The organism is Pseudomonas sp. GX19020, assembly GCF_023371075.1.
Lineage (GTDB): Bacteria > Pseudomonadota > Alphaproteobacteria > Rhodobacterales > Rhodobacteraceae > Pseudogemmobacter.
The window spans coordinates 1-55,811 of the sequence record NZ_JAMCCR010000013.1 but is presented as its reverse complement, the minus strand read 5'-3'; the positions used below and the strand labels follow the sequence as shown (position 1 = coordinate 55,811).

The 55,811-nt window shown below is 62.4% G+C and carries 59 protein-coding genes and 1 tRNA gene (1 of these 60 running past the window's edge); 21 read left to right on the top strand and 39 right to left on the bottom strand.

What is annotated here, in order from left to right; translation table 11 throughout:
* Positions 1–734 carry the start of an MFS transporter gene (locus tag M3484_RS17630; RefSeq protein WP_249498562.1) on the bottom strand. Its footprint begins 781 nt before the window's first position, so the window shows 734 of its 1,515 coding nt (coding positions 1–734); it begins with the start codon at positions 732–734; the stop codon falls past the left edge of the window.
* Between the two features lie 82 nt (positions 735–816).
* Between M3484_RS17630 and M3484_RS17625 the strand changes: the two genes are divergently transcribed.
* Positions 817–1,377, top strand: coding sequence for a TetR/AcrR family transcriptional regulator (locus M3484_RS17625; protein WP_249498561.1), 561 nt, complete (start codon positions 817–819; stop codon positions 1,375–1,377).
* 489 nt (positions 1,378–1,866) lie between these two features.
* Positions 1,867–2,184, top strand: a complete 318-nt coding sequence (locus M3484_RS17620; RefSeq protein ID WP_092902682.1) for a hypothetical protein — start codon at positions 1,867–1,869, stop codon at positions 2,182–2,184.
* 19 nt (positions 2,185–2,203) lie between these two features.
* Here M3484_RS17620 and M3484_RS17615 read toward each other — a convergent pair whose 3' ends face one another.
* Both M3484_RS17615 and M3484_RS17610 read right to left on the bottom strand, forming a co-directional pair.
* Positions 2,204–3,538 carry an ATP-binding protein gene (locus tag M3484_RS17615; RefSeq protein WP_249498560.1) on the bottom strand — a complete coding sequence of 445 codons (1,335 nt, stop codon included), beginning with the start codon at positions 3,536–3,538 and terminating at the stop codon, positions 2,204–2,206.
* A gap of 3 nt (positions 3,539–3,541) precedes the next feature.
* Entirely contained in the window at positions 3,542–4,270 is a 729-nt protein-coding gene (locus M3484_RS17610; protein WP_249498559.1) for a response regulator, read from the bottom strand.
* Between the two features lie 281 nt (positions 4,271–4,551).
* Between M3484_RS17610 and M3484_RS17605 the strand changes: the two genes are divergently transcribed.
* From M3484_RS17605 to M3484_RS17595, 3 genes are all read left to right on the top strand, one after another.
* Positions 4,552–6,822 (top strand): FepA family TonB-dependent siderophore receptor, encoded by a 2,271-nt coding sequence (locus M3484_RS17605; protein ID WP_092902689.1) that lies wholly within the window; start codon positions 4,552–4,554, stop codon positions 6,820–6,822.
* 61 nt (positions 6,823–6,883) lie between these two features.
* Entirely contained in the window at positions 6,884–8,278 is a 1,395-nt protein-coding gene (locus M3484_RS17600) for a YncE family protein (protein WP_249498558.1), read from the top strand.
* A gap of 119 nt (positions 8,279–8,397) precedes the next feature.
* Positions 8,398–9,270 (top strand): MurR/RpiR family transcriptional regulator, encoded by an 873-nt coding sequence (locus tag M3484_RS17595; protein ID WP_249498557.1) that lies wholly within the window; start codon positions 8,398–8,400, stop codon positions 9,268–9,270.
* 14 nt (positions 9,271–9,284) lie between these two features.
* Here M3484_RS17595 and M3484_RS17590 read toward each other — a convergent pair whose 3' ends face one another.
* The 7 genes from M3484_RS17590 to M3484_RS17560 form a co-directional block, all read right to left on the bottom strand.
* Positions 9,285–10,046, bottom strand: coding sequence for a sulfite exporter TauE/SafE family protein (locus M3484_RS17590; protein ID WP_249498556.1), 762 nt, complete (start codon positions 10,044–10,046; stop codon positions 9,285–9,287).
* An 87-nt stretch (positions 10,047–10,133) separates the two neighbouring features.
* Positions 10,134–11,324, bottom strand: a complete 1,191-nt coding sequence (locus M3484_RS17585; protein ID WP_249498555.1) for a Gfo/Idh/MocA family protein — start codon at positions 11,322–11,324, stop codon at positions 10,134–10,136.
* Between the two features lie 9 nt (positions 11,325–11,333).
* Complete coding sequence (locus tag M3484_RS17580) at positions 11,334–12,113, bottom strand: ATP-binding cassette domain-containing protein (RefSeq protein ID WP_092902699.1); 780 nt, start codon at positions 12,111–12,113, stop codon at positions 11,334–11,336.
* Positions 12,113–13,231, bottom strand: coding sequence for an ABC transporter permease (locus tag M3484_RS17575; protein WP_092903099.1), 1,119 nt, complete (start codon positions 13,229–13,231; stop codon positions 12,113–12,115). The genes M3484_RS17580 and M3484_RS17575 overlap by 1 nt, the downstream gene beginning before the upstream one ends.
* A 62-nt stretch (positions 13,232–13,293) precedes the next feature.
* The gene (locus M3484_RS17570; protein ID WP_092902701.1) at positions 13,294–14,238 is read right to left on the bottom strand and encodes a sugar ABC transporter substrate-binding protein; all 945 of its coding nucleotides are present in this window, start codon (positions 14,236–14,238) and stop codon (positions 13,294–13,296) included.
* A 72-nt stretch (positions 14,239–14,310) separates the two neighbouring features.
* Positions 14,311–15,420 carry a phytanoyl-CoA dioxygenase family protein gene (locus tag M3484_RS17565; protein ID WP_249498554.1) on the bottom strand — a complete coding sequence of 370 codons (1,110 nt, stop codon included), beginning with the start codon at positions 15,418–15,420 and terminating at the stop codon, positions 14,311–14,313.
* 440 nt (positions 15,421–15,860) lie between these two features.
* Complete coding sequence (locus M3484_RS17560; RefSeq protein ID WP_249498553.1) at positions 15,861–16,901, bottom strand: LacI family DNA-binding transcriptional regulator; 1,041 nt, start codon at positions 16,899–16,901, stop codon at positions 15,861–15,863.
* Positions 16,902–17,057: 156 nt separating this feature from the next.
* On the opposite strand from M3484_RS17560, the gene M3484_RS17555 reads away from it, so the two are divergent.
* From M3484_RS17555 to M3484_RS17530, 6 genes are all read left to right on the top strand, one after another.
* A complete protein-coding gene (locus M3484_RS17555) occupies positions 17,058–18,191 on the top strand; it encodes a fatty acid desaturase family protein (protein ID WP_249498552.1) in 1,134 nt (377 codons plus the stop codon).
* 59 nt (positions 18,192–18,250) lie between these two features.
* The gene (locus tag M3484_RS17550) at positions 18,251–18,562 is read left to right on the top strand and encodes a MocE family 2Fe-2S type ferredoxin (RefSeq protein ID WP_249498551.1); all 312 of its coding nucleotides are present in this window, start codon (positions 18,251–18,253) and stop codon (positions 18,560–18,562) included.
* A gap of 30 nt (positions 18,563–18,592) precedes the next feature.
* A complete protein-coding gene (locus M3484_RS17545; RefSeq protein WP_249498550.1) occupies positions 18,593–19,405 on the top strand; it encodes a 3-methyl-2-oxobutanoate hydroxymethyltransferase in 813 nt (270 codons plus the stop codon).
* 306 nt (positions 19,406–19,711) lie between these two features.
* A complete protein-coding gene (locus M3484_RS17540) occupies positions 19,712–21,256 on the top strand; it encodes a sugar ABC transporter ATP-binding protein (RefSeq protein ID WP_249498549.1) in 1,545 nt (514 codons plus the stop codon).
* Complete coding sequence (locus M3484_RS17535; protein WP_249498543.1) at positions 21,253–22,245, top strand: ABC transporter permease; 993 nt, start codon at positions 21,253–21,255, stop codon at positions 22,243–22,245. Before M3484_RS17540 ends, M3484_RS17535 begins: the two co-directional genes overlap by 4 nt.
* A gap of 24 nt (positions 22,246–22,269) precedes the next feature.
* A complete protein-coding gene (locus tag M3484_RS17530; RefSeq protein WP_249498541.1) occupies positions 22,270–23,238 on the top strand; it encodes a substrate-binding domain-containing protein in 969 nt (322 codons plus the stop codon).
* A gap of 60 nt (positions 23,239–23,298) precedes the next feature.
* Here the strand turns inward: M3484_RS17530 and iolB are convergent, their stop codons facing one another.
* Genes iolB through iolD form a run of 7 tightly spaced genes read right to left on the bottom strand, consistent with a single transcriptional unit; the run spans position 23,299 to position 31,894 of the window.
* The gene (gene iolB, locus M3484_RS17525; RefSeq protein ID WP_249498539.1) at positions 23,299–24,096 is read right to left on the bottom strand and encodes a 5-deoxy-glucuronate isomerase; all 798 of its coding nucleotides are present in this window, start codon (positions 24,094–24,096) and stop codon (positions 23,299–23,301) included.
* A 35-nt stretch (positions 24,097–24,131) separates the two neighbouring features.
* Entirely contained in the window at positions 24,132–26,060 is a 1,929-nt protein-coding gene (locus M3484_RS17520; protein WP_249498537.1) for a bifunctional 5-dehydro-2-deoxygluconokinase/5-dehydro-2-deoxyphosphogluconate aldolase, read from the bottom strand.
* Positions 26,061–26,096: 36 nt separating this feature from the next.
* The gene (locus tag M3484_RS17515; RefSeq protein WP_249498535.1) at positions 26,097–27,254 is read right to left on the bottom strand and encodes a Gfo/Idh/MocA family protein; all 1,158 of its coding nucleotides are present in this window, start codon (positions 27,252–27,254) and stop codon (positions 26,097–26,099) included.
* The gene (locus M3484_RS17510; RefSeq protein ID WP_249498533.1) at positions 27,251–28,312 is read right to left on the bottom strand and encodes a sugar phosphate isomerase/epimerase family protein; all 1,062 of its coding nucleotides are present in this window, start codon (positions 28,310–28,312) and stop codon (positions 27,251–27,253) included. Before M3484_RS17510 ends, M3484_RS17515 begins: the two co-directional genes overlap by 4 nt.
* A 3-nt stretch (positions 28,313–28,315) precedes the next feature.
* Positions 28,316–29,128, bottom strand: a complete 813-nt coding sequence (locus tag M3484_RS17505) for an SDR family oxidoreductase (protein ID WP_249498531.1) — start codon at positions 29,126–29,128, stop codon at positions 28,316–28,318.
* Complete coding sequence (gene iolE / locus M3484_RS17500) at positions 29,125–30,018, bottom strand: myo-inosose-2 dehydratase (protein WP_249498530.1); 894 nt, start codon at positions 30,016–30,018, stop codon at positions 29,125–29,127. The genes M3484_RS17505 and iolE overlap by 4 nt, the downstream gene beginning before the upstream one ends.
* A 4-nt stretch (positions 30,019–30,022) precedes the next feature.
* Positions 30,023–31,894, bottom strand: coding sequence for a 3D-(3,5/4)-trihydroxycyclohexane-1,2-dione acylhydrolase (decyclizing) (iolD, locus tag M3484_RS17495; protein ID WP_249498525.1), 1,872 nt, complete (start codon positions 31,892–31,894; stop codon positions 30,023–30,025).
* A gap of 106 nt (positions 31,895–32,000) precedes the next feature.
* Here iolD and iolG point away from each other — a divergent pair, with 106 nt between their 5' ends.
* The 5 genes from iolG to M3484_RS17470 are packed head-to-tail and all read left to right on the top strand — an operon-like array spanning position 32,001 to position 37,384.
* Positions 32,001–33,008 (top strand): inositol 2-dehydrogenase, encoded by a 1,008-nt coding sequence (gene iolG / locus M3484_RS17490; protein WP_092902731.1) that lies wholly within the window; start codon positions 32,001–32,003, stop codon positions 33,006–33,008.
* 5 nt (positions 33,009–33,013) lie between these two features.
* Complete coding sequence (locus M3484_RS17485) at positions 33,014–34,444, top strand: NAD-dependent succinate-semialdehyde dehydrogenase (RefSeq protein WP_249498524.1); 1,431 nt, start codon at positions 33,014–33,016, stop codon at positions 34,442–34,444.
* Positions 34,445–34,471: 27 nt separating this feature from the next.
* Positions 34,472–35,281: an HpcH/HpaI aldolase family protein gene (locus M3484_RS17480; protein WP_249498523.1), complete on the top strand. Its 810-nt coding sequence runs from the start codon at positions 34,472–34,474 to the stop codon at positions 35,279–35,281.
* Entirely contained in the window at positions 35,281–36,255 is a 975-nt protein-coding gene (locus tag M3484_RS17475) for a hydroxyacid dehydrogenase (protein ID WP_249498519.1), read from the top strand. Before M3484_RS17480 ends, M3484_RS17475 begins: the two co-directional genes overlap by 1 nt.
* Complete coding sequence (locus tag M3484_RS17470) at positions 36,245–37,384, top strand: Gfo/Idh/MocA family protein (RefSeq protein WP_249498518.1); 1,140 nt, start codon at positions 36,245–36,247, stop codon at positions 37,382–37,384. Before M3484_RS17475 ends, M3484_RS17470 begins: the two co-directional genes overlap by 11 nt.
* Positions 37,385–37,403: 19 nt before the next feature.
* On the opposite strand, the gene M3484_RS17465 is transcribed toward M3484_RS17470, so the two are convergent.
* From M3484_RS17465 to M3484_RS17445, 5 genes are all read right to left on the bottom strand, one after another.
* Entirely contained in the window at positions 37,404–38,762 is a 1,359-nt protein-coding gene (locus M3484_RS17465) for a four-carbon acid sugar kinase family protein (protein WP_249498517.1), read from the bottom strand.
* Complete coding sequence (locus tag M3484_RS17460; protein ID WP_249498516.1) at positions 38,762–40,021, bottom strand: RuBisCO large subunit C-terminal-like domain-containing protein; 1,260 nt, start codon at positions 40,019–40,021, stop codon at positions 38,762–38,764. The genes M3484_RS17465 and M3484_RS17460 overlap by 1 nt, the downstream gene beginning before the upstream one ends.
* Positions 40,022–40,110: 89 nt before the next feature.
* Positions 40,111–40,941: a phosphogluconate dehydrogenase C-terminal domain-containing protein gene (locus M3484_RS17455; RefSeq protein ID WP_249498515.1), complete on the bottom strand. Its 831-nt coding sequence runs from the start codon at positions 40,939–40,941 to the stop codon at positions 40,111–40,113.
* Positions 40,942–41,452: 511 nt separating this feature from the next.
* Positions 41,453–42,088: an SMC-Scp complex subunit ScpB gene (gene scpB / locus M3484_RS17450; protein WP_249498514.1), complete on the bottom strand. Its 636-nt coding sequence runs from the start codon at positions 42,086–42,088 to the stop codon at positions 41,453–41,455.
* 1 nt (position 42,089) lies between these two features.
* Positions 42,090–42,977, bottom strand: coding sequence for a DUF1403 family protein (locus M3484_RS17445; RefSeq protein ID WP_283258488.1), 888 nt, complete (start codon positions 42,975–42,977; stop codon positions 42,090–42,092).
* Between the two features lie 531 nt (positions 42,978–43,508).
* Between M3484_RS17445 and M3484_RS17440 the strand changes: the two genes are divergently transcribed.
* The gene (locus tag M3484_RS17440; RefSeq protein ID WP_249498510.1) at positions 43,509–44,537 is read left to right on the top strand and encodes a tyrosine-type recombinase/integrase; all 1,029 of its coding nucleotides are present in this window, start codon (positions 43,509–43,511) and stop codon (positions 44,535–44,537) included.
* Between the two features lie 228 nt (positions 44,538–44,765).
* Positions 44,766–44,855, top strand: a tRNA-Ser gene (locus M3484_RS17435).
* A gap of 165 nt (positions 44,856–45,020) precedes the next feature.
* Here the strand turns inward: M3484_RS17435 and M3484_RS17430 are convergent.
* From M3484_RS17430 to M3484_RS17405, 6 genes are all read right to left on the bottom strand, one after another.
* Entirely contained in the window at positions 45,021–45,290 is a 270-nt protein-coding gene (locus M3484_RS17430) for a helix-turn-helix domain-containing protein (protein ID WP_249498509.1), read from the bottom strand.
* A complete protein-coding gene (locus M3484_RS17425) occupies positions 45,287–45,454 on the bottom strand; it encodes a hypothetical protein (protein WP_249498505.1) in 168 nt (55 codons plus the stop codon). The genes M3484_RS17430 and M3484_RS17425 overlap by 4 nt, the downstream gene beginning before the upstream one ends.
* A 21-nt stretch (positions 45,455–45,475) precedes the next feature.
* Entirely contained in the window at positions 45,476–45,853 is a 378-nt protein-coding gene (locus M3484_RS17420) for a hypothetical protein (RefSeq protein WP_249498503.1), read from the bottom strand.
* Positions 45,850–46,089 (bottom strand): helix-turn-helix domain-containing protein, encoded by a 240-nt coding sequence (locus tag M3484_RS17415; RefSeq protein WP_249498501.1) that lies wholly within the window; start codon positions 46,087–46,089, stop codon positions 45,850–45,852. Before M3484_RS17415 ends, M3484_RS17420 begins: the two co-directional genes overlap by 4 nt.
* A gap of 60 nt (positions 46,090–46,149) precedes the next feature.
* Positions 46,150–46,608: a phage terminase small subunit P27 family gene (locus tag M3484_RS17410; RefSeq protein WP_249498499.1), complete on the bottom strand. Its 459-nt coding sequence runs from the start codon at positions 46,606–46,608 to the stop codon at positions 46,150–46,152.
* Between the two features lie 135 nt (positions 46,609–46,743).
* Positions 46,744–47,583, bottom strand: coding sequence for an AAA family ATPase (locus M3484_RS17405; protein WP_249498497.1), 840 nt, complete (start codon positions 47,581–47,583; stop codon positions 46,744–46,746).
* A gap of 62 nt (positions 47,584–47,645) precedes the next feature.
* On the opposite strand from M3484_RS17405, the gene M3484_RS17400 reads away from it, so the two are divergent.
* Entirely contained in the window at positions 47,646–47,963 is a 318-nt protein-coding gene (locus tag M3484_RS17400; protein ID WP_249498496.1) for a Rap1a family protein, read from the top strand.
* A 215-nt stretch (positions 47,964–48,178) separates the two neighbouring features.
* On the opposite strand, the gene M3484_RS17395 is transcribed toward M3484_RS17400, so the two are convergent.
* Entirely contained in the window at positions 48,179–48,679 is a 501-nt protein-coding gene (locus M3484_RS17395; protein WP_249498495.1) for a hypothetical protein, read from the bottom strand.
* 72 nt (positions 48,680–48,751) lie between these two features.
* Here M3484_RS17395 and M3484_RS17390 point away from each other — a divergent pair, with 72 nt between their 5' ends.
* Positions 48,752–49,291 (top strand): hypothetical protein, encoded by a 540-nt coding sequence (locus M3484_RS17390; RefSeq protein WP_249498494.1) that lies wholly within the window; start codon positions 48,752–48,754, stop codon positions 49,289–49,291.
* 370 nt (positions 49,292–49,661) lie between these two features.
* Here M3484_RS17390 and M3484_RS17385 read toward each other — a convergent pair whose 3' ends face one another.
* The gene (locus M3484_RS17385) at positions 49,662–50,579 is read right to left on the bottom strand and encodes an NADP-dependent oxidoreductase (protein ID WP_249498492.1); all 918 of its coding nucleotides are present in this window, start codon (positions 50,577–50,579) and stop codon (positions 49,662–49,664) included.
* Positions 50,580–50,614: 35 nt separating this feature from the next.
* On the opposite strand from M3484_RS17385, the gene M3484_RS17380 reads away from it, so the two are divergent.
* A complete protein-coding gene (locus M3484_RS17380; RefSeq protein ID WP_249498630.1) occupies positions 50,615–51,415 on the top strand; it encodes an AraC family transcriptional regulator in 801 nt (266 codons plus the stop codon).
* A gap of 260 nt (positions 51,416–51,675) precedes the next feature.
* On the opposite strand, the gene M3484_RS17375 is transcribed toward M3484_RS17380, so the two are convergent.
* The 9 genes from M3484_RS17375 to M3484_RS17335 all read right to left on the bottom strand — a co-directional run.
* Positions 51,676–51,903, bottom strand: a complete 228-nt coding sequence (locus M3484_RS17375; RefSeq protein WP_249498489.1) for a hypothetical protein — start codon at positions 51,901–51,903, stop codon at positions 51,676–51,678.
* On the bottom strand, positions 51,900–52,166 hold the full coding sequence (locus M3484_RS17370) for a hypothetical protein (RefSeq protein WP_249498486.1): 267 nt from the start codon (positions 52,164–52,166) through the stop codon (positions 51,900–51,902). Before M3484_RS17370 ends, M3484_RS17375 begins: the two co-directional genes overlap by 4 nt.
* Positions 52,167–52,366: 200 nt before the next feature.
* The gene (locus M3484_RS17365) at positions 52,367–52,585 is read right to left on the bottom strand and encodes a hypothetical protein (RefSeq protein WP_249498485.1); all 219 of its coding nucleotides are present in this window, start codon (positions 52,583–52,585) and stop codon (positions 52,367–52,369) included.
* A 101-nt stretch (positions 52,586–52,686) separates the two neighbouring features.
* Positions 52,687–52,878, bottom strand: coding sequence for a helix-turn-helix transcriptional regulator (locus tag M3484_RS17360; protein WP_249498484.1), 192 nt, complete (start codon positions 52,876–52,878; stop codon positions 52,687–52,689).
* 391 nt (positions 52,879–53,269) lie between these two features.
* Positions 53,270–53,833, bottom strand: coding sequence for a hypothetical protein (locus M3484_RS17355; protein ID WP_249498483.1), 564 nt, complete (start codon positions 53,831–53,833; stop codon positions 53,270–53,272).
* Entirely contained in the window at positions 53,833–54,690 is an 858-nt protein-coding gene (locus M3484_RS17350) for a tyrosine-type recombinase/integrase (protein WP_502942480.1), read from the bottom strand. Before M3484_RS17350 ends, M3484_RS17355 begins: the two co-directional genes overlap by 1 nt.
* Positions 54,591–54,977 (bottom strand): Arm DNA-binding domain-containing protein, encoded by a 387-nt coding sequence (locus M3484_RS17345; RefSeq protein WP_249498480.1) that lies wholly within the window; start codon positions 54,975–54,977, stop codon positions 54,591–54,593. Before M3484_RS17345 ends, M3484_RS17350 begins: the two co-directional genes overlap by 100 nt.
* Before the next feature lie 8 nt (positions 54,978–54,985).
* Positions 54,986–55,393 (bottom strand): hypothetical protein, encoded by a 408-nt coding sequence (locus M3484_RS17340; RefSeq protein WP_249498478.1) that lies wholly within the window; start codon positions 55,391–55,393, stop codon positions 54,986–54,988.
* The coding region (locus tag M3484_RS17335; RefSeq protein ID WP_249498477.1) for a hypothetical protein at positions 55,386–55,811 on the bottom strand (426 nt) is incomplete at its 5' end. The genes M3484_RS17335 and M3484_RS17340, both read right to left, overlap by 8 nt.

Below are 55,811 nucleotides of genomic sequence, written 5' to 3'. Positions count from 1 at the left end.
TGGCGACGCAGGAAAATCCACATGGCCAGCGCCCCGATCCCCGCCGAAAGCGCCAGCGCCAGAAGATCCGGCTCGCGTTTGGCAAGTTCCTTGATGGCAAAGACGAGGCCAACCAGCCCGACCATCACCTGGACCGAACCGGCCAGATCCCAGGGGCTGTCCGGATTGCCCGGGCGCCGCTTCAGCAGAATAGAGCCAGAGATCAGCGCCAGGACCACCACCGGCACATTGATCAGGAAGACCGAGCCCCACCAGAACCATTCGAGCAGCACGCCGCCCACCACCGGGCCAAGCGCCGCCCCCCCCGAGGCGACCGCCGCCCAGATGCCGATGGCGAAGGCGCGCTCTTTCTCATCGGTGAAAGTAAGCCGGATCAAAGACAGCGTGGCCGGCATCATCATCGCGGCCCCGATCGCCAGCAGCACCCTTGCGAAGATCAGCATCGAGGGCGCAGGCGAGAAAGCGGCGACCACCGAGGCGAGGCCGAACACGCAGAGCCCCGCAAGGAACATCTGCTTATGACCCAGCCGGTCGCCGAGCGTCCCCAGCCCCGGCAAAAGCCCGGCCACGACCAGCGGATAGGCATTGACGATCCAGAGTTTCTCGGTTGCCGTAGCACCGAGGTCATGGGTCAGGCGCGGCAATGCGGTATAGAGAACCGTCATATCGATGACGATCAGGAACAGAGCACTTGAGATAATGGCAAGAACAAGCCAGCGATTGGCGGCAGACATCGGAAGGATCCGTTACTCGGTGAGGGCGTCATGCGCCCCGGCCGCAATATAAATACAACTGCATTGAAACGAAAGAGCCAAGATGTCGGGACGCCCGCGCAGCATAGACCGCGAGAAACTGCTTGATGCGGCCGAAGCAATTGTCGCGGCTGAAGGCGCGGCTGGGCTGAGCTTTGGCGCTCTGGCCAAAGCCGCCGGGGTCACGCGCGGCGGCGTGCAATATGCCTTTGGCACCAAGGAGAACCTGATCCGCGCCATGGTCGACCGCTGGTCGGACAGTTTCGAAACCGATGTGCTTGGCCCCCTTGGCCCTGATCCGACGCCACAGGCGGTGGTTCAAAGCCATGTCCGCGCCAATGTTGCCACGGCCGATGCCGATTTCGCCCGCTCGGCCATGATGATGACCGCGATTTTCCAAAGCCCGGATCAGGTGGCTGAAACCCGGGCCTGGTATGACAGGCGGCTGGGTGGGCTTGATGTCAGCCGCCCCGAAGACCGCGACGCCGCCATCGCCTTTCTCGCCAGCGAGGGGGTGTTTTTCCTAAAGAGCTTTGGGCTGATCGGGCTGGATGACGCCGCCTGGCAACAGATCTTTGACGGCATTTCACGCCTTGCGGGCGGTCAGGGGGATAAGGAGCCCTGAAAGGGGCGCATCCGCAGCGGATCATTCCACAAGGGCATCACCCCAGTTCAATCCGGCGCATGTTCCGGACACGCGCTTTGGCTAAGCTGCCGGCGCCCCTTTTTGCGGTATATGCAGCGGATCTGCCCATGACCATCCTGCGCCTCTTTCCAGCCTCCGGCCCGGCTCGACATAGTACTGCAGCTGATTTCCTTTGGCGCGATGGGCACCGTCGGGCGTGCTTGACAGCATCGCAGCGGCCTTGCTTCCGGGTTCGCGCAGGGCCCGGACGCCTGGAAGCACTATAAGCGGTGCCAGACCGATATGATCGGTTGCCCGAACAGCCTGCCGCTGACACGGGGCGCGGTGTTCGACATTGGCCGATCTCCTCGCACACCGCTCATCGAGATTTGCACTGCTGTTCGGACTGCATTGGGGTAAACTCGGCCGCAAGGCAGATCGCGGGGGGCAGATGTCAGGGAACAGGCGGCGCGCCATGACCATTGGGCTATGACGAAACAGGGTATCACTGCGCCCCAGAGGGCATTGCTTTCCGAGGCGCAAACCGCGCCGGACGGGATCCTGTCGCTGAAAGACGATCCGCGTGGCGAAGAGGTGATCGCCCTGGCCGAGCGGCTGACCGATCTTGGCCTCTTGCATATCGTCACCGCGCGGCGCTACCGGCTGAGCGATGCGGGCCGGGCCGCGCTTGAGGTGAAAGCGGGCCAGGGCCGCGCCGCGCGCAGCCAGCCGGCCGCAACGGCGGCGGATGCCGAAGCCGGGAAACCACCGGGATTCTGGGCCCGCCTTTTTGGGGGCAAAAGCTGATTTCCGTTCCGCGACGGACTCAGCCCGGCTGGACCGGGCCCGAAGGCAGCTGCAATTCCACCTCCAGGCCGCCGCCTGCCCGGTTTCTCAGAACCATCGTGCCACCATGCGCCGCGACGATCTTGCGGGTGATCGCGAGGCCAAGTCCAATGCCGCCGGTCTCACGTGAGCGGCTTTCCTCGCCGCGGACAAAGGGCTGCAGCACATCGGCAAGCCGGTTCTCCGGGATCCCCGGGCCACGGTCGCTGACCGTGATCACCGCCCCGCCCCGGATCCGGTCAAGGCTCACCCGGGCCGAGCCCGCATAGCGCAGCGCATTGTCGATCAGATTGCCGACCGCGCGGCGGATCGCCACCACCCGCACCGGGGCGATTACCGGCTCATGCGCTGCGAGATGCACCCCCGCCCCCGCGCAAAGATCGGCCAGCACTTCGCGCAGATCGGTCTCGCGGCGCTCTTCTTCCGGCCCGGATCCGGTGGTGTAGCGCAGGATGTCATCGGTCATCACCGTCATATCTTCGAGAATGCGGATCATCGGCAGGCGCAGCGCATCCTCATCAACCCCTTCGACGCGCAATCGCAGGCTGGTGATCGGCGTGCGCAGGTCATGACCGACTGACGCCAGCATCCGGCGCCGGTCCTCTTCGAATGCGGCGATCTGGCTTTGCATCGTATTGAACGACGCCGCCGCATCGCGGATCTCGCGCGGGCCGGTTTCGGTCAGGCGCACCGAATGATCGCCCCGCCCTGCCGCCAGCGAAGCACCGGCAAGCTTTTTCAGGGGCTGCGTCATCTGGTGCAGGAAGAAAAGCCCGATCGCCAGGGCCACCGAAAGCGAGGCAATCAGCGGGATGAAAAACGTCGATTTCTGCCGCCAGACAGCCGAGAGGCCCAGCGGATAGACCAGCGAATTGAGCCATTCCCCATCGCGCACGCCTTTGGCCAGCTGGACCGAAATGATCAGAAGCGCCGGGCTGCGCAGGTCGGCACTTTGCCGGGCGACGGGCCGGGTCACGCGGATCACATGGTTAGGCAGTGCACGGCGGATCTCATCGGCGATATCACCCAGCTCGTCCCCCGCATTGCGGGTCAAGGGCTCAGACTCGATGGAAAAACGGGTGTAGCCGGTCATCGAGCGGGTGACGATCGCTTCGCCAGTCTCGCGGTCGGTCTCTTCAATCGTGTCGATCAGCGCGACCAGACGGCCCATATCATGCTGCACCCGGATCGCCTGGTCAAAGGCAGACCCCTCCTGCGCCAGAAGCCAGGCGGCGGCGAGATTGCAAAACAGCAGCGAGGCAATCAGCAAAAGCGCGAAACGGCCATGAATACTGTCGGGGAGACGAAGCCACATGCCTCAGCCGTCCGGCCGGACATCGTCAACGATCCGGTAGCCGCCACCCCAGTCGGTCAGCAGGATCTTCGGCGCCCGCGCATTGTCCCCAAGCTTGCGCCGCAGCCGGAAAATGCAGTTATCGGCGGCACGCATCGTCGTCGTATCCCCCTTGCGGCTGATCAGCTTTGCGATGTCCTCACGGCTCAGAACGCCACCCGGATGATCAAGCAGTGCCTCAAGAAGCCGGTTCTCGCCCGAGGTCAGCCCGACCTCGGCCCCATCGGGCAGCAGCAACGCCTGTACCTGCGGGTCATGCACGATCCCGGCAAAACGTCGCCTTTCCCGCGCTGGCCCGGGTTTTGCGAGGCTGCCCCGCCGCAAAACGGCATGAATACGGGACAAAAGCTCGCGCGGATTGAAGGGCTTGGTCACATAGTCGTCAGCACCCAGATCGAGGCCCCGGATCTTATTGGCGTCACTGTGCAGCGCCGTCAGCATGATTACCGGAATGCGCCCGCCGGTACTGCTGTTCATCAGTGCTCGGTAAAAACTCAGCCCGTCCTCGCCCGGCATCATCAGATCAAGGATGATGAGGCTGATCGTTTCATCGTGCAAAACCGCCCGCGCCTCCTCCGCCGATGCGGCGCCAACCGCCTCGAACCCGTTCTTCGCGAGATAGTGGCAAAGCGGATCGCGGATATCGGCGGCGTCATCGACCACCAGCAGTTTCGGTATGGATGTCTTCTGCATTCGCCCTGGGCCCCCGGAGCCTCGGCTTCCGGAATGATGTCCTGGAGATTCCCCCGACCGGAGCCACGGCCATAGTAGACCCGGCCACCGGCCCGGACAACGTGGCGAGGTTGTCACATTCCTGAGTGAATTTCCAGGGCAATCCCGGCTAAACCCGTCAGCCAGAGACAGTTCGCGACAATTCTGTCGCAAACGGCTTGCCCCGCCCGGGTGTCGCGGCATGAACCGGGCCAAAGCCCGCATTCAGCCAGCCAGAAACCCCGATTCCACGGAGTCTTGTGATGCAGACCCATTCATCGCGCCTTGCATCCTGCACGGCGCTGTTACTGGTACTTTCCACCGGCTTTTCGGTGACCCCGGCCCTTGCCCAGTCGGGCACGGAAGAAGACGAGGCGGTCGAACTCGGCACTATCGTTCTCTCGGCCGAAGACCAGATCAAACAGGCCCTAGGCGTCTCGACCATCACCGCCGGAGATCTGGCAAAGACCCCGGTGATGAATGACATCTCGGAAGTCGTGCGCAAGATGCCGGGCGTCAACCTGACCGGGGCCTCGGCTTCGGGTCAGCGCGGCAACCAGCGACAGATCGACCTGCGCGGCATGGGGCCGGAAAACACCCTGATCCTGATCGACGGCAAGCCGGTCAATTCGCGCAATGCGGTCAAGATGGGCCGCAATGGCGAGCGCGACACCCGGGGCGATTCCAACTGGGTTCCGGCAGAGCTGATCGAGCGGATCGAAGTCATTCGCGGCCCGGCGGCGGCGCGCTACGGTTCGGGCGCCTCGGGCGGTGTGGTCAATATCGTGACCAAACGCCCTGACAGTTTTACCGGTCAGGTCGGGCTGCATTACACCGCGCCCGATAACAGCAAGGAAGGCGACAGCTATCGCGGGTCTTTCATGCTGGCGGGCCCGGTGGGCGAAAGGCTCAGCCTGCGGATCTTCGGCGGCTATAACAAGACCAATGGCGATGCGGCCGATCTCAACCCTCCGACCGCGACCGGTGCCACGCCCCTGGCCGGCAAAGAAGGTGTTTCGAACAAAGACATCGGCGCTCTGGCCACCTGGAAGGTCGCCGAGAACCACGAGCTGGATTTCGAGATGAACTTCTCGCGCCAGGGCAATAAATTCGCCGGCGACTCGCAGCTTGGCAGCTGGCCGGCGAACTCGGCCACCCAGCCCCATATCGTCGAGGATTACCTGGGGCTTATCGGCACCGAAACCAATAAGATGTACCGTCGCACCTTCGCGATCACCCATCGCGGCGACTATGATTTCGGCACATCGAACAGCTTTATCCAGCTGGAAAACACCACCAATACGCGGCTTTGTGAAGGCGTCGCGGGGGCAGGCGAGGGCCGGATCAGCTATTGCGCCGATGCCGATGGTGATGGCGTCAATGACAGCTTCGCCTTCCGCACCATCAAGCTGGAGAACATCACCGCCAAGTCGGAATGGATCCTGCCGATGCATCTTTTCGGCCGCGGCGCTACGGTGACGCTGGGTGGTGAATTCCGCCGCGAGAAGATCGACGATCCGGTTTCGATCGTCACCAGCCTGCCCGGCTCCATCACCGATCCGACGCTGATCAACAATGCCGCCAGCCGCGACCCGGTTCTCGCGATGAACCGCGTCGGGCTTTATGCGGAAGCCAATATCGAATGGTCGGACAATCTGATCATCACCCCAGGCCTGCGCTACGACTATTCCAGCGATTTTGGCGGCAATGCCTCGCCCAGCCTGAACGCTGAATATCGCTTCAGCGATGAATGGAAGATGAAGCTCGGCATCGCCCGCGCCTTCAAGACCCCGAACGTGTTCCAGCTGAACCCGGGCTATGTCTATACGACCAACGGCAATGGCTGTCCCTGGGTCAATGGTGTGCGCCTGACCGGCCCCTGCTTTGTGGTCGGCAATCCCGATCTTGATCCCGAGATCAGCGTCAACAAGGAAATCGGGTTCGCCTATGAGGGCGATAACGGCATCAATGCCAGCCTGACATATTTCCACAATGACTATAAGAACAAGATCCAGTCGGGCCAGATCCAGGAAAACCCCGGCGCCACCACCAACCGCCTGTTCCGCTGGGAAAACACCGGGCCGGCGGTGGTTGAGGGGATCGAGGGCAACTTTGCGACCCGGCTCAGCGACACGATCTCGCTGAACACCAATGTCACCTATATGATCGACTCGAAGATCAAATCGACCGGCCAGCCGCTTTCGCTGGTTCCCGATTACACGATCAATGCCTCGCTTGACTGGCAGGCCCGCGACGATCTGGGCTTCACGCTCGGCGCCACCCATTACGGCCCGATCCAGCCTTCGGCGATCAGCTCGGTGTCCGGTGCGGTCACCACCGACCCCAATGAGCGCGGCGGCTACACCCTGTTCAACATTGGCATGAACTGGGATGTCACCGAGACCGCCCGCATGACCGCCGGTGTGACCAACCTCCTGGACAAGAAGATCTACCGCACCGAGACCAGCGGTGGCTCCAATACCTTCAACGAGCCGGGCCGCGCCTTCTATGTCGGCCTGACCAAATCCTTCTGAGCGATGCAAATGTCCCGGCCGGACGATCCGGCCGGGCACCCTCTTGTCAGAAAGAAACATCATGTTTTCCAAAGTATTCCGCCCGCTTCTCAGCGCCTCGACCCTTGCGATCCTGCTGGCTGGCCCGGTCTCGGCCGAGACCGTCTTTACCCCGGTCCGGGATTTCCAGGGCCGCGTCAGCGCCGCCAGTTCTGAACGCGGCGCGCCGGTCTATATTGGCAGCAAGGTCACCATTTCGGGCGAAGGGCTGATCCCTGATCAGGAAATCACCCTGATGCGCGGCCCCAATGTCCTGAACGCCGACGGCCCGCTGCTGGTCGATGCCGAGGGCAAATTCAGCTTTGACCTTGAAGTCGATGCCGATGCAGCAACCGGGCTGCAGCCGATCCTGGTGATTGCCGAGAAGCCCGCCGCCGCCGAGGTGGTGACGCTGAAAATCTCGCCCGAAGTGCCGCTTTCGGGCGCAGATAAATTCACCATCGCCAATCGTCCGGTGACGCGTGGCCTCTATCAGGTGGCTTATTCGAAAGCCTCGGATGCGGTGTTCGTGACCTCGGCCGTCGGCCGCCCGCCGGTCAAACAATCGGCGCTGACCAAGCTTGATGCCAATACGCTGGAACAGCTGGCCCAGGTCACACCCGAGGCCGCACCCGCGCGCGAGAATGGCGAGGATGCCGGGCTTTTCGCGGTTTACGGCGTGGGCGTTGATGATGTGAATGGCAATGTCTGGGTGACGAACACCCGGCAGGACACCATTTCGGTCTATAAGCAATCCGACCTTTCGCTGGTCCGGCAATTCGCGCCGGGCTCGGTCAACCATGCCCGCGATGTGGTGATCGACGAAGCGAATGGCCGCGCCTATGCCTCGGCCACCCGCACCGGCAATATCGAAGTATTCGACACTGCGACGCTGGAGCAGCTGGCACCGATCACCATCACCTCGGGCGAGCGCGGCGGCGCATGGTCGGCGATGGCGCTGGATATCGATCCGGCCTCGGGCGTCCTGGTCAATGTTTCGATGAGCACCAATGAGCTTGCCGTGATCGACCTGAAATCGGGCGATGTCAGAGTTATCGCGCTGCCCGGTGCCAAAGGTGCCGCCGGTGTGGCCTATGACGCGGCCCAGGGCCTTGCCTTTGTCGTCTCTCAGCAATCGGACAATGTGCTGGTGGTCGATGTCGCGAAAGGCGAAGTGATCCATGATGTGGCGGTCGGCGCGCAGCCGCTGAACGTCACCTATGACGCGGCCTCGAATGCCGCCTATATCGCCAATCGCGGCGCGGGCACGATCACGGTGGTCAATGGTCAGGGCGAAATCCTGGCCAATCTGGACGCCGGGAATTCGACCAACCAGCTCCGCGCTGATGGCCAGGGCCGGATCTGGGCAGTGAACAAGGCGCGCGGCGAAGACGATCCGACCGGCGACAATCTCTGGCGCCTGACGCCGGCACAATAATACCGCAAGAACAACAGGGTCCCGGCTGTGGTCGGGGCCCCACATCGCGGCGCCCGGATCTGCAATGGCTCTTGGATTTTTGCAAAACCTGTTGCAAAATACCGGAGGGAGACCACCGCATGACCGATATGACGCCGCCGAAAGACTATGAAGAGCTGATCCGCCTCATCCATGAGCGCCATGATCAGATGAGCAAGACCTATCAGCGGATCTCGGTTTTCCTGACCCAGAACCCCAATGAAGTCGCGGTGCAATCGGTCAATGCGATTGCCGAGCGCTGTGGCATCCATGCGTCCAGCTTTGTGCGCTTTGCCCAGGCCCTGGGATATAAGGGTTTCAAAGAGTTACAGGCACTGTTCCAGCGCCGCCTTGCAACCGCTGCGCCGGGGTTCGAGGCCCGGGTCAAACTGCTGGAAACCGAGCTGCATACCTCGGGCGGGCGCTCTGAGCTGAGCTTCCTCAGCGATCTGGTGGTGCGCGATATCGCCTCGCTGCAGGAAATGCTGAACGATATCCGCCAGGAAGATCTGGTCCATGCCGCGACCCTCTTCCAGGAGGCCGAGACGGTTTACCTTGTGGGTCAGATGCGCTCTCTCCCGGTGGTGGAGCTGATGCGCTACCAGCTGACCATGATCGGAAAACGCTGCATCCTTCTGGATTCGGCGGGCGGGCTGTCGACCTATGTCGCGCGGACCATGGGGCCCAGGGATGTGCTGATGGCGGTCTCGTTCCGGTTTTACGCGAAAGAGGTCGTGTCCATCGTCGAAGAGGCGGGCGCGCGCGGCGTGGGGATCGTGGCGATCTCGGACAGCACCCTGTCACCGCTGGCGAAATCGGCGACCGTGCTCTTTCCGGTGCCGGAACATGATTATACTTTCTCACGCTCGCTGGCGGCACCGATGTGTCTGGCGCAGGCGCTGACCGTCGCCGTGGCGGCGCGGGTGCAACAAAATGTCGAGGCGCCCCGTATCCCGATCGTAACGGGAACCTGAAACCCCCCCCTGATCTATATCCCCGCCAGCCCGTCCCGGATCAGCTTGACCGCGACCAGGGCGACCGAGGCATAGGTCAGCAGATAAAAGATATCAGCCCGCATCCGCCGGACCGACCAGGCCCCCACCCAGGTCGAGACAACCGCAAGCGGCAAAAGCAGCGCCGAGGCCATGAGGTTTTCGGCCCCAAACTGGCCCAGTGCGAGATAAGGGATCAGTTTCAGCGCATTGGTGATCGCGAAGAACATCACCAGCGTGCCGGTGTACAGTTTCGGATCCAGCTTCAGCGGCATCATATAGATCTGCAAAGGCGGCGCGCCGGCATGGGCGACAAAGCTGGTATAGCCCGCGATTCCGGCCCAGACCTGCGCCTGGAGCGGACGCCGTCCGCGCGGCTGCACCTCGCGCCGCATCAGATGCTGGCCAAGGACACGCAGCACGAAAGCGGCAGACACCAGACCCACGATCAGCCGCACGACGGCATCCGAGACCATCTCGGCGGTGAACCAGCCAATGCCGATCCCCGCCAGTGCCCCGGGCATGAACAGAGCAATCAGCCGCCAGTCGACCCATTTGCGCCAGTTCGCAACGCTGACCATATCCATCACCACCAGCACCGGAAGCAGGATCGCGGCCGCCGTCACCGGCGACATCACCATCGCCATGACCGGGACCCCCAGCAGGCTCATGCCGCCCAGCCCCCCCTTTGACAGCCCGACAAGGATAACCGCGACCAGAGTGGCAATCAGCGCGGCAGGCGTCTCAAGGATCGGCATTTCGTCACCATATCAAAAGCCTGGCCCGGCGCGGGGGAACGCCGGGCCATCACGTGACCGGGGAGCAGGCCACATGCAAGCGGCGGATCAGTCACGATCCGCCATTTGGGTCCAGATGCCGCCTGCCTCATGGCTGTCGGCGCAGGCCTCGACAAAATCCATGCCTCTGAGCCCGTCTTCGACCCCGGAAAGCCGCGTCAGGGCCTGGCCCAGATCGCGCCCCGAGCGGCGGGCGGCAATCACAATCCCGGCCTCGGCGTAAAGATTGGCCCAGGCATCCGTCAGGGTCTCGCCATGGCCGCGCGGCAGATGGATCAGCGCTTCGGCGGCTCCGCGGATGCCCTGGGCCGCGCCCCGGCGGAAAATGCGTTCCTCGGCCTCCGCTGGCGTGAAGCGCAGCTCTTCGGGTTTCTCCTGATCCCAGTTCAGCGCGCCCTTGTCGCCCCAGACCCGGATCCGCAGCGCGCAATATTGCCCGACCGCCGCATTGGAAAGCTGCATCGTCGCCGGCGCGCCATTGCTGAGTTTCAGCCCGATATGGGCAGTGTCCGGCTGCGGTTTCGCGCCCCCACAGACGAACATATCCGCGCGCAGGCGGGCGACATCCAGCCCCGTCACGCTGTGCAGCAGGTGATAGGCATGGGTGCCGATATCCCCCACGATCGAGCTTCGGCCCACCCGTTTCGGATCCTGCCGCCAGGGCGCGCCATCCGGGGTTTGCGCCGCCAGGTTCCAGTCCTGGAGATATTCGACATGCACCTGCGTGATGCGACCAAGCGCGCCTTCATCGACCAAAGCGCGGGCCTGCCGCACCATCGCGTGATGCGAGAAAGGATAGGTCATGGTCAGGCTGATGCCGGTGCGCTTTTGCACCGCGACAAGCGCCTCGGCTTCCGCAAGCATCGCCGTCATTGGCTTATCAAGGATCACATCGATCCCGGCCTCGAGAAAGGCAATCGCCACCGCCGCATGGCTGTCATTCGGGGTGCAGATCGCGACCGCGTCGATGCCATCCGGGCGGGCAGCCTCGGCCCGGGCCATTTCGCGGTAATCGGTATAGCTGCGATCCGCCGGAATCACCCAATCCGCCGCCGAGAGCGCTGCATTTTCGGGGCGCGACGACAGCGCCCCTGCCACAACGTCAAAATGGTTGGACAGGCGGGCGCCCGAGAAATGCCAGCTGCCCACAAGCCCGCCGCGCCCGCCGCCCACAAAGCCAAGGCGAAGGCGCCGCCCCAGAGGGGGCTGACGCAGATTGCTTCTGTCCGTAAAGCTCATCGCTTTTCCTTAAATCGTGCCGCCGAGCGAGGATTCCAGTTCGGCCAGTTCCTGCCCGCCTGCCATCATATCCTGCAGCCGCGCGGCATCGACATCGCCCTTGGTCGCGGTGCCCAAAGTCTGGCCCCGGTTCAGCACGGTGAAACGATCCCCCACCGCCATCGCATGGCGTACGTTATGGGTGATGAAGACAACGCCGATGCCCTGCTTTCTGACCCGGTCAATGGTGCCAAGCACATTCGCGGTCTGGCGCACGCCCAGAGCCGAGGTTGGCTCGTCCAGGATCAGCACCTTCGCGCCAAAATAGACGGCGCGGGCAATGGCGACGGTCTGACGTTCCCCCCCGGAAAGGGTGCCCACCGCCTGATCGGGGCCGCGCAGGTTGATCCCCATCTTCTTCATCTCGGACATGGTGACCTCTTCGGCCTTTTTCATATCGAGATTTCGGAAGGGCCAGATGCCTTTCTCCGGCTCGCGCCCCATCCAGAAGTTGCGCACGACCGACATCAGCGGGATCATCGCGAGGTCCTGGTAGACGGTGGCGATCCCGGCACCCATCGCGTCACGCGGGGATTCAAACGTAATGGGTTTGCCTTCGATCACCATCGTGCCCGAGGACGGGCGGTGCACGCCCGACATCGTCTTGATGAAGGTCGATTTCCCGGCGCCGTTATCGCCCAGCAGACAATGGCATTCGCCAGCCGTGACGTCGAAGGACACCCCGTTCAGCGCGATCACATGGCCGAAATGCTTCTTGATATTGCGCATTTCCACGATTGGAGTCGTCATCAGCGTTCTCCCGTGATGATGCGGCGGATATAGGTGTTCATGATCACGGCGACCAAAAGGATCGCCCCGAGGAAGACGCGGAAGAGCGAGCTTTCGGCATTGGCGAAGAACAGACCCTGTTGCACGACCCCGAAGATCACCGCCCCAAGTGCTGCGCCGATCACCGATCCGTAACCGCCGGTCAGAAGCGCCCCCCCGATCACCACACAGATGATTGCCTCAAACTCTTTCAGCATGCCGCGATCCGCCGCGGCCGAGCCGAATTCCATCACCTGGCAGGTGGCGAAAACACAGGCGCAAAAGGCCGAGAACATGAACATCGAGATCTTGACCCGGTTCACCGGCACGCCGACATAGCGTGCGGCCTGGGCATCACCGCCGGCAGCAAAGATCCAGTTGCCGAATTTGGTGCGGGTCAGCAGCAGATGGCCAAGGATGACCAGCGCCAGCGCCCAGACGATCAGCATCGGAATTCCGTCAACCACCGGCTGCCCGGCACGCGAGCCACGGGTAAAAGTTGCAATCCAGCCCGCCTCGCCCATCCAGCTGAAAAACCCGGTCAGGATCTTGCCGCCAAAGACCGGCGCCAGCCAGTCGCCCTGGGCTTTTTCGGCTACGCCGCCAATGATGGTCTGGCGGGTGAAATAGACCGAGCCCCAGATGGTCAGGCCCCGCAGGATGAAGAGGAATGCGAGCGTCACGATGAACGAAGGCAGCCCGGTCTTGACCACGAGCCAGCCATTCAACGCCCCGATCAGCATGCAAAAGGCAAAAGTGAACAGGATCGCCGCCCAAAGCGGCCAGCCCATATGCACCGACAGGATCGCCATGACCGTGCCGGAAAAGCCGATCATAGAGCCGGTCGAGAGGTCGAATTCGCCTGCGATCATCAACAGGCAGGCGCCGACCGCAATGATCATGAACTGCGCGGAAACCACGGTCCAGTTCATGATACCTTCGGCCCGGAACATGCCGGAATCGCCGGCAATGGCCCCGAAAAGCAGGAAGACAAGGACGGTGCCGCAGATGCCGCCCAGTTCAGGCCGGATCAGCGCGCGGCGCCAGGGCGAGACGGTTTTGACGCGCTCGTCTTTATGAGCCTGGACGGCTTCTGTCATTTGGATAATCCCCACAGGTAAAACGGGCCGGGTGCGTTATGTGCCCCGGCCCTTGCACCAGGTCAGCGATATTCGCCGGCGAGCGACTCGACGAAATCGATATTCTCTTTGGTGACGAAGCCCGGCCCCGTGAAAACCGAGTTCGACGGTGCCACGCCGTAGCGGACATAGGCCGTCAGCACCTGGATCGGCACCGAGCCTTGCAGGAAGGGCTGCTGGTCGATGGCGAAATTGATGGTTCCGTCTTTGATCCCGGCCGAGATTTCCGATGACAGGTCAAAGGTGCCGAAATAGATCTCGCCATCAAGGCCGAGTTCTTTCACCGCGCGGATCGACGGCTCGGCCGAGTTCGGGCCAAGGGTCAGGATCGCGCCGGTATCGGGGTTCGCGGTCAGATAGGCTTTGACCTTATTGGCGACTTCCGACGGGTCCATGCCGGAATCGATCATCTGGCTGCCCAGTTCCTGGCCGATCCCGTCAGCAAAGCCACGGCAGCGTTCGACCGATTGCGGGTTGGTGATATAGTGGTTGACGCAAAGGAAGGTGGTGATCCCGGCCTCTTTCGCGCGCTCGCCTGCGCCGAGACCCGCCTCATATTCCGGCTGACCAACATGGAGCAGCGCGCCAAGTTTCTTGCTTTCCTCGACGGTGCCCGAATTCACGGTGACGACCGGAATCCCCTTGGCGACGGCGTCTTTGATCGGGCCTTCCAGCACATTGTAGTCGGCGATGGTGACGATGATGCCGTCGACATCGGCGGCGGCGGCCTGCTGCACGATCCGCGCCATATCGGCGAGGTCGCCGGTCGCGGGGTTACGGTATTCGGTGTTCACACCCATCTGTTCATTGGTGACCTTGATCGCATTCTTGATCACGTTGAACCAGCTGTCGCTGTCCGGGCCATGGCTGATCCAGACGAATTGCTCGCCCTCTGCCTTTGCAGAGCTGACCATAGCGGTCACCGCAAGAACCGCCCCGATGGCGACCGATCTCAGCATTGATTTCATTATGGTAGTCCTCCCTTTGCGGCTTCCCTCTGTGACCGCCGGAAGCCATGGCGGATTCTGGTTTGTCGGGTGCTAGGGTCGGCGTTTTGCCTCCTGCGCGTCCAGCGCTGCGTCGAGCTTTGCCGCATCCCACGCCTCGGCCACAGCCTGGGCCAGCAGATCCTGCTGCGTCGGCGGCGCGAGACCGCCAATCGGCGGATCGGTGTCGAGATTGGTCGGGAAGGGATAACCATCCGCCGTGGCCGCGATCACCGCATGCCGCCCCTCGGGCGAAAGCGCTGCGAGATGCGGGAAAACGGCGCGGCACATCGCGGTGCGGTCAATTGCCTCCATATGGCGGGCAAAGGCGCTGGCGGTCTGGATCAGGTTGACCATCCGCACGACGTCAGAGGTCTTGTTTTCGCCCGCCGCATGGAACAGGGCCGGGCTGAAAAAGATAGCATCACCCTTTTCCAGCGGCAGCTGAACGTGATGCTCTTCGAAATACTCACGGAACGCGGGCCGGGTGGCGGCAATATAGCCCTGCAGGAAACGCTGCGAATGCGGCAGCAGTTTCGTGGTGCCACTTTCCACCGGCATATCGCAATGCGCGACACCGCCCTGCAGGATCAGCGTCGGGCCGGTGGCATGGATATGATCGGGATAGTCCGCCATCTGCTCAGGCGACATGAAACCGAGGTGATAGTCGCGATGCGGGGCCTGTGCCTTACCGCCGGGGCGGACCTGGTTCACCTGGGTCGCGATCTGATAGCCCGGCCCAAGCCAGGCGCGGCAGGCAATGTCGATCACCGGATTGGCCATATAGCGCGCATAAACCGCCGGATCATGCAGGCAGAGCTTTTGCAGGCTGTTCCAGATCCGGTCATTGGCGCCGGCTTTGGCGAAATGGTCGCCGGCCGCGACGCCGGCCGCACGTTCGTGCGCGATGATGGCGCGGAACGCGTCCGAGGCCGCATCAATCGCACCTTTGTCGGCAAAGGCGTTTTTAACCACGAAAACGCCGGCACCTTCGCCGATCACCCGCGCCCATTCGCGCGAGATCCCGGCGCTGACACGCGCGCCATCATAGATCGGAATGTTCTTTTCAATCGCAATGGCCGAGGGGCAATGCGCAATGGTGGTCACCGTCTCCACCTGAGCGCGAAACTCTTCAAGACTGATCTCGGGGACCAAATCCTTCACGATGCTCTCCCTTCATCGTCGACCTGTCGGATCAGGTGGCAGGACATCAGCCGACCATGCCGGCCCCGCGCCCTGACGCGATGCCGGTTGTCTGCTTTTGTAAAATTGCAACCTGAATACTTTGGCAATATTGATTGCAGAAATTTGAGTGTGTCAACCTATAATTCAGAAATCTGCCCTGATCCCGACAGATCTATCTGCCGCGCGGGCGGGGTTTTGACCTGAAAAATTTACTTATCTATTTGTATTATTTGTACTATATTGAAAAATCCGGAGCACCCTGCCCCCGGGGCAGTAGTGGCTGCTCCGATTGCGGACTTGCAATTTTCCTTGCAGAAAATTGCCGCCGCCAGGCCCCGATCTTTGATTCGATCCGCCGCAAAGCTCTCTCAGACCTGCATCCTGACAGCGGGCGCAGGGCCCATTGCAACCTGCAGCTGTCAGATACTCTCGGGCAGGATCAGCCGCATCGGCAGGAAAACCTGTGCCTGCCCCTCCGCTGCCGCCTCGCCTTTGACCGCCTGACGGGCAAGAGTGACCAGCGTGGTGCAGATCTCGCGCAATGGCGTGTCGATCACGAGCGAGACAATCCCCTCGGCCATCGCGCGCCTGGTGGTCTCGGTCAGTTCATTGGCAATCACATCGATCTCGCCATGGCGGCGCTCTTCCCGTACGGCGCGGATCACGCCATTTCGCCCGCCGCCGCAGCAATAGATGCCACAAAGCGATTTATGCCGTGCCATCAGCGCAATCGCCGCTTCATAGGTCAGATCATCCGTGTCGAGATTGACCTGGGTGTCGAGCAGGACCAGATCCGGCCGCTCGCGGCGGATATAGCTGCGAAACCCGGTCTCGCGCAGCTCATGCCCATGCCAGAGCTGGCCGCCGACAAACAGCGCGAGCGCGCCCCCTGCCCCTTTGGGAACGCCCCGCGCCAGCATCGCCGCTGCCACCCGCCCGACCTTGAGATTATTGACCCCCAGATAGGCATGACGCACCCCCTGGGCGAGGTCGGATAAAAGCGCGATCACCGGGATGCCTGCGGCACGCAGATCGGCCACCGCCTCGGTCACGCGCGGATGATCCACGGCGACGAGCCCAATCGCCTGGACCTTTGGGGCAAGCCGTTCCAGCGCGGCAATGGTGGCGGCAGGGCTGGAATTGGCGGCATATTCGGTCACGATACGCAGCCGCAGCCCGGTTTCAGCAAGGGCTGCCGCTTCAGCCTCGGCCTGGAACTGGCGATAGAAGTCCGGCTCGGTCGGCAAAAGCACCAGGCCGATGGTCAGGCTCTCCTGCGCGCCGATCAGGCGTTTCTCCAGCAACGGCGCGGCATGAAATCCCATCTCGCGGGCGATTTCGAGCACATGCACCGCCGTCGCCCGCCTCACCGTACTGCGACCGTTCAGCACCCGGTCGATCGTGGCGGTGGACACCCCCGCAGCCTGGGCGAGATCGGTGATTGTCACACGTTTGCGCATCGATAAAATCCATCAAAAACCATCATTACCCATCACCATTCTGATGTGAATTGCAATAAACGAATCCGAAAACCGGCAATTTTCGTTGCAATACCATCGGGAGAGGCCACAGGTCTGAGATCAGAGACCGTCGCTGTACCGGAGGGGAATCACGTTATGAGCCATACCAACCGCGATTACGCGCTGCTCGGGCGCGATGCCAGGCTGGCCGAGGAGATCGGCCTTGTCTCTGCCCAGTGGTATCATACCGACCTGCCACGCAAGGTGATGAAAGAGCTGATGACACGGTCGGATCAGCCCGCGATCCGCGACACGATCATCCTGTTTGGCGTGATGATCGCCTCGGCGGCAATGGGCATCTGGCTCTGGCCCTCCTGGTGGTCCGCACCCTTCTGGCTGATTTACGGCGTGCTCTATGCCTCGGCCATGGACAGTCGCTGGCATGAATGCGGCCATGGCACGGCCTTCAGGACGCGCTGGATGAATGATGCGGTTTATCATGTCGCCTGCTTTTGTATGATGCGCAATCCGGTGACCTGGCGATGGAGCCATACCCGCCACCACACCGACACGATCATCGTCGGCCATGACCCCGAGATCATCGCGATGCGCCCGGCGGTCGTCGCCCGGCTGATCCTGAATTTCTTCGGAATATTCGAGCTTTGGGGCAATGCAAAAACCACGCTGCAGCTGATCGCCGGCTATATGCCGGAAACCACGAAATCCTTCGTGCCGGAACCCGAACGCAAACGCGCCTTCCTGATCGCCCGCAGCTGGGCCGTGATCTATCTGGGCGTCGCGGCGCTGGCCTGGTGGATGCAGTCGATCCTGCCCTTCATGGTCGTAGGTCTGCCGATCCTTTTTGGCAGCTGGCATATGGTGATGACCGGCTACATGCAGCATCTGGGGCTGGCGGAAAATGTGCTCGACCACCGGCTGAATTCGCGCACCGTCTATGTGAACCCCATCTCGCGCTTCATTTACTGGAACATGAATTTCCATGTCGAACATCACATGTTCCCGATGGTGCCCTATCACGCCCTGCCCCGGATGCATGAGCTGGTGAAACATGACATGCCGCCCGCGCATCCCTCGATCCTTTCGGCCTATCGCGAGATCATCCCGACCCTGATCCGCCAGTTCAAGAACCCGGACTGGTTCGTCAAGCGCGAGCTTCCGGCCAGCGCCCAGCCCTACCGCGCCGAATATCACGGCGATCTGGAACCTGGCGCCCCCACCCCCGGCATCGCAGGCTATGACGCGCAGGCGCGCCCGATTGCCGCCGAATAGCCCTGCCGGACACCTGCTCCCATCCCGCCCGATTGCCAGATATCTCCGAAGGAGAAGACATGCCCTGGATTGCCGCCTGTTCTGCCGATGACATCGACAACGAAGACCTGATCCGCTGGGATCACGCCGGTCGCAGCTATGCGATCTATCGCAGCCCCGATGATGATTATTTCTGCACTGATGGCTTTTGCACCCATGAGGCGATCCATCTCGCCGATGGGCTGGTGATGGATTACGTCGTCGAATGCCCCAAACATAACGGCCAGTTCGACTATCGGAGTGGCGAGGCGGTGCGGCTGCCGGCCTGCAAGAACCTCAACACCTGGCAGACCCGGGTTGAAAACGGCCAGGTCGAAATCCTGATCGACTGAGATCACCCACAGAAATCCCCGGGGGACATCATGGTTCAGAAAAGCACAAGACCGACGGTTGCCGATATCCGCGCGATGAAGGCACAGGGGCGCAAGCTCTCGATGCTGTTCGTCACCACGCCGGATGAGGCGGCGGCGGCAGCGGCGGCGGGGGTCGACCTCCTGTCGATCGAGGGGCAGTATTTCACGCCCGGGATGCGTGAGGCGGCAGGCGACTGCTTTGTGCAGATCGGCCTGCCCTATGGCCCCGCCGGAGATCTGGTGACCGCCGAGGATTACCTGCGCACCGCTTTTCATTTCACCAAAATCGGCGGCGATTGCTTTTATTGCGCGGCGTCTTTGCAGATCCAGAAAGCGCTTTGTGACAACCACGTGCCGGTCGTCGGCCATGTCGGGCTGATCCCGTCGCAAGCGACCTGGACCGGGGGCTTCCGCGCGGTCGGCAAGACCGCCGCCAGCGCCCGTGCGGTCTGGGATCACGTCAAACGGCTGGAAGAGATCGGTTGTTTCGGTGCCGAACTTGAGGTGGTCCCGGTCGAGGTGGCCCGGATCATCACCCGGCATTCCCCGCTGGTCATGCTCGGGATGGGGGCGGGCCCCTATGCCGATGCGCAATATCTCTTTGCCGAAGATGTGCTGGGCTATACCCAGGGTCATAAGCCGCGCCACGCCAAAAGCTACCGCAATTTCGCCGCCGAATTCGCGCGGCTGCAAGAGGAACGCATTGCGGCCTTCCGCGAATTTGTCGCGGATGTGAACAAGGGCGCCTATCCCGCCCCACATCACAATGTCATCGATAACGAGGCCGAACTTGCCGCCTTCCGTGCGGCGGTCGGGTTGTGACATCTTGCAGCCCTGACTTGTCTGAGCCTGCACCGCAATTACCGATTGCCAACATATGTCATTGGCAATCCGTATTGCATTTCCCGCAGATCTTGATATGCCGGTGCTGTCAGAAACGGCTGTGTGCCGGGAAGCCACCGCCGCTCTGATATCCGGGGGGATTGCATCAAAGACCTGATCTCAGCGCGAAAGGCTCTGCCTCTTGCGCCGGTGAAAGCTGCCCGCTGAGCCGCGGCGGCAGGTTGGCGGCGCGTCTTTGCGGGTCGGGCCCCGGCTTGGGCTCCGGTCCGGGAGAAAGGGTAGGATATGAAGCGATCTGCGACGGGCGGCGGGCTTGAAATCCGCAATGTTACACATTTCTACGGGCCGAACCGGGTGCTTGCGGGCATCAATCTCACCGTGCGACCGGGTGAGGTCGTGGCGCTGGCAGGCGAGAATGGCGCCGGAAAATCGACCCTCATGCGGATCATCGGCGGCTATCAGGCGCCGGGTTCGGGAACGGTCCACTGGCAGGGCAATCCGGTTCCCGCCGATCTGCACCGCGCGGAAACGATGGGCATCACGCTTGTCCACCAGGAATTCGCGCTGATCCCTGATATGAATGTCGCCGAAAATATCCATCTCGGGCGCGAGCCTGGCCGGTTCGGCGTGGTCAATCGCCGAAAAATGCGCGACCAGGCCGCAGCCGCGCTGAAGCTTTTGCGCGCGAGTATCCACCCCGAGGCCGCGATGCGCGATCTGCCGGTGGCAAGCTGGCAGGTGGTTGAACTCGCCAAGGCCTTTGGCGCAGGCCCCGCACTGTTGCTGATGGATGAACCCACCGCCGTTCTGGGCCGCGAGGAGACTGCCGCGCTCTTTGACCGCATCCGCGCCTTCCGCGCGGCAGGTGGCGCGGTGATCTTCACCTCGCACCGGCTGGACGAGGTCCGCGAGATCGCCGACCGGGTCACGGTTCTGCGCGATGGCACCATTACGATGGAACGCCCCACTGCCGACGTCTCGGAACATGACATCGCGACCGCCATGGTCGGGCGCGAGATCTCCGACCTCTTCCTGCCCCGCAGCCCGGCGCCTGTCGCCGCACCGGTGCTGGAGGTCGAGGGGCTGGAAGTTCCGCGCGAGATCGGTACCCCGATACGGGATGCGGGTTTTGCCCTGCATCCGGGCGAGATCCTCGGCGTGGCCGGCCTCGTCGGATCGGGCCGCACCGAGATGTTCGAGGGCCTTGTTGGTCTGCGCCCCGCCCGGGCGCGCCGTTTCACCCTGCGCGGCGAAACGCGCGCGCTGCCGAAAAGCCGCGAGGCCTGGGCGAAGGGCATCGCCTATCTGACCGAGGATCGCAAAAGCCGGGGCCTGCTGCTTGAGGCCAGCCAGATCGTCAATGCCGATCTGACGCTGGGTGCCCTGTCAGGCGGGCCGCTGCTTGATCCCGCGGGCGAGCGCGCGCGCTATGCGAAGGCGCGCGAGACATTTGACATCCGCTCGGCCAATCCGCTGATCCCGGCGGGGCGGCTCTCGGGGGGCAACCAGCAGAAACTGCTGCTGGCGAAAACGCTGGCAAGCCAGCCGGGCATCGTCATCCTCGACGAGCCGACCCGCGGGGTCGATATCGGTGCGAAAGCCCAGATCTACCGGCTGATTGCCGGGCTCGCCGCCGAAGGCCGCGCCGTCGTCGTGATCTCATCAGAACTCCCCGAGCTGATCGGCCTGGCCCATCGCATCCTCGTCATGGATCGCGGCCGCATCGCCGGCACCATCCGCCAGCCCGAGGGCGGCCAGGTGAGCGAGGCCGATATCCTGCGCCTCGGCCTTGGCCTTTCCACCGTTTCAGAAAAGGAAATCCCCGCATGAGCGACGCAACCCTCGATCCCGCCGCTACGCCGCTGCGCCAGAGGATTGGCCAGCTCGGGCCGCTGATCGCGCTGATCCTGCTGGTGATCCTCGGCGCCCTGTCCAGCGAAACCTTTCTGACGACCGAGAATGTCCTCAATGTGCTGACCCGGTCCTCGATCATCGGGATCATCGCGATCGGCGCGACTTTTGTGATCACCGCGCGCGGGCTTGACCTGTCGGTCGGGGCCATGGCCGCGCTGGTCGCGGGGCTGGGCATCATGGGGATGAACTGGTTTCTCGCCCATATGTCGCCGATGGCGGCGCTGGTCACCGGCATGACCCTCGCGCTGGTGATCGGGATGCTGGCGGGGCTTCTGAATGGCTCGCTGGTGGTGTTTGCCCGGATCGAAGCCTTCATCGTCACCCTTGGCACCATGGGCATCATGCGCTCGCTGGTGACCTGGATGTCGGATGGCGGCTCGATCTCGCTCGATTTCGCACTGCGCGATGCCGGGCGCGGGTTGTACTATGGCGCCGTGCTGGGGATCCCGGTGCCGGTGATCATCTTCGCGGTGCTGGCGGCTCTGGGCGAATTCGTCATGACCCGGATGCGCTTTGGCCGCCATGTCACCGCCATCGGCTCGAACCCGGATGTCTCGCGCTATTCCGCGATCCCGGTGAATGGGGTGCGGCTCGCGACCTATGTGCTGCAAGGCGCCTGCGTCGGGCTGGCGACGCTGATCTATGTGCCGCGCCTTGGTGCCGTCACGCCCTCGACCGGCATGTTGTGGGAGCTGGAGGCAATTGCCGCCGTCATCATCGGCGGCACTGCGCTGGCAGGCGGTTTTGGCCGCGTCTGGGGCACGGTGGTCGGCGTGCTGATCCTTGGCCTCGTGGCCAATATCCTCAACCTCACCTCGTATTTCAGCCCGCATCTGAATGGCGCCTTCCAGGGCACCATCATCGTCATCGCCGTCCTGCTGCAACGCAGGCGCAGCGGCATCTGAGTTTTTCAACCGGAGGAGACCTCAATGAAAGCCCAACTTTCCCGCCGCAATATGCTGGTGGCATCGGCTGCGGGCATGGCGCTGCCGCTGGCCGCCATGCCCGCCCGCGCACAAGAGAAAGTCGCGAAAATCGGCATCGCGATCCCGGCCGCCACCCATGGCTGGACCGGCGGCCTGAACTACCATACCGAGCGCACCGTCAAATCGCTGCAGGCCGCCTTCCCGCAGCTTGATTTCGTGGTGACCACCGCCGGCGACGTCCAGGCCCAGGTGAACAATGTTGAAGACCTGATCGCCCAGGGCATCAATGCGCTGGTGATCCTGCCGATGGAAAGCGATCCGCTGACCGAGCCGGTCAAAGCGGCCAAGGCCCGTGGCATCTTTATCACCGCCGTTGACCGTGGCCTGTCAGAGCCGGGCGTCGAAGATCTCTATGTCGGCGGCAACAATCCGCAATATGGCAAAATCGCTGCCGATTACTTCAGGGGCAAGCTGCCCAATGGCGGCAAGATCGTCGTCATGCGCGGCATTCCGACCGCCATCGACAATATCCGCATCGAGGCCTTCAATGCCGCGCTTGAAGGGTCGGGGATCGAAGTTCTCGACATGCAATATGCCAACTGGAACCCCGATAAGGGGTTCGAAGTGATGCAGGATTTCCTCACCCGTTTCCCCGAAATCGACGGGGTCTGGGCCGGTGACGATGATGCAGCGCTTGGCGCCAAGGCGGCTATCGAACAGGCCGGCCGCGCAGAAGGCATGAAGCTGCTGGGGGGATCGGGGATGAACCGGGTGATCAAACAGATCATGGATGGCGACGCGCTGATCGACGCAGATATCTTCTACCCGCCGACCCTGATCATCCCGGCAATCTCGGTCACTGCCGCGCGCTACGCGGTGCAATCGCCGGTTCATGGCATCTACACGCTCGACAGCCCGCTGATCACCGCTGAGAACGCGGCGGAGTATTACTTCCCCGACAGCCCCTACTGAACCTGTCCGAAACGCAAAGGGCGCGGGATCTTTCCCGCGCCCTTTTTCGTTGCCATCGCATCACTTCATGAGGAATTCGACAGCCGGATCCGCCACGAAGCGCCAATTGCGGCGCGGGCCTGCCATGACGTTGAGGTAGTAAAGCTCGAACCCATGGGGTGCGCCGCAGGGGTGATGGCCGCGCGGGACCAGCACCACATCGCCATCCTTCACCGCAATCACCTCATCAAACTGCCCGTCATCGGTATAAACACGCTGAAAGGCGAAGCCATCGCCAGGGTTCAGCCGGTGGTAATAGGTCTCTTCCAGATAGGTGATGCGGGGGAAATCGTCCTCGTCATGGCGATGGCTGGGATAGGACGACCAGTTGCCGGCGGGAGTATAGACCTCGGTCACCAGCAGGCTGTCACAGACGTCATGCATCTCCATCGCGATATTGTTCACGAGCCGCAGATTGCAGCCCGATCCGCGCTCGGTCAGGGTAATGCCATCGGGGCCAAGCCGGCGCGCCGGGTAATTGCCCTTGCCGGGTGCGGCACAGACCGCGATGGTACAGGCGGTCTCGGCCACCGCGCGCCAGTCATGCCCCGGCGGCACATAAAGGCTGTGCGGCGGCGTCTTTTCAAAGACATTCATCCGGTCGCCAAGCACACCCCAGTCCTGGCCCGCAGCGGTGAAAGCGGCCTTGCCCTCGACCATAACCAGGATCACCTCATCCGTGCCCGTCGCTTCCGCCGCCGTCTCGCCCGGCCGCAGCCGGTAGAGCGAAAAGCCGACATAGCGCCAGCCGGCCGAGGCGGGGGTGACCTGATGCACCTTGCCCGTGGTGCCGAAGGGTTTCAGTTGCAATTGGCTCATGGATACAATTCCTGTCACTGGCGCAGGCGCGGGCATCAGCCGGCGCTGTCGCGCCTTGCCTGATCCCAGATGTCACACAGCCGGCTGTAGCGCGCCGTCATGTCAGCAACCGCCCCGGCGTCATCTGTTTTACCTTCCATCCAGGACCTTGCCACATCGCCGAAAATCGACCGTCCGACAGCAAAGCCCCGGACCAGCGGCTGCGCCGCCGCGACGCGGAAGCTCGCGGCCAGTTCGGCCTCGGGCGCATCAAGACCGAGGATCACGATGCCGCGCGTATTGGGGTCGTTTTCCCCGATGGCGGCGACGGCATTGGCCCAGGCCCTGGCCGTCTTCATCGGTTCAAGCTTCCACCAGTCGGGGAAGACGCCCAGATCATAGAAGCGGCGGATGATCGTGGCCGTGGTCATGTCATCCACCGGCGCCACTTTGGAGGGGATCACCTCCAGCAGGAATTCCAGCCGGTTGCGTCGCGCCGCAGCGAAAAGACGCTTCACGACATCCTCCTGCCGGGCCCAGGTCGCAGCATCGTCATCGGGGTGGCAGAAACACAGAACCTTGACGACATGGTCCAGCGGCCATTCCGACAGACCGCCGTAATCCGCCCCGATCTCGGGCTCGAGGCTCAGGGGGCGCGAGCCCGGCCATTCCACCGGCCGCCCGACCCAGAGGCCAGTGCCTGCCGAGGCATGCAGCGCCGCTTTGCCAAGCCGGTTGTCGCAGAGAATGCCATAGCCCGGCCGATCCGCCTGGACCCCGCGTGCGGCCTCAAGGCACAGCTCTTTGAAGGCGCCTATTTTCGCGGGTGTCGCGCCTTGCATCTGTTCCAGCTGCATCCGGTGATCAAAGGCAAAGACGCGGATGTCCCGCCAGGGGTTGCCCCGCGTCTCACCCCGCAGGGAGCGGCGGTTGGTCGACCAGTGGATCTGTTCCAGTTCCGGGTCGTTTCTCAGATCCGGCCGGATCACGCCGCGACCCAGGAAAAATTCCAGCTCGGCCAGCGAGGGATAGGCCGGCGCACAGCCATGGCGCGACACCGCGAAAGCCCCGCAGGCATTGGCATATTCCAGCGCGCGCGGCCATTTCTCATCATCCAGCCAGCCTTTCAGCAGGCCCGACATGAACCCGTCACCCGCGCCCAGCACGTTGAACACCTCGATCGGGAAGCCAGGCCCGGTCTCGCCCGCATCAAGGCTGTCCGGCACCGGGCCGGTGAACGCCACCGCCCCCGCCGCACCCCGTTTGCACACCAGCGTGGCAGTGCTCAGCGCCCTGACCGCGCGCAAAGCGGTGATCGTATCGGTCGAGCCGCCCGCGATGTGGAATTCTTCCTCGGTCCCGACGATCAGGTCGAAGAGATGCAGCGTGGTTTGCAGTTTCGCCGTCACCTCGGCGCTTTCGACGAAGCGGCTTTCGCCGTCACCATGGCCCGCTACACCCCAGAGGTTCGGGCGGTAATCGATATCCAGCGCTGCCCGCGCGCCATGCTGGCGGGCCAGAGCCAGCGCCTTCAGCACCGCCGCCTTGGTGCGCGGATGCGAAAGATGGGTGCCGGTCGCAACCACCGCGCGGGTATCCGCAATCAGCGCCTCGTCGATATCATCCTCGCACAGCGCCATATCGGCGCAGTTTTCGCGGTAGAAGATCAGCGGGAACTGATGTTCATCGCGGATCCCCAGCAGAACCAGCGCCGTCAGCCGTTCCGGGTCGGTCACCACGCCGCGCGTATCGACGCCTTCGCGCGCCAGCTCTTCGCGCAGGAACCGGCCCATATGTTCAGCGCCGACCCGGGTGATCAGCGCAGATTTCAGCCCCAGCCGCGCCGTCCCCACCGCCATATTGGTGGGGGATCCGCCGACATATTTCTGAAACGAGCCCATGTCTTCCAGCCGTCCCCCCGCCTGACCGCCATAAAGGTCGATGGAGGACCGGCCAATGGTCACGAGGTCCAGCTTTTTCGTCATCTCACAAACCCCCTCCCCCGGGGTGAACTCCTGGTCTCAAACGGCAACAGGCGTGATCCAGGGCTGATCATCCGCCTCATGGCTGTCGACAACCGCCTCGACAAAGGCGACACCCTTTACCCCGTCCCGGATCAGCGGAAGGTCCTGGCCGATGGGCGCAGGCGCGCGGCCTTCTGCCCGGGCGCGGATCGCTTCGGCAAAGCCGAGATAAAGATTGGCGAAGGCCTCGAGATAGCCTTCGGGATGGCCCGGAGGCGTGCGGGTACGCGCCTTCGCCGCCGGTGACAGATCACCCGCACCGCGTTTGAGCGTCTGCACGCGGCCCTCAAGCGGGGTCAGGATCAGCTCATTGGGCTGTTCCTGATACCAGGCGAGCGAGCCTTTCCCGCCAAAGACCCGGATGCGGACACCGTTGGAATTGCCAATGGCGACCTGGCTCGACCACAAAAGCCCGCGTGCGCCGCCCTCATAGCGCAGCATCACATGCGCGTTGTCATCAAGCGAACGACCGTTCACAAATGTCGCCAGATCCGCCGTCAGCGATTGCAGCCGCAGCCCGGTGACAAAGCCCGCGAGGTGATAGGCATGGGTGCCGATATCGCCGATGGAACCACCGCGCCCGTTCTTCTTCGGGTCGGTCCGCCAGGCGGCCTGGGCATTGCCCTGGGCCTCAATCGCCGTCGCCATCCATTCCAGCGGATATTCGACCTGCACTGTCCTGACCGCGCCGATCTCACCGGCCGCGACCCGCGCACGGGCCTCATGCACCATCGGATAGCCGGAATAGGTATAGGTGACGCCGATGAAAACACCGCGCACCCGGGCGAGTTCCTCCAGCGCCAGCGCCTCTTCCAGCGTGGCGGTCAGTGGCTTTTCACAGATCACCGCGACGCCCGCTTCGATCAGCGCCTTCGCCATCGGGTAATGGGTGAAATTGGGCGTACAGATCGCCACCGCATCGACGCGGTCCGCACGGGCAATTTCTCCCGCGATCAGCTCCTGATAGGTCCCGTAGCTGCGATCTTCAGCGATGCCCTGGCTTTGCGCGAAAGCCCTGCCCTTTGAGGGATCTGCGTCAAATGCCCCCGCCACCAGCACCCAGGCACCATCCAGCCGCGCCGCAAGGCGGTGGATATTGCCGATATAGGCCCCTTCCCCCCCGCCAATCATTCCAAGCCGCAATTGCCGCGTCATGCTTCCCCCAGCCCGAGCATCGCCCGGTTGGCTGCCCGGTCTGCACCGGATTTCACGAAATCATCAAAGGCCCGATCCGAGACGCGGATGATGTGGTCTTTGATGAACTGAGCCCCCTCGCGCGCGCCGTCTTCGGGGTTTTTGATGAAACATTCCCATTCCAGAACCGCCCAGCCGTCAAAGCCGTAAGTGGACAGCTTCGTGAAGATGGCCCCAAAATCGACCTGACCATCGCCGGGGCTGCGGAAGCGGCCCGCGCGTTTCGCCCAGGGCATATAGCCGCCATAGGCGCCGGATTTGCCATCCGGGCGGAACTCGGCATCCTTCACATGGAAGGTGCGGATACGCTCATGGTAATGGTCAATAAACGCGAGATAATCCATGCCCTGCAGCACCAGATGGCTCGGGTCATACATCAGATTGGCTCGGGGATGGCCCTTCACCTTGCCAAGAAAATATTCCCAGGAATGGCCGTCATGCAGCTCTTCCATCGGGTGGATTTCATAGCAGACATCCACGCCATGCGCGTCGAAATCGTTCAGGATCGGCGTCCAGCGGCGGGCAAGTTCGTCAAAACCCTCTTCCACCAGCCCCTCGGGCCATTGCGGATAGGGGTAGAGGTAGGGCCAGAGCAGAGCGCCGGAGAATGTCACATGCCGGTCGATCCCGAACCGCTGCGAGGCCCGCGCCGCGAAGCGAAGCTGTTCCTCGGCCCAGGCGCGCCGCCGCGCCGGGTTGCCACGCACATGCGCGGGTGCGAAGGCGTCCAGCACCCCGTCATGTGCGGGATGCGCCGCCACCAGCTGCCCGGTGATATGCGAGGCAAATTCGGTGATTTCCAGCCCGTGATCGGCCAGCAGGCCCTTGATCTCATCTCGGTAAGCGTCCGAGGTCGCGGCCTTTTCCATATCGATCAGCCGCGTCTCCCAGGTCGGGATCTGCACGCCCTTGAAACCCTTCTCCGCCGCCCAGGCCGCGAGGCCCGGCAGCGTATTATAGGGCGCGTCATCCGCAGCAAACTGCGCAAGAAAGACCCCTGGTCCTTTGATCGTGCGCATCGCTCAACCCTCCAGCGCGCCCGCAGGCACGGGTGCGTCGTCATAGCCGCCATAGACCGACTGATCGAAGGGGATCACCGCGCCTGTCATCATGCCGCCATCGTCCGAGGCCATCCAGAGCACCGCCTTCGCGACCTCTTTCGGGTCAAGGATCCGGCCAAAGGGCTTGGCCGCCGCCGCCCGGTCGATGAAATCGGGATCGCCGGTTTCTGACAGCACCAGCGCCCGTTCATGGTCCGAATTCATCCAGCCGATATCGAGCTGGTTGATATGGATCTTATGCCGCATAAGCGCGAAACCGGCATGGCGGGTCAGGGTCGAAAGCGCACCTTTCGAAGTCGAATAGGGCGCGAGGAAAGGCTGGCCCGCCAGCCCCGACATCGAACCGATATTGACCACACGGCCTTCGATCCCTTCGCGGATCATCACCTTTGCCGCGTCCTGGATCAGGAAGAACGGCGCGCGGGTATTGACCGCGATCATGCGGTCAAAGAGCTCCGGCGAGGTATTCAGCATATTGCCGCGATCCGTCAGACCCGCCGCATTGACGAGGATGTCGACCCGGCCGAAACGCTTGTCAGCCGCAGGGACGATTCTGGCCACATCGTCGATATTGCCAAGGTCTGCGAGCACCAGCTCGACCGGCACACCGGTCGCCTCAAAGATGGATTTGGCGACCGCACGACCCTTTTCCTCGCCGCGCCCGACGATGACGATCCCCGCTGCACCGGCCTCGGCAAAGAGCCGGGCAATCGCCGCGCCAAGGCCCTGGGTGCCGCCGGTGACAATCGCGACCTTGCCGTCGATCCGGTTCATTTCGCCACCTCATAGCCGGCGGCGGCCATGACGCGCATCAGCTCTTTATGGCCCTTCACTGCCATTTCCAGCGGCGGCGAGACCTTCGGATCCTGCTCTGCCTCGACGACGAACCAGCCCTCATAGCCTTTCGAGGCCAGCGCTTTCACAATCGCCTCAAAGTCCAGAGAACCATCGCCCGGCACGGTAAAGGCACCCTTGATCACCGCATCAAGGAAGCTCTCTTTCGTACGGTCCAGGCCGTCAATCACCGATTTCCGGATGTCCTTGGTGTGGACATGGGTAAACCGCGCATGGTGGTTGTCGATCACCCGCATCAGATCGCCGCCCGCGAAGGCGAGGTGACCGGCATCAAACAAGAGCGGCACAGAAGAATGCTTCAGGAAGAGATCAATCTCCGGCTCGGTCTCGACCACCGCCGCCATATGGTGGTGATAGGAGATCGGCATCCCCTGTTTCGCGCACCAGTCGGCAAAATCGCTCATCTTGCGACCGTAAGCCTCCATCTCGGGCTCAGTCAGCTTCGCCTTGGTCGCAAGTGGGGCCGAGCGCACACCCTGGATCGAGCGCGCGGTCTCGCCATAGACGATGCAGGGTGCTTTGGCGGCGATGAAAAAGGCCATCTGTTCCGCGATACGGTCCTTCTCGACCTCAATATCGCCGTCGACCAGCAGACCCGAGAACCATCCGCCACAGACCGAGATTCCGAAGCGGTCCAGGATAGGCCCAAGCTCTGCCATATCCATCGGGAAGCGGCGGCCGGTCTCCATGCCGGTAAAGCCCGCGACCGAGGCCTGGCGCAGACATTCCTCAAGGCTCACATCATCCGACAGTTCCGCGAGGTCGTCATTCCACCAGGCAATCGGGGCAATTCCAAGTTTCGCTTTCATGGTATCAGACCCCGATACGCTGCTGTTTGCGGATTTTTTCCTGGTTCGCACGGGCGGTGCGGACCGATTCAAAGGTCGAGACCTCGGGCACGCCGACATCCCAGTCGGCATCACCCGGCGTCCAGGTCCAGGCATCGGTGACAATCGACAGCACCGTCACGCCGTCCTGGTCGTATGCCCATTCCAGAGCCGCCGGCAGGTCGGCCAGACTTTCGACATGTTTCGCCGCCGCACCCATTGATTTGGCATGGGCGACGAAATCGACATGCAGCGGGTTGTTGCGATCCCGGATGCGGCAGTCTTTCAACAGGTTATTGAAACCCGGCACGCCTTTGGCCTGTTGCAGCCGGTTGATCACCGCATAGCCGCCATTGTCGCAGACGATCACGATCATCTTATGGCCGGTCAGTGCTGCGGAATAGATGTCGGAATTCCCCATCATATAGGTGCCGTCACCCAGCATCACGATGGGCGTGCCGCCGGTGCCGCCAGGACCTTCCTGCGCCATGGCCGCGCCCCAGCCCGCCGGGATCTCATAGCCCATGCAGGAGAAGCCAAATTCGCAATCAAAGGTATGCGGGTCCTTGACCCGCCAGCCTTTGACCACCTCACCCGGCAGACCACCAGCTGCGGTGACGAGCGTATCACCCGGACGCGCCGCCTGGTTCACCACATTGACGACCTGCTGATAGGACGGCACCGCTGCATCCGTCGGGGCCTGGAGGCTGTCGAGGAGCCCGTTCCATTCCGCAAAGAGCTTCTTGCCGCGCGTCAACAGGCCCGCGTCAGCCTTCCAGCTGCCAAGTGCCGCGTCGAGCTCCAGAATACCTTCCTTCGCATCGCCCACGACCGAGAGCGCCCGATGCTTGATCGCATCGAACCGCGCCGCGTTCAGCGAGATGAACTGCGCTGATTTCGAGAATGCCGTCCAGGAGCCGGTGGTGAAATCCTGCAGCCGGGTGCCGATAGCAAGGATCACGTCCGCCTCGCGCGCCAGCTCATTCGCCGAGGTCGAGCCGAGGATGCCCACGGGGCCAATATGCACCGGATGGTCATGGGTGAAGGCGCCCTTGCCGGCCACGGTTTCCACAACCGGGATACCGCGTTTGGCGGCGAAATCGGCCAGCGCCTGTTCGGCACGGCTATAGCGCACGCCACCGCCCGAGATGATCAGCGGCAGTTTCGCGCCTTTCAGCACTTCGGCAGCTTGCGCCACCGAATCGCGGTCGGGGCGCGGACGCGGGATCTTCCAGACTTTGGGTTCAAAGAAGACTTCCGGGTAATCATAGGCCACTTCCTGGGTGTCCTGGGCCAGACCGATGAAAGCCGGGCCGCAATCGGCAGGGTCCAGCATCACGGCCACGGCCTGGGGCAGCGACTGGATGATCTGTTCGGGCAAAACAATGCGGTCCCAGTAGCGCACCACCGGCTTGAACGCGTCATTCACGGTGATCGAGGGGTTGCTGTAATGCTCCACCTGCTGCAGCACCGGGTCAGGGACGCGGTTCGCGAATGTATCCCCCGCGATCAGAAGAACCGGCAGCCGGTTCGCCATCGCCACACCCGCCGCCGTGATCATATTGGCCGCACCCGGGCCAATGGAGGTCGCCGCAACCATCAGCTGACGGCGCTGTTTCGCTTTCGCGAATCCAATCGCAGCGAGCGCCATCGACTGCTCATTCTGCCCGCGCCAGGTCGGAAGCTGATCCTGCACCACCTCAAGCGCCTCGGAGAGGCAAGTCACATTGCCATGGCCGAAGATGCCGAAAACACCTGCGAAAAGCGGAACACGTTGCCCGTCAATCTCGGTGAACTGGTTGCAAAGGTAACGAACAAGGGCCTGCGCCATAGTCAGGCGCACAGTAGATCCGGTCATCTCGCCTCCTCCTGCGGATGTATCTTTTCTCAATGCTTACGGAATGCATATTGACAATGCAACGTCATAGCAATGATTATTGCAACAAAGTTGGGGAGGAGACTCAATGCTCAGGATTGCAGTAATCGGCACGGGCCGCATTGGCCGCATGCATGCCGAAAACATCGCAGCACACCCGCGTGCGGCGCTCGCCGGTGTCTACGATATTCATACCCCATCTGCTGCCGAAATGGCCGAAAAACTGGGCGTGACCCGGTTCGACAGCGCCGAAGCGCTGATCGCCTCGAAAGATGTCGATGCAATTCTTATTGCCTCCTCGACCGCCACCCATGCCGATCTGATCGAGGCCGCGGTCGCTGCCGGCAAACCCGCTTTGTGCGAAAAGCCGATTGATCTGTCGCTTGCCCGCGTCAATGCCTGCGCTGCAAAGATCAAAGGCACAAGCGTTCCGATCATGCTCGGCTTCGTGCGCCGGATGGATAAAGGCCATGCGGGCGTGCAGGCGGCGATTGCCTCGGGCCAGATCGGTGATCTGCACCAGGTCATCATCACCTCGCGCGACCCCGACATGGCCCCCGATGCCTATATGGAGGTTTCGGGTGGCATCTTCCGCGACATGACCATCCATGATTTCGACATGGCGCGTTTCATGCTGGGCGAGGATGTGACCGAGGTTTCCGCCACCGGCTCGCGGCTGGTCAAGCCCGGCCTGATGGAAAAACTCGGCGATTACGACACCGTCACCGTGGTCCTTAAAACCGCCTCCGGCAAGCAGGCGATCATCAACAATTCACGCCGCGCGGTCTACGGTTATGACCAGCGGGTCGAGGCCTTCGGGTCGAAAGGCATGGCGATCTCGGAAAACCACGCCATGACCAAAGTGCGGCTCTTCGGGGCCGAGTTCACTGAACAAGCGCCGCCGCTCCTGAACTTCTTCATCGAGCGTTATGACGATGCTTTTGCCGCCGAGATCGGCGCCTTTGTCGATGCGGTCGAAAACGGCACCACGCCGCCAATGACCTTTGAAGACGGTCGCCAGGCGCTGATCCTCGCCGAGGCTGCGATCAGGTCGGTGGCCGAAGGCCGCACCATCCTCACGAAAGACATCGGTTAAGCCCCATGTACGACAATTTCGGCCTGTTCACAGGTGGCGCCTGGATCCCCGGCGCCACAACGGGAGAGGTGTACTCTCCGGTCACCGGCGCCTCTCTCGGGGCTGTTGCCTTCGCCTCGGTCGCGCAGACCCGTGCGGCGCTGGATAAAGCCGCCGCCGCGCAAGACCCTTTGCGCGCCATGGGCGGTTTTGGTCGCGCCGACGCGCTGCACCGGGCCGCCGATGAGATGATCCGCCGCACGGAGGAAGGCGCGCGGATGATCTCGCTTGAGACCGGAAAGCCCATCGCCCAGGCAGGCCGGGAATGGGTGCTCGCCTGTGATCAGTTCCGCTGGTATGCCGAAGAGGCGCGGCGGATCTATGGCCGGATCGTCGACAGCCGGGTGCCAGGCGGACGGTTCGAAATCAGCCATGAACCGGTCGGCATCGTGGGCGCTTTCACCGCCTGGAACTTTCCCGCAGCTTTGCCCGCGCGCAAACTTGCACCGGCGCTTGCCGCCGGGTGCCCGGTGGTGTTGCGCCCGTCTTCGCAGACGCCGGGCGTTGCCATGGTGATGGTCGATTGTTTGCGCGCGGCTGGTCTGCCGGACGGGGCCGTGGGTCTGGTGGTAGGCTCCACCGCCGACACCTATGCGCCGATCATGGCGGATAAACGGGTGCGCAAGGTCTCGCTTACCGGGTCAACCCGCGTCGGCCAGCAGATGATCCGCGACGCGGCGGAGACGGTGAAAAAGGTCTCGATGGAGCTCGGCGGCAATGCGCCGCTGATCATCTTTGATGATGCCGATCTCGAGGCCGCGCTCGATCTTTCCGTCGCGACGAAATACGCCAATGCGGGCCAGGTCTGCGTCACCGCCGACCGTTTCTTCGTGCATGAAAGTCTGCACGATGCCTTTGTCGAGGGCTTTGTCGCCCGCGCGGCGAAGATCAGAGTGGGTGACGGGCTTGACCCCGAAACCGGCATGGGCCCGCTGATCAATGCCGGGCGTCTCACCGAGATCGAAGCCATCGTTGCCGATGCGCTCAAGGCAGGGGCGACACTGAAACATGGCGGCCGCCGCCCCGCGCATCTGAACAAAGGCCATTTCTACGAGCCGACCGTCCTCACCGAGGTCACCGACGATATGCGGGTCTTTGCAGAAGAAAACTTTGGCCCCATCGCCGCGATCTCGCGCTTCTCGACCGAGGAAGAGGTCATCGCCCGTGCCAATGCCTCTGACATGGGCCTTTCGGCCTATGCCTTCACCCGCTCGGCTGATCGCGCCCGGCGTGTCACGGCTGCGCTGAAATCCGGCATGATCGGGATCAACAGCTTTGCCCTTGCGGCCTCCGAGGCGCCTTTCGGCGGCACCAACCAGTCCGGCATGGGCCGCGAAGGCGGGTCCGAAGGGATCCGGGACTATCTCGACACCAAACTCGCCCAAATCCTGTTCTGACCAGATCGCGCTCATAAAGGAACCGGCATGTTCACCAACCGGCTGAAACAACAGTGGTCCGAGGGGCGCGCCGCCATCAATGGCTGGCTTTCCATCGGAAACCCCTTCACCGCCGAGATCATGGCGGCGCAGGGCTATGACAGCATCACCATCGACGCCCAGCATGGCGCGCTGGATTATACGGCGGTGCTGCCAATGCTCCAGGCGATGCGCGCCTCCGGGGTGACGCCGATGGTGCGTGTACCCTGGCGCGAGCCGGGGGCGATCATGAAAGCGCTGGATGCCGGTGCCCAGGGCATCATCTGCCCGATGGTGAATTCCGCCGCCGAGGCCGCCGAATTCGTCAGCTACACCCGCTACCCCCCGCAGGGCCAGCGCAGCTATGGCCCGACCCGCGCGGCGGTAGCCTATGGGGGCTATGGTTCGGCCGCGAATGACCAGGTGCTGGCGCTCGCGATGATCGAGACCCAGGGCGGTGTCGACAATATAGAATCCATCGCCGCCACGCCCGGCCTTGACGGCATCTATATCGGCCCCGCCGATCTGACGCTTGGCACCACCGGCACAAAGCATCCCATCGGGTTTGATCGTGAAGAGCCGGAGCTGATTGCACTGATCCGGCACATCCTCGCGGTCTGCAAGGCAAACAATATCCGTGCCTGCCTGCATTGCGGCACCGCCGATTACGCCGCCCGCGCGATTGGCTGGGGCTTTGATCTGACCACCGTTGGCGGCGACTCGCGGCTGCTGGCGGCGGCGGCCTCGGCCTCTGTCACGAAATGGCGCGATCTGACCGGTGCCGCCCCTGCACCCATTGCAGCGAAAGGGGGCTATTGATGCCGCATCTCCTGATCGCCGGCAAGCTGCATCCTTCAGGCACCGCGCTGCTCGACGTGCTGAAGACCAAGGGTTTCACCATCGACTATGTCGAAGAGGTATCCGAACCCTCCTGCGCCGCGCTGATCCATAAGGCGGATGCGCTGGTGATCCGCACCCAGCCGCTTACGGCGGCAACCATCGCAAAGGCCGGGCGGCTGAAAGTGGTCTCGCGCCATGGGGTTGGTTACGATTCCGTGGATCTTGCGGCACTGAATGCGCGCGGGATCGCACTGACAATTGTCGGCGATGTCAATTCGGTCTCGGTTGCGGAACATGCGATGATGCAGTTGCTGGCGGGCGCGAAACGCGTGCTGCTCGCGGACCGTGCCGTGCGCGAGCCGTCAGAATGGAACTGGCGCAACCGGCTGGAAGCACATGAGATTTCCGACAAGAACCTGCTGATCATCGGCTATGGCCGCACCGGTCAGCGGCTGGCAAAGATGGCAGCAGGGTTCGATATGAAGATCCGCGCCTATGATCCCTGGCTCTCGCGCAGCGGCTGGCCAAAGGGCCAGGTGGGCGAGGTCACCGACCTCGCCGAAGCGCTGGCCTGGGCCGATTGCATTTCGGTGCATGTGCCGAAAGCCGAGCATCCGACCATCGGCGCCGCAGAGATCGCGCTGATGAAACCGGGTGTTGTCCTCGCCAATACAGCGCGCGGCGGCGTGGTCGATGAAGATGCGCTGACAGCAGCTCTGATCTCGGGCCAGGTTGGTGCGGCGGGGCTGGATGTTTTTGCCGAGGAACCGCCCAGCCGGCATATTCCGCTCTTTGATCTGCCGAATGCTGTGCTGTCGCCGCATATTGCCGGCCTCACCGCCGAATGTGCCGCGCGGATGGCGGTTTCCTCCATCGAGAATGCGGTCAATTTCCTTGCGGGCAGCATCGACCCGCAGCTCATCGTCAACCGGGATGTCGCCAATGCCAGCTGATCAGATCACGCATAAACCCAAACTCCGGATCGGCCTGATCGGTACCGGCTTCATGGGCAAGGCCCATGTCTTCGGCTTCACTTCGGCTCCGAAAGTTTTCGAACTGCCTTATGATCTCGAATTGCACACTGTCGCCGATGTGACGGTTGAGACCGCCACCCGCGCCGCGCGGGAACTGGGCTTCGCGCATTGGACCACCGACTGGCGAGATCTGATCAGCAATCCGGAGATCGACCTGATCTCGATCACCGCGCCGAACGCGCTCCATAAGGAAATGTCACTGGCGGCGATTGCGGCCGGAAAACACGTCTATTGCGAGAAACCGCTGGCGCCGCTTGCCACCGACGCGCTGGAGATGACCCTCGCGGCAGAGCAGGCCGGGGTGAAAACCCAGGTCGGTTTCAACTATCTTTGCAACCCGATGCTGCGGCTGGCACGCGACATGATCGCGGGCGGCGAACTGGGCGAGATCCGGGGTTATCGCGGTCTTCATGCCGAGGATTACATGGCCGACCCGAACGGCCCCTGGACCTTCCGCCATGATCCGGCGGGCGGCGGCGCGCTTGCCGATATCGGCAGCCATGCCCTGGCAACGGCAGAATTCCTGCTTGGACCGATCACCGATGTCATGGGTGACTGCATGACGCTGATCCCATCCCGCCCCGATGGCAAAGGCGGCACACGCCGTGTCGAGGTCGATGATGTCGGCCGCGCCTTCCTGCGTTTCGCCAATGGCGCGCAGGGCTCGGTCGAGGGCAACTGGATCGCCACGGGCCGAAAGATGCAGCATGATTTCGAGGTTTACGGCACCAGAGGCGCGCTGTCATTCAGCCAGGAACGCTTCAGCGAGCTGCATTTTTATTCGACCGAAGACGCCCCCGGCCGCCGTGGTTTTCGTCGGATCGAGGCCGCGCCGGATCACGCACCTTACGGTCGTTTCTGCGTGGCGCCGGGCCATCAGCTCGGGTTCAACGATCTGAAAGCCATCGAGGTTGAAGGCTATATCCGCGCCATCGCGGGCCAGTCGCCCGAGCCCTTCAACTTCCGCGCGGGGCTCAGGATCCAGACCCTGGTCGAGACCATCCAGCGCTCTTCTGCGGCGCGTGAATGGCTGAAAGTGCCGGGCTGAACATCTGCCGCGCCCGTGATTACGGGCGCGCGCCTCCGCCGTCGCGGATCCAGCCGAAGTAATCCTCGCTGCCCATCTGACCGCCTTTCAGCGCAATCTCCAGCCCATCGAAATCGCCGGCCGCATGGGCGCGCGACAGCGAGGCACCCGGAATGGTCGGCGCCAGGGCCTCCAGCGCGAAGATCCCCATCTGCCGCATGGCATGGCCGGATGTATCGCCGCCCGAGATCACCACCCGCCTCAGCCCGGCCTCCCGCGTAAGACCCGCGAGCAGCGCACCCAGCGTCTCGCCGATCCGTTGGTTGAACACCGCCGGATCGGTGCCGGTTTCCTTCAGGGCCTGAGCCAGAGCAGCGACGCAAGGATCTTCCGGTCCTTCCGCCGTGTGGACCAGCACGTCTTGGCCAGCCTGCAATGCGGCCAGCGCCGCAGCGCGCAGAGGTGTCACGACATCCTCACCCCGGCACAAAGCCGCCGCATCCAGCACGAAAGTGGTGAAACCATTCGCCCGCGCCCATTGGATCTGAGCCGCTGTGATCGGCGAAACCGAGCCGGAGACCACCATCACCGGCGTCAAAACCCTGCCCCGGCTTGTCGGCATCGGCGGTAAAACATGCTGCCCCGAGGCAACCAGATGCCGGATCACCGCATATTCCACGCCTTGCGAGCCGATTGCGAACAGGGGTTTCCCTTCCGATGCCGCCCAGATCAGCCGCCCGGCCTCGGCCTCGGATCCCGCATCCAGTTCATCTAAAGTCACCGCCCTGACGCCTTTGGCCATAAGCCCGGCCAGCGCCGCATCCGCGCCGCTTGCGTAATCTTCCAGTGTCAGGCAGCCAATCGCCACATCGGTCTGGCGCGACAGATGCAGCGCGACATCGGCCTCATCCATCGGGGTGACCGGGTGGCGCGCCATCACCGGATGGCGGTCGAGGCGATGCACCTCACCGCCCACCCCGGCAAAGAGATGGCCAAACGCCTGATAGCGCCGCATCTGCGGCGCAGCGATCACCACCGGTACGAAAGCATTGTCAAAAAGCTCCAGCCCGATCTCAAGCGCGCATCCGATATTGCCGATATGCGGCGCGGAATCGAGGGTGGAGCAGACCTTGTAATGGATCACCCGCGCGCCAAGATCCGCCAGCGCCTGAAAGGCCCCAGGCAGGTTCGCCCGCATCCAGTCAGGGCTTTGTGTGCGCGAGGTAGAGGCTATCCCTACCCCCCGCAGCCCGGGAAAGCGCGCGAGCTGTTCTGCCGTCGGCATTTCCAGAAACAGCACCGCCGGCAAGCCGCCAAAGGCCAGCGCCTCCATCGTCGCCGCAGCGCCGGTGAAATCGTCGCCATACCAGGCGAAATCGAGCGCATAATCAGCTGTCATCATTTCTTCCCGAATTTCACGAGCGAAGCCGCAAGTTCCGGATGAGTCTGTGCATGGGTCGCAAGCGCGATGCCCGAAGCCGCCGCCTCCCAGGCCTGGCGGATCGCACGTACGCCGCCCGCCGCCCCCATCGGATGGCCATGAATACCGCCGCCGCCGAGATACATCAGATCCAGCGCGCCGCCGGTGCCCTGATATGTGGCCACCGCCTGACCGCCCCATTGCCCGGATCCGCAAACCGGCAGCGCGCGGTCCGAAGGTGAAAAAATCGGCTCTGCCATATCGGCAAATGATTGCAGGAAGCTTTCATCCGGCTCCCAGTATTTCGCGGCGATGCCGTTGATCTGGAACTGATCAACGCCCAGCAGCCGCCAGATTTTCTGATAGGGGCGGAAGGCCATGCCGATGGCCGGATGCCGGGTCATCAGATCCCAGCCATTCCGATGCGCATGCAGCGCCAATGCCGAACGGCGGCGCAGAAAGGTCATGCCGCCATAGCCGATGGAGTTGATATTAACGACCGCCGCCTGGCCGCCATGTTTCACCACCACATCATGGCGGCGCAGCATCTCTTCCGGATCAGCCGAAGACAGACCAAAGGCATAGACCACCTTTTTGCCGGTCTTCTGCGCGTGATCGTCAATCACCCGCATGATCGCGGCCACCCGGTCGTCAAAGGGCGAATAGGCCGGCGAGGTCAGCTTTTCATCATCCTTGATGAAATCGACCCCCGCCTCGCAGAGCTCGCGCACCATGCCTGCAACCTCTTCGGGCAAGAGGCCCAAAGATGGCTTGATGATCGAGGCAATGATCGGCGCCTTGGCCGGATAATCGAGACCACAGAGCCGGTAAGATCCTTCGACCCCGAATTGCGGGCCGGGATGCGACGCATAGGCACTGGGCAATTCGATATCCAGAAGCCGCGCCCCCGTCAGACCACGTGTCGCATAAAGCGCATTTATGCCAATGGTTTGCAGCGACGCAAAATCCGTGCCGATGCTTTCCAGCGGAAAGTCGATCACCACCCCGGCACGGCGGAACGGCCCGGGCGCATCTGTCGGCCAGGCCGGCACCGCTGCCGGTTCCAGTTCCGTCACCGAAACCACCCGTGCGGCGCAGCGCGCCTTCACATCCGCGGTCTCTCCCGGCAGATCGGTAAACGTTCCGGTCGACTGATCGGTCGCGATCTTCACCGCCATCCGCTCGGGGTCTTCCGGTGTCTCGATCAGATAGTGAAAGCGGATCTGGTCCTGGGCCATGGTCTACCTCGCCCCTCCCCGGTCACGAGGTCCACCCGCCGCGCCGGGGGGAGGAGGAGGAGGGGCGCAGCGGGTGGTCTTTCACCTTTTCAGGTGATGCGGATGATCGAGGCCTTGATCTCTTCGAAATCAAAAACACGCTTCCAGTCGTCGCGCATCAGCACCGGCTTGCCGAATTCGATCGCCTTGTTGCAGGCATCCGAGAACTGGCCGCCTTTGACCTCGTCAAAGATCACCGCGCCGAGGATGTTCATATGGCCAAGCAGGAAGTCGCGGGCGCAGTCATAGGTGACGCCGGTCTTGATGACCTCATCCATCGCTTCGCGCATTACAACGAGCAGCGAGGCGCAGACGGTTTCCGACAGGCCCGGCTCCAGATAGGCCATCTGCTCGACCGTGACGCGATGGCTGCGGGCTACCGGCGCGTAGATGGTTTTCGCGACTTTCTCACCGAGCGCATAATGCTCTTCCGGCCCCTGCATCAGCGCATTCACCACGCCTTGCTGCGCAGCGATGCCACCGAAATGGTCCTTGCGACCTTCCGGAGTGGCTTCGTCATTGAAGATCGGCGGGTGGCAGGGATGGGTCACGAAATAGGTGATATCGGCGCGCTCGGGCAGGTGATCGGCAAATGGTGCAGCAGCGTCCAGGCAAACCACCATCGTGCCGGGATTCAGCTTCGGCACGATATCGCGGGCGACCGCGCCAATGGCGGTATCAGGCACTGCAAGCACCACGACTTCGGCGTTTCTGACCGCCTCGTCCGGGCCGATGCATTCGACACCATGCGCGTCTTTCGCGCGCTGGCGACCGGCTTCCGAGACCTCGACATAGGTCACATCGAAATCGCTGTTCAGCAGATTGCGCGTCAGGCGCATCCCCATTTTTCCACCGGCGCCGAAAAGGGCCAATCTGGTCATCTTCACTCTCCCCATGCTCAACTGGTATGATGAGTGCGCCAGTCATCGCAAAAGTGCAAGAGGCCATGCGCAACGCACGACGCTATGTAAGAAATTGTGAACCAGATCCTGACGGGCTCCCTCAGCCGGAAAAACAATCGGCTGCAGACCCTCACAATGGCAATCGATCCGGAGCGCCTGCCCCCGGTGCCGCGCCACGAACTCCTCGGTCGTCATCGCTGCACGGCCGCCCCGGTCCCGGATATAGCGGATGTCGTAGCGATCCAGAAATTCTGTCGCGACCTTGCAGCCAAAGGCATTCAGAAAGGGGCCCCCGAATTCCCGCACTGCAGTGGAGCGGTAAGCCGCGGATCATTGCTGGGAATTACAGTAAAGAATCGGGCGCAATCGACGGACTCTGCGCAACAGATCACCCTTGAGTTCACGGATGCTACAGGGCGAGCAACGGCCCGGCCCGGGCAATCGGCGATGCGCGGCATGGATTTGGTCCATTGCGAGAGAGGCGAGCGGCTCAGTCGGTCTCTTCACCGGCGACCGGCAGATCCAGCGCCACATCGTTGCGCGGTTTCAGCAGCCCCGCATCCTCCAGGGCCTCAAGATCGGGCAGATCGCGCAGCGTCTCCAGCCCGAATTGCGCCAGAAAGCCCGGCGTCGTGACATAGGTATAAGGCGCACCGGGCTCCGGGCTGCGCGGTCCGCGCGCGATCAACGCCTGGCGATGCAGCCGGGCGATCAGATCGCGGCTGACCTCGCGCCCGGTCAGGCGCGCGATCCCGCCGCGTGTCACCGGCTGCATATAGGCGATGATGGTCAGGACCAGTGCCTCATTGCGGGTCATGTCTCGGCTGGTCTCTTCCCCGCCACACGCCACCCGGATCGCCGCCGCGTATTGTGACCGCGTGCGGAACTGCCAGCCGCCGGCAATGCGGGCGATCTCATAGGGGCGACCGCTCAGTTCGGCCGCAAGATCTCCGATCAGAAGATCAAGCGGACAGTCCCGCCCGACCACCCGCAAAAGCACCTCGCGTGTCACCGGCCCGGATGCAGCAAAAAGCACCGCCTCGACCCGCGCCATCCATTCCCGCCACCGCAGTGCCTGGGGCAAAGCCGCCAGTTCGGTATCCAGCGTCTCCTGCGCGTCCGCCATCTCAGAGCCCATACAGCCGGAAGCTTGACCGCCCGGTCAGCTCGCGCACCAGGCCCAGCGAGATGAGCCGGTCAAACAGCCGCCGCGCCGCGCGGTCGCTGGCCTCGGCCCCCGCCCGAGCGATCAGCGCATCCTCGCTCAAAAGCGCAGCGATGATCTGGGCAGTATCCTTTCCCGGACGCCGTAATGGCGCCGAGCGCAATGCATTCCCGCGCTGCAAAAGCCCGGCCCAGAGATCATATGCCGCAACTGCCGCTTTCGCCCAGGCTTCGGCACAGACGGCCAGCCAGGCCTCCCCTTCGAGCCGAAACGCCGCACGCGGCAGCTGGGTCGCCAGCAACGGCACAGGACGCTCCCAGCCAAGCGCCCGCGCCAGAAGCGCATCTGCCAGCCAGAGCGCAAGGCCGCGACAGGCCGGCCCCAGCGTCAGAACCTCCCGCGCGGCAGTCGCGGCAAAGCGTAAGGGCGGTGTGCGGCCAATAAACCGGGTGCCGGCGTCCTGCAGTGGCCCCGCGACCAGCGCAGGGGACAGATCGAAAAACCCTGGCAGACGCACCGGCCATTCTGCCGACCGCAAGGCCCGCGCCTCGCCAAGGGCGCGCCAGCCCAGCAGCATCCGCCCCGCAGGGCCAGGATTGTCCTCCGAACGCCGCAGGACGAAAGCATCGCGCAACTGGGCCTCGCCCTCGCGCCGCCCCTCAAACCCCGAAACTGCAGTCGCAGCCCCAAGGGCCATCCGCTTGCGCCACAGCTCTCCGACCGGGTCGTCCGAGCGCGCCGCCACATCCAGCGCGGCAAGCGCCGCGCCGGCAGAAAACATTGCCGCTTCAATATCATCGCGGCCCACGCCCTGCCGGATCCAGCGCGGCAGCGCAGCTGGGCCTGGCATAGGGATAAAGGAGGGTTTCGGAGCACGTGACATGCCACAGCCTCGCATATCTCGGCGGTTTACGCCAGTTCCCTGAAAACTAACCGCCGCAGCTGTCGCATGGCAGCACCGGATGGAAATTGCGCGCATTTTGCCCCGGAGAGGCTTATTTTTGAATCTCCCTGCAGCTCGGCCAGGCGATGCCTCTGCCGATGCGTGCGTCTCACCACTGAAAAACCGCCTTTGCCAAAGCCGTTTCTTCGCGCCTTCGCGCAAGGGTGACACTATGCCCACCACGAAAGCAAATACCTGTCGGCCTCCTGCAACCACTGGTATCTCTGCAATCTGCGCCAGAGGAGGCGCATTTTGTCAGATCCGCTGCGGCAAAAGCAGCGAGGGGCGCCCCTGACAACCTGCGCAACCGCCCAATGGCCTTGAACTCCCGGCCCGAATGCCCCCAGATAGGACAAAGCCATTCTGAGCCCGGCAAACAGCCCGAAATCCGCCCGCTGTCAGGCGAGACGGACCCCATCAGCGCCCTGAGGACCCCACGTGACGGACGAGGCCCCCTCCCCCGCCTTGCGCGACCACCAGCCGCTCGCACTCCGCGATCTGGCAGAGCGGGCGCGCGGCTATGCCGAGGCCGCGAGCTCTGCCAATACCCGCAAAGCCTACGCCGCGGACTGGAAGCATTTTGCGGATTGGTGCCGGCGCGAAGGCCTCGATCCGATCGCACCCGACCCCCAGATGGTTGGCCTATACATTACCGCCTGCGCCAGTGGCGCGAAATCTGTCGGCGGCCGGAAAAACGCTGTTTCAACCATCGAGCGGCGGCTTTCTGCCCTGGTCTGGGCCTATACACAGCGCGGATTGATGCTTGACCGGCGCGACCGCCATATCGCCACCGTTCTCGCCGGCATCCGCAACAGCCATGCCGAACCACCGCGCCAGAAAGAAGCGATCCTGCCCGAGGATCTGCTCGCCATGCTGGAAACCTGCAATCGGGCCACGCTTCGCGGGCTGCGCGACCGCGCCATGCTGCTGATCGGTTTTGCCGGTGGCCTCAGGCGGTCTGAAATCACCGGGCTCGATATGGGCCGTGATCAGACCAGCGACGGGCGAGGCTGGATCGAGGTACTGCCCGGCGGCCTCCTCCTCAGGCTGCGCGGCAAGACCGGCTGGCGCGAGGTCGAGATAGGGCGCGGCTCCTCTCCCCTCACCTGTCCGGTCGAGGCGCTGGAACTGTGGCTCCGCCTTGCGCGGATTTCGCGGGGGCCACTTTTCCGCCGCATCACGGGCCAGGGCAAGGAACCAGGGCCACTCCGGCTGAATGACCGGGAAATCGCCCGTCTTGTCAAACGCGCGGCCCAGGCTGCAGGATTGCGCGGGGACCTGCCCGAGGCCGAGCGACCCGCCCTCTTTTCCGGCCATAGCCTGCGCGCCGGCCTCGCCTCTTCTGCCGAAGTCGACGAGCGCCATGTGCAAAAGCAGCTTGGCCATGCCAGCGCCGAAATGACCCGCCGCTACCAGCGCCGGCGCGACAGGTTCAGGGTCAATCTGACCCAGGCTGCAGGGCTGTGACAGCTGCAGAATCGCCCCCCGGGGCGAAGGCTCCAACCGGCGTTTCCGCCTGCCAGTTTCAGACCACCAGCTGAAAGCGCCGTAGCTTATCAGGGCCTGGAGCAGTCCTGCCTGTACCCGGGTCTGGAAACTCTCCTCACCGGTGTTGAATTTTCTGCCTGACGATGACTGCAGGAGTGCAAACAGGGCTTGAAGCCAGTGAGCTCCTGCGTATAGACACCCCGAGATGGACAGTTGGCCGAGTGGTCGAAGGCGCACGCCTGGAAAGTGTGTAGGCGGGGAACCGTCTCGAGGGTTCGAATCCCTCACTGTCCGCCACCAAACCTCAATAAGATATTGATTTTGCTGCGACAAATCGAAGGGGTGCGAATTTATTCCCCCAGCACTTCCCCCACTCGGCGGCGGATCGTCGCGGAACATGACGGAATCAATCTCACCAGTTTGTGATCGAATTACCCCCGACCGAAGCCGGGGGCGCTGCGCTTACGGGCACCCGGCCACGCTATAAACGAGGCTTGTGCTGCGATTGAGATACCTGCCGATCTGCCGGAAGCTCGCGCCACCGTCCCGCATCTCGACTATCTTCCGGCGATCTTTCGCGGTGAGCTGACGACCCCGCCGCACAGATCCGGCGGGCGCCCATGGGTCATGGATTTCCGCGATCACGCCCGGCGGGATGATCTGGACCGGGCAGCGCACCGGGACACCATAGCGGGCGGCGACCTCGGCGCGGACCTTGTCTGCATAAGTCATGGGCTGGCCTCCGCATTTTTGGCGCCGTGAAGCATGTCGATCCCGGCATTGAGCCGGATCAACGCGGCCTCACACCCCGAGGCCAAGGCCCTCCGGTCGTCGTCGGGGTTATAGCGGGTGGTCATTTCCAGAAGCTGGACCAGATCGCGCGCGGGACAGTTCATCGAGAGCGTCGAGGATTTTGCTCATTCGTCTCCCCCCACGAGCGCGCGGGCCTCGGCCCAGAACGGTGACGTATCGTAGTTGAGACAAGTGAAATCGCCATGGCAGTGCGAGACCAGCGTTTTCGCCGCCATGTCCTGTGCAGTGGTGGGCGGGATCGCCATTATAGCATCCTCAACCCGATCCCGATCCCGGAAGAACAGCCGCTCGACTGCGTCGTCTTCGCTCTCGCTGGAAGTCTCGTCGTGAACATATGTCCGAGCGGCATCGTTTATTTTCACGTACCTGCGATAGAGGGCCATGATTGGCGTTTCCGCCATGGTCAGGGTGCAGGCGCCAGCCGGGATAGTGCAGCTCAGCACCGCAGCAGGCGTGAGCGAAAGAATGTCGCGGCGCTTCATGGCTCGCCCCTCCGCCGTTGTTCGTTCCGCACCGCGCTGATGATCGTGGTGTGGTCGCGGCCCAGAGCCATGCCTATCCGGGGATAGCTTATGCCGTGGCGGCGTGCGATGTAGCAGACCAAGGCGCGCAGTCTGAAATCCTTCTGCTTGCGGCTGGACCCGAAGATCACCGCAGGCTTCACCCCCGCCTCTTTCGCCACCTGCCGGGCGATCTCGCGCACAGTCACTCGTTCCATGCGGAGAGATGTTTTGTCACCCTCGGTCATAGGCCTCAGCAGTGGCGGTGAAGCTGGGTTTCATACCGCATCATCAAGCGCGCCGAAGGGGTTCTTCTCGGCAGGCTTGCCCGCGCTGACTTTCGACCGGGCCGCCGGGGTCAGGCCGAACTCGGCCAGCAGGCTCTGGGCGTGTCGCATCGCCTCATTCCGCATGGCGACCTCGGGCCGGGCTTTCCAAAGGCCTGCCTCGGTCTGATAGGTCCGGCCCGCGTCCTCGATCACCGCCGTCAGGATCTCGACCTCTTCAATCCGGGAGGCCACCAGCGACAGCACATGCTGATCATCCGGCGAGGCAATTCCCATCCCAAGCAGCGTGGCGCTGATCTGATCGAACAGTTCAGCAGCTCTTTCCGACAGCCAGGCCGGCGCGGTGGCGGTGCCAACATTCGCGGCGGGCGCCTCGGGGTTCATCCGGCATTTCTGGGCGGTGCCCTTCACCAGTTTGAGGTGATCGGGCGTCTTCTTTCTGCCAGCCATCGCGGCACCTCGTCCAAGCTATGCGGCAGGGTCATGGGTGGCCCGAAAAAACCCCTCCATTTTGCAAGCATAAAAAATCACTGGTCCCCGCTGGTCCCTGGCAGAATGCCCCGAAGATCGACCCTCCCCCCGGGGCTATGCGCCTGCTGCATGGCTCCCGGTGGCCTCGGTGATCCACGCCCGGACGGCCTCGATCTGGCGGGCGGCGACCGGGGCGCGGTCGGGGTCTCGACCTATCCGCTCGATGCAGACGGCGGCGGGGGTCTCCATAACCATGACCGAGGACAGCGGGCCAAGGGCGGCCTGCCATGTGTCCCGCTCTGCCTGTGTCGGAGCCATGACGATAAACCAGCAGCGGCCAGCTGTGCGGGTGGTAAGGCTGTGGAGCATTTCACCCCGGCGGGTGAAAGCGGCGGCGATGATCTCGGGGCGGTCATCCCATTTGCTGCCACCCACGGCGCGGCGGATCACGTCGAAGTCGATCACCAGATCACCGGGGCGGGATTGCTGTCTGGCCCATGTGGACTTGCCGGAGGCTGGCGGGCCGCAGATGATCGTGACCGGGATGGCCGAGGGTTGCAGGCCATGGGGGATGGAGAAGCCCCAGACCTTGCGGGGCTGCTTGCGGCGCTGGACCCATGCCAGCAGATCGTCACCGGTGAGTGTGGCCTCGGCGCGCTGCTTCTCCCCGCTGTGGTGAGAGGTGCAGAGGCTTGTGAAGGTGTTATCCCAGAACAGGGCCGGGTCGTGGTCGTGGGGCAGATCGTGGTCAACCACTGAGGCTGCGGTGGTGCGGCCATCAGCCAGGCAGTATTCGCACAGAGGGTGCAGGTGCTGGTCGCGGAAGCGTTCCCATGCTCTGGTGTATCCGCGTTCCCGGGCGCTGCCTCTGTCTTCTCGGCGCGGCGCCTTGTGTTTCGGTGCCGGGGCGCGCGTGGTGCGCGGCAGGCCGTGGCGGCCGGGGGCGGGTGGCATGCTGTTCCCCTCGCTCTGATCTGTCGATAGCTTCCGGCGAATTCAAGAGATGGAGATTCGATATGCTTTTTGTTCGCTTGGCTGTCCTGATCTTTGGCATCTCACCAGCAATGGCGCTCGCAGATCAGGTTTCCATCCGTGGGCTGGACAAGAAATCGTCAGATATCTTCATCACCGGCGTCGTTCACGGCATTCTTGGCGTGTCAGCTCGAGAGTGGAACGACCGAGGTCAGGCATTTTTCTGCCCTCCCGACGACGTGGCAATATCGTTCGACTTGGTTGTAGATTTGGTATCCCAATACGAAGATGGGCCGGTCGCTGGAGATAGTTTCTCTCATACAGCTGTGTATGCCCTCGCGACAGAGTTCCCTTGCCCATAAGACTGATCCACAGAGCGCATCAGTCAAACGAGTTCCTGGATGGCGAAACGTCTGCCAGCGCCGCATCCAGATCGGCCAACCCCCTTGTGTGGCGTTCACGCGCGCCACCGGCATGCAGGAGCTGCACCGAAGGTTCTTGCGGGCGGAGGATCCTGCCCATGTCTTCGGGCAGGTCTGAACGTCATGGCGGCCTGAGCCGCAATAGGTGCAGCGCATCACTTTTTGCTGGGCATGGGCGATGGGCTGTCCGGCGCTTTACCGACTGTCGGGGTGTAATTGCACGGGATCACTGCCGAGCCGCCGCGGGGGACCGGGCCGGGTTGGCCGGGTACTGCCTGATAACCTCGGGCAATGAACGTCGGCCTCGCCTCCTGTTCCACAAGGGTAAGCATGCCCAGCGGGAAGGTCTCCCGGAAGTGCCGGTCCCCTTGGAACCAATCGCAGGTCGCCTCGTCATCATCGACCGACCGAACAGTCATCGGGCAGCACAGATTGCGCGGGCGTGCCCGCAAGACGACCACATCGCCGGGGCGGATGCTGCCATCGTCCAGCATCTCGATCTCACACCGCACATCCATCACGCGACCGGCCAGACCGAGCAGCCAGCAGGCAATGCGGGTGCGGATGGTGAAGCTGCGAGGCATGCGGACGGAGAGGGTGATCCCCTGCAGCACTTCCTTGGGGCTGATGGTCAGTTTGCCGATGTTCTGGGCCATATTGAATTCCTAACTCCAGGCCTAAAATATCCTCCGGCGAGAATCGTATCGCACTTAATGTTGGAGGACTGAATGCAGTCGGATTTCGCGATTAAGACCTGCCTTCTTTCGAACGCAAATATTGGCGATTTGATCGTATTGAGGGGGCCATTTGGAGACAATGCCCTCGCCATTGTGTCTGGGGATCCGGAAGGGAACGAGCATGATCGTCACCGCCGCGCACTCTTCTTGGATGTCAGTATCAGGCCAGATGCACCGCCCGCCGCACATGTTTACTTAGAACCAGTCGGACAAACTGTGATAAATTTTGGACGTGATTGGCATATGGAGCCCGATTTCAATTGGGTCACAGCGAGGCTTGGCAATGAGGACCGGGTCCAAGCAGCATTGGCCATAAGCGGGGATCGTCTGTTTATACCCGCCACAACACCCAGTCAGTTCCGAGATAGAGCCTACATCAACCTTGTGGACTTCGCTGAGACGCGCTTCCTGGAGCCCGAGCCGATGCATTCTTTCATTTACGGCTACAGAGTGTATTCCAGCACGGTGGCGCGCGATCGTGGTGATGCCCCAATTTTCGTGCGCCCAGATAGACGCCAACAACCGGCCTAAAATTAAAACGCCCTCGGCAATCCGGGGGCGTTTCTCGTCTGGTCATAGCTTCGCTGACGTGCGCGCAGGGTGTCCCATCAGGGCAGTCCTGCGGCTGAGGGTCTGGGCGTCCAGCTTTCGCCTCGCCTCAGGTCGACCCCACCTGACTGCCAACATACTGACTCTGGTGAATCAGGTCAACGATGCTTTGCGCCCTAGACCGCCATTCATTGTGCGCGAGCACTGTGCATCCTCGTTCCTTAATGCGGTCGCTCGTGGGATTCGCAAAAAGCTAGGCCGGGCGATGGCCAACGTTGATGTAATCGCCGCCACGTCCTCTCGCGCGCATTACCCGGACCAGGACAAATCCGCCGACCTCGTTCGCTTGCAGTCATGTGATAATGACTACGACCTTGCCGCGTACACGACCAGCCTCTGACAGGGCGAGGGCCCGTTTGATCTCCGAAAGCGGCAGGATCGTCTCAACGTGCGGCGTGACCTGACCCGCATCAACCAGCGCCTGAATCGCTACCAGGGTCGCTGCATTGGGCACCGTGAACGAGCGTTTGACCTCGACCCCATATTGCGCGGCCTCATGACCTTCTGGGAAAGCTACCACGGTGACCATGATCCCGCCCCGCCGCAACGTTTTAAAAGCGCGCTGGAAGGTGTCGGCCCCGACCGTGTCGAAGACCACGTCTATGTCCCGGATACTTTCCTCGAAGGGCTGTGCGGTGTAGTCGATCACCATGTCCGGCCCGAGTGAACGAACGAAGGCCATGTTGCGGGGGGATGTCAGGGCGGTGACGTGCACTCCCTTCGCTTTGGCAAATTGTACCGCTAGCGATCCAACGCCACCAGAAGCGCCGGTGATCAGCAGGCGCTGACCTTCGACTAACCCGGCCTCACCGAACAGGGCCTGCCATGCAGTGGTGCCCGCCAGCGGCAAAGCGGCCGCGCGCACGGTGTCCAGCTTCTTCGGCTTGCAGGCGATATCCGTCGCCTTAACCGTCAGATATTGTGCAAAGCCACCGCTTTTTACCATGCCAAAGACCTCATCCCCGTGCTTAAACGCAGCAACGGAGGCACCAACCTCCTCGATCACGCCGACGAACTCGCTGCCTAAGCGGATGGGGAGCATCATTCCCATCCGCTGACCGGCGCCACTGCGGCTCTTCCAGTCAATCGGGTTGATCCCCGCCGCGCTTACCTTGACCAGCACTTCATCCGGCTGCGTGACCGGACGCTCAATCTCGACAAGTTCTACGACGTCATTGGATCCATAGGTTGTGATCAGGGCAGCACGCATAGTTCGGTCTTTCATCTTGGTGATTGATCTTGCCGGTGATAGCAGACGGTTTCATCGATATTTTGCCAAAGGGCATCGCTGAAATGCCAATCTCAATTCCGCACGTCATCCTGTATCGCGTTCATAAGCGCCGTGACGAGGCGTTGCCGGAGCACGCGCATGGGCAAGCGCAGCTGACCTTCGCAATCTCGGGCATGGTGCAGTTGCGCACCGAAGACGGCATTTGGCTGTTGCCGCCCCAGCTTGCCGCCTGGATCCCGCCGGACATTCCACATCGCCTTGACATCATGACCAACGCGGAACTGTGGATCCTGTTATGGGACCCGGCCACGGTCCGCGCTTGGCAACCGGAAACGCTGCCGTCGCAAGCCTTCATCTCTCGGGTCTCGCCCCTCCTGCGCAGCCTGCTAGAAGCAGTCGCTGCGATGGATGCGCTGTCGGAGCGAAGGGAACTGGCGCTCAGGCTGATCCTTCACGAGTTGCAGCGTGTTGAGGACGCTCCTACTTTTCTGCCGATGCCTACCAGCCAGGTGGGGCTGCGGGTGGCGGAACTGGCTCTTGCCGACCACCGTAACGCGCTGGATCTCGACACGCTTGCATCGCAGGCCGCGACTTCGGTACGGACGGCCAGCAGACGGTTTCCGGAAGAAACCGGGATGACGCTGAAGGCGTGGCGCCAGCGCGCGCGGATACTGTGGACACTCACCGAACTGGGCCGTGGAAAACCGATTGCGCGGGCGGCGCGAGACGCGGGATTTGCCAGCACCGCAGCGTTTTCGCATGCTTTCCGGCAGGTCATGGCATTGACGCCCAGTGAGTTCCTGTCCCTGCCATGACCGGTGTCGGACCACTCCTTCCCTACCGCTATAGATGATCACAATTCCCGCGCCCTCGGCATGGGTCAGCCCTTTCTCATGTGAATGTCAGAGGCCGGGACACGCACCTTGCGCACGGTCCCGAGCATGGATAGCTCGCCCTCGATCATCTGGCCCCGCAGGGCCATGAAGGCGACGCGCCAACCGGACAACCAACCTGCGCATGTGGATGGCGAGGCCGATGATTGCTGCGAGGATCTGGGGTTGCGTCGGATCGTTGGTCATTCGCGGGTCTCCTTGAGTTCTGCCCGCAGGACCGCGATCACCATTTCGGCGCGGGTCAGATCCTTGCGGGGCGTGGGGCGGATGAGAGTGAAGCCCGGCCGGGTTTCTTCCCGGGCGTCGGGCTGGGCGATCGGGGCATCCCAAGGGGCGCGGGACAGGGTGACCTCATCGAGGCCGCCAGAGTTGCCGGGAGCGCGGACAAGTGCCTTGCGGGTGGGGATCATGCGCGCTGCCCTCCGTGATGAGAGAAGAACAGGAAGGCCACGCCGAGCGCCGCGGTGAAGTCGGGCATATCAACCCAACCCTTTCCACCCATGTGCTGAATCCATGAGTATTCCTTTCCTGGGATCAGCACGTGCCTTCGGATTGCGTAGGTTTTCCCATCGCACCGCTCGATACCGTACTCAGTGACGGCCCATTGGCGGCCCTTCCAAATAATGCGGCTGAGGTTGTCAGTGCGGGCCGGGCATTCCGGGGCGAAATCCATCTCCGGCCATTCCAGAGGGTCCGATCCGAACTCAGGTGGAGAAACTTGCATGACGGCGGCACAGCCATGTGACGACGCCTGGCTTGGTATAGTCTGGATGGTGGGCCTCAGCCTTTTCGGCGCCGCACTCTTCACACGGACCCTTTGAAATGTGCCCAAGTCGAATTGCCGCCTGGACATAAAGGTGAGCTAAATAACGTTCAGGATGCGACTTGCGCCACGCTTGCTGTCTGGAGATACTCATGTGCCATCACCTCACTCGCCAATTGTCGTAGCTGGGTGGCGGGCGGGCATGGTTTCAGACGAAATAAGCCCGTCATGAGCCTCGATGTCCGCAGCCAGTCCGATGCTGTAGCAACCTTCGCTTCGAGCGGCGACATATCGCCATCCGTCACCGCTTCGTTATCGATATTCGACATGCTCGGTCCTCAAATGATTTGCACCAGAGGACGGGAAGGGTTATTCTGATCTTGCGAGATAGAATGCCCTGAGGCCCGCCCAGAAATGGAGCGGGTCTCTTTTATGCGGCGTAGGCAGCATCGGTCACGGGCGGGCGAGCAGCCAGCCATGCCGCGACCACGCTTTCCGGCCAGCCGACAGCCTTCTCGGTCAGCTTGACCGGGCGCGGAAAATCGCCTTTTGCCATGAGCTTATAGATGGTCGAACGGCTCAGGCCGGTCATTTTCTCGACTGCGGTTCTGCGGAGATACATGCGAAGCCCCTATGCTTGCGGGTGGAACATAGGGGCAACATGAGAGATCAATTCCGATCTGAAAAGATGGGCAGCTGGGCATAGGTGGGCAGTGCTGGGCAAAAGGCTTGCCCACCTATAATCAAGGGTTGCTCCCGAACTGGTTCAGCGCTCTCTTAATGGTTCGCCGCGAGAACCCTAGCTTCATTTCAACGTCATCCCATGTGTCAACTGTCGCTTCTTTCCCTTCTGGGTAGGTCGCATAAAAACATTCCGCGACATATCGCAAGCTATCGCCGGATGCCTTAGTCCTATCTCCACGCTCTCCGTCTTCGTTTGATGGATATCCGGGCCGCAGCATTTCGAATATACCATCATCTGATGGCGTAATCTTATTGTTGATCGACAGGCACTAACCTTCATATTTTTCCACTATTTTGGAGATATCAGATAGTGACGCAATCGATACAAGCCTCCTTTTTGCTGCGACAGGCATGGATTCTATGTGATCACTTTCCAACAGAACTGAAGCGGCATCGGCCTCTTTTATCGCTAAATTTGCGCTAACATACATATATATGTCATCTAAAAATATCCATTTTCCCAATGTAAAATCTCTCAGGTGAAATCCTCGTCTTTGCTTCAGTATTGCACTATCAACTATTTGCACATCAGAGCACGGCCCGACTAAATATAAAGGTGTGGACATCAGGAATCTTTGAAAGATGCTCCAAGCCCTATCATGCAAAAAGATATCAACCTCTCGGACATTTGAGCCCGAAAGCACTTCATCATCGGTTGGCTCGGAGTAGAACTTAGTTCCACGCAATCTAGCTTCTTCCTGCCTATCGCGTCTTATAATGTATCGGGAAGCTATTATTCTCAGAGCCTCCATATCACTCTTTTTTCCAGATGATGCTTCGAGGAATTTATCCCGAATGAGATGGATAGGAGTAAAGTCTTCGTGGCGATACATCAGCCGATCCTTCCAATAACTTTCGCAGGCTTCTGATCCAGATAGCCCGCCCATGCTTCCATCATCTTGCGCCGCTTCTCGAACAGATCAGAGCGGGCATAGGCTCTTTCGGTTTCATCCCCGGACAGGTGCGCCAGCGCCGCCTCGGCAACCTCACGCGGGAAGCTGGTCTTCTCCTGCGCCCAAGTCCTGAAACTGGTGCGAAAGCCGTGGATATCGACCGGGAAGCCGTTCTCGCGGATCAGCTTCAACAGGGTCGCATCGGACAGCGGCCTGTCTTTGATGGTGCCGGGGAACACGAGGCTATCATGCAGGCCCTGGGCCTTTCTGAGAGCCGCCACCGCGCGCGGTGACAACGGAACCCTGTGGGGCCGGTCCATCTTCATCCTCTCGGCCGGGATCTCCCAGACCTTTGCGTCGAGGTCGAACTCCGGCCAGCGGGCCTCACGGGCCTCATTCGACCGGACGCAGGTCAGCACCAGCAACTCAAGGCAGAGCTTTGTCGAGATGCCGGCATTCGACGCGGCGACGACATCAAGGCAGGCCGCGACCTCAAGATAAGGCAGGGACTTCCGGTGCGTTGTCTTTCCGGACTGCTTGGGCAGGCCCTTGTCTACGGCGTCAACCGGATTGTCCTTTCGCCAACCCTTCGCAATGCACCACTTCATCACGGTGCCGATCCGCTGTTTGACCCGGCGAGCGGTCTCGGCCTTCTCGAGCCAGATCGGCTGAAGCACCGCCAGCACATCGGCGGTGGTCACATCGGGCGCTCGCGTGTTCCCGATGATCGGGAAGGCATAAGTCGCCAGGGTGTTGAGGAACTGGTCGCCGTGCTTCGGGTTCTTCCAGGTCGGCAGGTTGATCTCGTGGACCTCCGCGCTGCTTCCTCGAAAGTCAGCACCTCCTGAGAGGACCGGCGGGCGCCAAGCGGATCGCCACCTTCCCGCGCCAGCTTCCTGTTCCCGAAGGCGGCGAGCCTGGCATCCGCGAGTGTGACGAAATCCACGCTGCCCATCCCGAGTTCGCAGCGTTTGCCGTTGATCACGATGCGCTGCACCCAGAACTTGCCTCCGGTCGGATCGACCCTAAGATAGAGCCCATGGCCATCGAAGTATTTGCCGGGCTTGGTGACGGTCCGCACCATGCGGGCTGTCAGGCTCTTCGCGGGCTTTCGCACAATCGGTATCCCAGCACCGCCAGCGCGGCCTGCGGATCATCACCAATCACCGCCGCGATGCGGTCAGGCGCGGCAAAGGGTTCCGGGAGGGCTTCCGGATCTTCCGGCGGCTGCCAGACCGCGATCAGGGCCTGCGCGCGGTCGGCGGCAGCCATGTCGGCGCCCCAAGCGGGTTCAGTCAGCGGCGAGACCGCATTCGTCAGATAGACGCCCGCGACAAGGTCCGAGGCCACGCGGTAGCGGTTGCCGGCCGTGTCCTGGTATTCGGGTGCGATGGTGAAGGTATCTTCATCCTCAGGCCCACAACCTGTGGCGCGCGAGAACTGCCCGGCATCGGCGAGATGCGCGACCGGGCAAGCGGTGGTGATGCGGATCTCAGACATAGAGCCCTCCCCAATAGCTGCGGATCTGCGCTTCTTCTGCTGGCGTGAAGCCTCCATGCCGAAGGATGATACCGGCTTGCGTAGAATTGACGCCGGTTGGCCTCAGGGCGTTGCCGGGAGTGTTCGTCGTGGTGTCAATTACGACTGCATCGAAAGCATCGACCCAAGCCCGCCCGTATTGCCCCGGCGGCTGACCACTTCCCAGCATAAGGCTATCGCCGCCGTCATTTACCAAGAGCCAGATATCGGGTTTTCCTGCCTCGTTGACGTCGTTTGGAGTGACAACATTCTGGTACGTACGCTTCACAGCACCAAAGTTAATGTTGACGTTTTCGAAGCGGAATGACCTTCCTGCTGGGTGGCTGCCGAAGTAAGATCCTAAGACCAGATTTGCTTGGACGAAGGGATTACCGAAGCA

Coding starts and splice junctions, on each gene's coding strand:
- M3484_RS17560 (WP_249498553.1), bottom strand. CDS start 16,901: ATGCGCAAACGTGTGACAATCACCGATCTCGCCCAGGCTGCGGGGGTG.
- M3484_RS17580 (WP_092902699.1), bottom strand. CDS start 12,113: ATGACGACTCCAATCGTGGAAATGCGCAATATCAAGAAGCATTTCGGC.
- M3484_RS17620 (WP_092902682.1), top strand. CDS start 1,867: ATGACGAAACAGGGTATCACTGCGCCCCAGAGGGCATTGCTTTCCGAG.
- M3484_RS17365 (WP_249498485.1), bottom strand. CDS start 52,585: ATGTCGAATATCGATAACGAAGCGGTGACGGATGGCGATATGTCGCCG.
- M3484_RS17405 (WP_249498497.1), bottom strand. CDS start 47,583: ATGCCACCCGCCCCCGGCCGCCACGGCCTGCCGCGCACCACGCGCGCC.
- M3484_RS17550 (WP_249498551.1), top strand. CDS start 18,251: ATGCCCTGGATTGCCGCCTGTTCTGCCGATGACATCGACAACGAAGAC.
- M3484_RS17410 (WP_249498499.1), bottom strand. CDS start 46,608: ATGGCTGGCAGAAAGAAGACGCCCGATCACCTCAAACTGGTGAAGGGC.
- M3484_RS17390 (WP_249498494.1), top strand. CDS start 48,752: ATGCAGTCGGATTTCGCGATTAAGACCTGCCTTCTTTCGAACGCAAAT.
- M3484_RS17345 (WP_249498480.1), bottom strand. CDS start 54,977: ATGGTGCGGACCGTCACCAAGCCCGGCAAATACTTCGATGGCCATGGG.
- M3484_RS17360 (WP_249498484.1), bottom strand. CDS start 52,878: ATGTATCTCCGCAGAACCGCAGTCGAGAAAATGACCGGCCTGAGCCGT.
- iolE (WP_249498530.1), bottom strand. CDS start 30,018: ATGAAAGCGAAACTTGGAATTGCCCCGATTGCCTGGTGGAATGACGAC.
- M3484_RS17520 (WP_249498537.1), bottom strand. CDS start 26,060: ATGACGAAAAAGCTGGACCTCGTGACCATTGGCCGGTCCTCCATCGAC.
- iolG (WP_092902731.1), top strand. CDS start 32,001: ATGCTCAGGATTGCAGTAATCGGCACGGGCCGCATTGGCCGCATGCAT.
- M3484_RS17460 (WP_249498516.1), bottom strand. CDS start 40,021: ATGGCCCAGGACCAGATCCGCTTTCACTATCTGATCGAGACACCGGAA.
- M3484_RS17610 (WP_249498559.1), bottom strand. CDS start 4,270: ATGCAGAAGACATCCATACCGAAACTGCTGGTGGTCGATGACGCCGCC.
- M3484_RS17420 (WP_249498503.1), bottom strand. CDS start 45,853: ATGAAGCGCCGCGACATTCTTTCGCTCACGCCTGCTGCGGTGCTGAGC.
- M3484_RS17570 (WP_092902701.1), bottom strand. CDS start 14,238: ATGAAATCAATGCTGAGATCGGTCGCCATCGGGGCGGTTCTTGCGGTG.
- iolD (WP_249498525.1), bottom strand. CDS start 31,894: ATGACCGGATCTACTGTGCGCCTGACTATGGCGCAGGCCCTTGTTCGT.
- M3484_RS17455 (WP_249498515.1), bottom strand. CDS start 40,941: ATGACCAGATTGGCCCTTTTCGGCGCCGGTGGAAAAATGGGGATGCGC.
- M3484_RS17605 (WP_092902689.1), top strand. CDS start 4,552: ATGCAGACCCATTCATCGCGCCTTGCATCCTGCACGGCGCTGTTACTG.
- M3484_RS17470 (WP_249498518.1), top strand. CDS start 36,245: ATGCCAGCTGATCAGATCACGCATAAACCCAAACTCCGGATCGGCCTG.
- iolB (WP_249498539.1), bottom strand. CDS start 24,096: ATGAGCCAATTGCAACTGAAACCCTTCGGCACCACGGGCAAGGTGCAT.
- M3484_RS17510 (WP_249498533.1), bottom strand. CDS start 28,312: ATGCGCACGATCAAAGGACCAGGGGTCTTTCTTGCGCAGTTTGCTGCG.
- M3484_RS17585 (WP_249498555.1), bottom strand. CDS start 11,324: ATGAGCTTTACGGACAGAAGCAATCTGCGTCAGCCCCCTCTGGGGCGG.
- M3484_RS17545 (WP_249498550.1), top strand. CDS start 18,593: ATGGTTCAGAAAAGCACAAGACCGACGGTTGCCGATATCCGCGCGATG.
- M3484_RS17615 (WP_249498560.1), bottom strand. CDS start 3,538: ATGTGGCTTCGTCTCCCCGACAGTATTCATGGCCGTTTCGCGCTTTTG.
- M3484_RS17595 (WP_249498557.1), top strand. CDS start 8,398: ATGACCGATATGACGCCGCCGAAAGACTATGAAGAGCTGATCCGCCTC.
- M3484_RS17625 (WP_249498561.1), top strand. CDS start 817: ATGTCGGGACGCCCGCGCAGCATAGACCGCGAGAAACTGCTTGATGCG.
- M3484_RS17475 (WP_249498519.1), top strand. CDS start 35,281: ATGCCGCATCTCCTGATCGCCGGCAAGCTGCATCCTTCAGGCACCGCG.
- M3484_RS17575 (WP_092903099.1), bottom strand. CDS start 13,231: ATGACAGAAGCCGTCCAGGCTCATAAAGACGAGCGCGTCAAAACCGTC.
- M3484_RS17370 (WP_249498486.1), bottom strand. CDS start 52,166: ATGGATTTCGCCCCGGAATGCCCGGCCCGCACTGACAACCTCAGCCGC.
- M3484_RS17425 (WP_249498505.1), bottom strand. CDS start 45,454: ATGAACTGTCCCGCGCGCGATCTGGTCCAGCTTCTGGAAATGACCACC.
- M3484_RS17480 (WP_249498523.1), top strand. CDS start 34,472: ATGTTCACCAACCGGCTGAAACAACAGTGGTCCGAGGGGCGCGCCGCC.
- M3484_RS17515 (WP_249498535.1), bottom strand. CDS start 27,254: ATGACGCGGCAATTGCGGCTTGGAATGATTGGCGGGGGGGAAGGGGCC.
- M3484_RS17505 (WP_249498531.1), bottom strand. CDS start 29,128: ATGAACCGGATCGACGGCAAGGTCGCGATTGTCACCGGCGGCACCCAG.
- M3484_RS17600 (WP_249498558.1), top strand. CDS start 6,884: ATGTTTTCCAAAGTATTCCGCCCGCTTCTCAGCGCCTCGACCCTTGCG.
- M3484_RS17400 (WP_249498496.1), top strand. CDS start 47,646: ATGCTTTTTGTTCGCTTGGCTGTCCTGATCTTTGGCATCTCACCAGCA.
- M3484_RS17485 (WP_249498524.1), top strand. CDS start 33,014: ATGTACGACAATTTCGGCCTGTTCACAGGTGGCGCCTGGATCCCCGGC.
- M3484_RS17385 (WP_249498492.1), bottom strand. CDS start 50,579: ATGCGTGCTGCCCTGATCACAACCTATGGATCCAATGACGTCGTAGAA.
- M3484_RS17415 (WP_249498501.1), bottom strand. CDS start 46,089: ATGGAACGAGTGACTGTGCGCGAGATCGCCCGGCAGGTGGCGAAAGAG.
- M3484_RS17355 (WP_249498483.1), bottom strand. CDS start 53,833: ATGTATCGCCACGAAGACTTTACTCCTATCCATCTCATTCGGGATAAA.
- scpB (WP_249498514.1), bottom strand. CDS start 42,088: ATGGCGGACGCGCAGGAGACGCTGGATACCGAACTGGCGGCTTTGCCC.
- M3484_RS17430 (WP_249498509.1), bottom strand. CDS start 45,290: ATGACTTATGCAGACAAGGTCCGCGCCGAGGTCGCCGCCCGCTATGGT.
- M3484_RS17465 (WP_249498517.1), bottom strand. CDS start 38,762: ATGACAGCTGATTATGCGCTCGATTTCGCCTGGTATGGCGACGATTTC.
- M3484_RS17555 (WP_249498552.1), top strand. CDS start 17,058: ATGAGCCATACCAACCGCGATTACGCGCTGCTCGGGCGCGATGCCAGG.
- M3484_RS17340 (WP_249498478.1), bottom strand. CDS start 55,393: ATGTCTGAGATCCGCATCACCACCGCTTGCCCGGTCGCGCATCTCGCC.
- M3484_RS17530 (WP_249498541.1), top strand. CDS start 22,270: ATGAAAGCCCAACTTTCCCGCCGCAATATGCTGGTGGCATCGGCTGCG.
- M3484_RS17375 (WP_249498489.1), bottom strand. CDS start 51,903: ATGATCCCCACCCGCAAGGCACTTGTCCGCGCTCCCGGCAACTCTGGC.
- M3484_RS17445 (WP_283258488.1), bottom strand. CDS start 42,977: ATGCCAGGCCCAGCTGCGCTGCCGCGCTGGATCCGGCAGGGCGTGGGC.
- M3484_RS17590 (WP_249498556.1), bottom strand. CDS start 10,046: ATGCCGATCCTTGAGACGCCTGCCGCGCTGATTGCCACTCTGGTCGCG.
- M3484_RS17535 (WP_249498543.1), top strand. CDS start 21,253: ATGAGCGACGCAACCCTCGATCCCGCCGCTACGCCGCTGCGCCAGAGG.
- M3484_RS17395 (WP_249498495.1), bottom strand. CDS start 48,679: ATGGCCCAGAACATCGGCAAACTGACCATCAGCCCCAAGGAAGTGCTG.
- M3484_RS17540 (WP_249498549.1), top strand. CDS start 19,712: ATGAAGCGATCTGCGACGGGCGGCGGGCTTGAAATCCGCAATGTTACA.